The sequence below is a fragment of the Arthrobacter sp. TJ-254 genome (genome assembly GCF_058269175.1).
Window position 1 is genome coordinate 1 of sequence record NZ_JBZCNF010000003.1, and the last position, 55,374, is coordinate 55,374.

Sequence of the window (55,374 nt, forward strand, 5' to 3'; positions counted from 1 at the left end):
GGTTACGGCGGTCATAGCGTGGGGGAAACGCCCGGTCCCATTCCGAACCCGGAAGCTAAGACCCACAGCGCCGATGGTACTGCACCCGAGAGAGTGTGGGAGAGTAGGACACCGCCGGACAACACGTAACGAAGAGGCCCCACCACGGTGGGGCCTCTTCCACATTAACCACCCACCACCACCCCACCCGCGCACCACCCCCGGCCGGCCCGGAAACTCCATCGCTGCAACCGGTACAGTCGGATCATGAGTGATCTTTTTTCCCATGCGGCGCCGGAACCCTCTGCCACTTCGAGGGGCGAGGACATTACCCTCAGCGTCGATGTTCCGGCCGACGAGGTGCATGCCTTCGCTGGTTTCACTGAGCACATCCACCTGTGGTGGCCGGCGGGCGAGCTCAGCGTATGGGGTGAGGGCAGCTTCTTCGACCTCGAGGACAACGCCCTCGTTGAAACTTCGGAGGAGGACCAGGAAGCGGTCTGGGCCGAGGTCCATGATCGGGAGCCCGGCAGCAGCCTTGAACTCCTCTGGCGCCACCATCCCGGAACGGCACCCTCCACGAATGTCAGAATTACTTTCATTTCGGCAAACCGGGACGGCCAGGGCGCGCTGACCACCGTACAGCTCACGCACAGCGGCTGGGTCCAGGGCAGCGAAACACTCACGCTGCGTGACCGCTACGCGCAGTTCTGGCCCCTCGCGCTGGCGCGGTACTCCCGGTTCATGGGCGCTGTCTGATGCGGCAGGCCGGCTCCGCCTTCGGTGCATTAGATGCCCTGCAGGAGTCCCTCGCGGCACTCTTGCCCGGCAAGGTGATCACCGAAGGTCCGGAACGGCTGCTCTACGCGCGCGATCAGGGCCCCGTTGCGGAACTTGTCGAGCCGATAGCGGTGGTGCACGCCAACTGCGTTGACGACGTACAGCGGCTGCTGGCATGGGCCACGGCCAACGATGTGCCGGTGGTGCCCCGCGGCGCCGGCACCGGCGTCTCGGGCGGCGCCCACGCCACAGCGGGCTGCGTTGTGCTGAGCCTTGAGCGGATGAACAGAATCCTTGCGCTGAACCCGGAGGATGAAACCGCGGTGGTCGAACCCGGGGTCATCAATGCGGACCTCAACGCCGCAGCCGCCGCGCATGGCCTGATGTATGCCCCGGATCCGGCCAGCTACCGGACTTCGGCGATCGGTGGCAACGTCGCGACCAACGCTGGCGGCCTCCGGTGCGCCAAGTATGGGGTGACGAGGGATTCAGTGCTGGCCCTCGACGTCGTGCTCGCTGACGGAACCCTCCTCTCCACGGGCCAGCAGACTTTCAAGGGGGTGGCCGGATACGACCTGACCTCGCTGTTCGTCGGATCGGAGGGAACCCTCGGTGTGGTGGTCGGGGTGACAGTGCGCCTGCGCTATCTGCCGGAGAGCGTCCATACAATCGCCGCCTTCTTTCCCGACGTGAAGGGAGCTGCCGCAGGGGTAGTCGCCGTGGGCAGGGCCCGGGTTCAGCCCGCAATCATGGAACTGCTCGATGGAATGACGCTCCAGGCGCTGGACACTGCCCAGGGGTCTTCACTTCGCTCCCGCGGCAACGCACTTCTCCTGCTGCAGACCGACGGCTTCGGTGCAGCGGAGGAGGCTGCAGTGGTCCGGCGGGTCCTTGCCGGGCTCGGAGGCATCGCGGGCGAGGAAAACGCCGCCGAGGCCGCCCAGCTCATCGAACTGCGCCGCCACAGCCGCGGTGATGAAGTCGATCACGAACACCGGGTCGGGGAAGACGTCGCAGTACCGAGATCACGGCTCGTCCACTACATCGCTGCCCTCGAGGAGATGGCCATCCGCCACGCAGTCCGGCTGAAGGTCGTTGCCCACGCAGGAGACGGCAACCTGCATCCCACCTTCTGGGTAGGAGCCGAGGAAGGCGAGGAGGGACGCCAGCGGCTCAACGCCGCCCTCGACGATTCCGTCCGAAAGGCATTGGAGCTCGGCGGGACGATCACGGGGGAGCACGGCGTCGGCCAGTACAAGCTGCGCTGGCTCGCATGGGAACAGTCGGAAGAACTGCTTGAGCTGCAGCGCCGAATCAAGCAGGTCTTCGATCCAGCGGGCATCCTCAACCCCGGGAAGGCCATCCGCTGAGGAACAGGGGACGGAAGCCGCGGCCCCGGCTTGGGAGCTGACATACAGTGACGCGGGGGAAGGGAACGGGCTGACCCCCGAATAAACCGGCGTGGTGCGGTGATATTCTCGGGCAAGAGGCCGTTTCCGGCCTCAAGGAAATTTATCCTCTACCGACGAAAAGCCCGGGGGCAATTGTGTCAGAGAACCGTCCAGGACCGTCCGACAGCGGCTCCGACCGGAACAATCCGTGGGCAACTCCCCAGGGCGGATCGGTGCCTGAACGGCCGGCGTCGAGCCCGCCCGCCTATGGCCAGCCGCAGCCCCCCTACGGGCAGGGGCAGGCCCCTTACGGACAATCCCCCTACGGTCAGCCCGGCGGAGGTTACGCCGGCTATGGACAGCAGCCTCAGCAGAATCCGGGGCGCACGCTCGGGATCATCGGACTCATCCTTGCCGTGATCCCCTTCCTCAACCCGGTGGGTCTGATTGTCAGCATCGTGGCAATGGTGAAGTCATCGAAGGCCCGCATGAGCAACGGGTTTGCACTGGCCGGCATCATCATCGGCGCTCTTGCCACAATCGGCTTGGTGATCCTGATCGTCGCAATCATCGCCGTCATCCCGCTTGCCACGGAGGTTGCCGAATTCTGCGAGCAGGCGGGCCCCGGTCCGCAGGAATTCCGGGGCAACCCGGTCGAGTGCCCCGCGGTGCCGTAGGCCCGGGCGAATCATCCAACGAAAGCTGACGGCCCGGCCCGGCCGGGCCGTCAGCTGTTCGGGAAGCTGTTGTCGCCGTCGAGCCCGATCGTCTTTGAATCGGCCGTGAGCATGATCTCCGCTTCGTCCCGGCGATGCCGCAGCTCGGAGTCGAGGTAGGACTGCACTGCTTCAGCGAGGGGGACGTTGCGGTCCTGCTTCTCGGACATGTACCAGCGGTGCTCGAGGACCTCGTGGACCACCTCAGCGGGTTCAAGCTTGCCGCCGAGTTCGCGCGGAACCGCCCGCACGATCGGCTCAAAGACTTCGCTGACCCAAAGGTGGGCGCTGAGCTCCTCATCGATATCAAGGTTGTTGTTGTCCGCACGGTAGGCGTCCATGTCATTCAGGAGACGGCGGGCCTGGTTCTCCTGGGCATCGATCCCGGTGAGCCGCAGCAGGCGCCGGCTGTGGTGTCCGGCGTCGACGACCTTTGGCTGCAGCTGGATCTTGGAACTGTCGGCCACGGTCTTGATGACGTACTCGTCGACGTCGAATCCCAGCTGGTTCAGCCGGCGGATACGCGCGTTGACCCGCCACCGTTCGCCGAGTTCGAAGGACTCCTGCTCCGTCAGCTCCGACCACAGGCGGCGGTAGCTGTCCATGATGAGCTCGCTCGTGGCCAGCGGGTCGACCTTTTCCTCGATCAGCCCACCCTCGGCGAGGTCCATCAACTCACCGGCGATGTTCACGCGGGCTATCTCGAGGTCGTATTCGCGCTGCCCGCTCGAAAGCTCCGGGTAGAGTTCCCCGGTCTCGGCGTCTACAAGGTACGCCGCGAATGCTCCGGCGTCCCGGCGGAACAGTGTGTTCGAAAGGGAGACGTCGCCCCAGTAGAAGCCGATGAGGTGAAGGCGGACCAACAACAGCGCCTGCGCATCGATCAGCCGGGTGAGAGTATCTTTGCGCAGCGTCTGGGAGAACAGGGCCCGGTAGGGCATCGAGAACTTCAGATGCCGGGTGACAAGGACCGGGTCGAGTTCAGTGCCATCGGGGGCTGTGCGCCCGGAGATGACAGCAACCGGTTCGACGCAGGGCACGTCGAGCCGTTGAAGCTTGCGGAGCATGTGGTACTCGTGGCGGGCAACGTGCTCGCTGGTTTCCTTGATGGCGATGACGGATCCGCCAAGATGGGCGAACCTCACGATGTGGCGGGAAATGCCGCGGGGGAGCGCCGCGAGGCTGTGAGCAGGCCACTCCTCGAGCGCGACGTGCCAGGGCAGGTCGAGGAGTTCGGGATCCGCGGCGGCCGCGGTGATGTTCAGCGAGCCCAGCGTCGATGCCGGAGGCGTTGACTTGATGCGCGGCAGCTTGCCCGTCTGCGCATAGTCCGTCGGTTCGTCGTGCCAGTTGGCGTTGTATGTCTCGGTCATGGTGCTGCCTTCTGTCGGACCGCCGGTGCGCCGGTCACTGTGTGTGCCTCAAGCAGGCAATCCGTCTGCTTAAACCGGAATGCGGTGGTTCCCCGTCCGCGAAGACGCAGCCTGGGAACCACCGCACCGGAAACGATGCTTCGTACTAGACCGTCTCGGCCAGGCGTGCGCCGGACGTGGTGTCGAACAGGTGCACGTGGCCCTGCTCGGGGCGGACGTAAACGGTGTCACCCTTCATCGGAGGGCGGCGGCCGTCAACGCGGGCAACCATGTCGTGGTTCTGGCCGTTGAGCGTGGTGTGGCCGTAGATGTAGGCGTCGGCGCCGAGTTCCTCGACGACGTCGACCTCAATCTGGAGTCCCTCACCGGGGGCCGCGAGAACGAGGTCCTCGGGGCGGACACCGAGGGTGACGGTGTTGCCCGCTGCTGTGTCAAGGATGTCGCGGCGGACCGGGTAAACGGTGCCGCCGAACAGGACACCGCCGTCGGCAACAGGCAGTTCGAGCAGGTTCATTGCGGGGGAGCCGATGAAGCCGGCAACGAAGACGTTCTTCGGGCGTTCGTACAGGTTGCGCGGTGTGTCGACCTGCTGGAGCACGCCGTCCTTGAGGACCGCAACGCGGTCGCCCATGGTCATTGCCTCAACCTGGTCGTGGGTAACGTAAACCGTTGTGACGCCCAGGCGGCGGGTCAGCGATGCGATCTGGGTGCGGGTCTGGACGCGGAGCTTGGCGTCAAGGTTCGACAGCGGCTCATCCATGAGGAAGACCTGCGGGTTACGCACGATGGCGCGGCCCATTGCGACGCGCTGGCGCTGGCCGCCGGAGAGTGCCTTCGGCTTGCGGTCGAGGTAGTCCTCGAGGTCGAGCAGCTTGGCTGCCTCACGGACGCGCTCGGCGCGCTCTTCCTTGGAGACGCCTGCAATCTTCAGGGCGAAGCCCATGTTGTCGGCGACCGACATGTGCGGGTAAAGGGCGTAGTTCTGGAAGACCATCGCGATGTCGCGGTCTTTCGGGGGAACGTCTGTGACGTCGCGGTCGCCGATGAGGATGCGGCCGGAGTTGACGTCTTCGAGTCCTGCAAGCATCCGCAGGGAGGTGGACTTGCCGCAGCCGGAGGGGCCTACGAGGACGAGGAACTCGCCGTCCGCAATTTCGATGTTGAGGCGGTCCACAGCGGGCTTTTCGGTGCCCGGGTACACGCGTGTAGCTTGGTCAAACGTAACCGTTGCCATGTTTATTTTCCTTTTCACGGGCAGGTACGTGCCCGACGATCCGTAGTGAATGGAGTGTATTCAGTTAGCTGTTGTGTGGGGTGTTGTCGGCCAACGGCCTGTTACACCCTTTTGGAGTATGGCATGAATGCTAGGAAGAAGCACGTTGGGTCCGCAGGGCGAGCACTGCCTCGAGTACGTCGGCAAGGGCCTCGGGGGACTCGACCCGGTACCGTGCCGCGGTGTCTCCCTCGCCGATCTTGAGCCCGACGTCCTGCGGTTCGAGGGCCCGGAAGGCATTTTCGTCAGTGACGTCGTCGCCCGCGAAGAGCACGCCCGTGGCCCCGCTGAGTTCCCGCAGCAGGCGCAGGCCCTGCCCCTTGTCTGTGTGCACCACTGAGGTTTCAAGGACGCGCTTGCCGTCGGAGAGCACGACGCCGTCGAGCCGGGACAGGGCGTCGCGCGCCGCCTCAACGGCGGCCGCTGCGACGTCGTCATGCGCCGTGCGGGTGTGGAGGACGACGCCGGCGGGCTTGTGTTCAACAAGGGTGCCCGGGTGTGCGGCGGCGACCTTTTCGACCGCGGCCGTCGCCGATCCGAGCAGGGCCTGCTGCTCGGGGGTGAGCGTCAGCGGCGATCCGTTGGGGCCGGTCCAGGTTTCAGCTCCGTGGCTGCCGATGAGCAGGGTCTCGGGCTCGGGTAATGCCACAGCGCGCAGGCTGTCGAGGGCTCGGCCGGAGATCAGCGCCGTCGTTGTGTCGGGCAGTGCCGCCAGTTCCTGCAGTGCGGCCGCCGAGCGGGGCAGGGCGCGCGCATCTTCGGGCCGTTCCACGAGGGGTGACATCGTGCCGTCGAAGTCGAGCGCCACGAGAAGACGCGGGGTCGCGGCGAGCTGTTCGAGCGCGAAGGTGAGGTTTCCGGAGGGATTTTCAGTCATCACTTGTCTCCTCGTTCCCGCCGCGCAGGGCGTTGAGGAAGGTCTGCGACCAGCGTTCGACGTCGTTCTGGAGCACCGAACGGCGCATTGTGCGCATTCTGCGCGCTGCCTCGGAAGCGGGCATGTTCAGCGCGGACACGATCGCGGCCTTGAGGCCGTCGATGTCGTGCGGGTTCACCAGGACGGCCTGCCGGAGGGTGTCGGCAGCGCCGGCGAACTCGCTCAGGACCAGCGCGCCGCGGTTTCCGGTCCGCGCGGCCACGTACTCCTTGGCGACAAGGTTCATGCCGTCGCGCAGGGCGGTGACGAGCATGACGTCGGCGGCCAGGTAGAGGGCCACCATCTCTTCGATGGGGTAGCTGTGGTGGAGGTAGCGGATGGCGGTGTTGCTCATTGTGTCGTAGGTGCCGTTGATGCGCCCGACCGCTCCCTCGATCTCTTCGCGGAGCAGGCGGTACTGTTCGACCCGCTCGCGGCTGGGGCTGGCCACCTGGATCAGCGAGGCGTCTTCGACGGTGATGAGTCCGTCCTCAAGCAGTTCGCCGTACGCCTTGAGCCGGTGGCCGATCCCCTTGGTGTAATCGAGCCGGTCAACCCCGAGCAGGACGTGCTTGGGGTTGCCGAGTTCGCGCCGTATCTCCTTGGACCGCTCGATGATGTCTTCGCGTTCGGCAAGCTGGGTGACTGCGTCGACGTCGATCGAGATGGGGAACGCCTCGGCCCGTGACGTATACGCCGGTGCGTTGCCATCCTCGGGGACATACACCTGCTGCTGGCGGATGGTGTGGCCGAGGAAGCGGCGTACGCAGCGCAGGAAGTTGCTCGCGTCGCTGGGGCGCTGGAAACCGATCAGGTCCGCACCCAGCAGTCCCTCGATCACCTGTTTGCGCCAGGGGAGCTGCGCGTAGATCTCAAGGGGAGGGAAGGGGATGTGGTTGAAGAAGCCGATGACCAGGTCGGGGCGGGTCTTCCGGAGGAGTTTCGGCACCAGCTGCAGCTGGTAGTCCTGCACCCACACCGTCGCACCCTCGGCGGCGGTGGCCGCGGTCGCCGCGGCGAACCGCTCGTTGACGCGGCGATAGGCGTCCCACCAGGTGCGGTGGAACTCCGGAGGGGCGATGACGTCGTGGTAGAGCGGCCAAAGGGTCGCGTTCGAAAAACCCTCGTAGTAAAGCTCCACCTCGTCCGCGCTCAGCGGGACGGGTACGAGGTGCATGTTTGCTTCGTTGAAAGCGTCGAGGGTTTCATCGGGTGCGCCGTGCCAGCCGACCCAGGCCCCCTCGGCCTTCGACATCACCGGGGCAAGGGCGGTGACGAGGCCGCCGGGGGAGCGCCGCCAGGAACTGTTGCCGTCGTCGTCGGTGACGCGGTCGACCGGCAGCCGGTTCGATACCACAATGAATTCGCAGTCACCGTACGGGATCGTTGGGGTTGTTTCCGCTTCAGTCACACTTGCTCCTGCGCATTAGTAGGCCTACTGATGAACTCTATCGGGTCGGCACTGGTCTCCGGGGGGCGCGAGGGTATTGGGCGGTACTCGGTAAACTGGAACGCACCGTGTGCGGGTGCTTCCGCCCGCGGACTCGATTGAAGGATTCATGGCACCGAGCAATAACCGAAGGCCGTCCAAGGCAGAACGCGCGGCCGAGGCGCGGGAGCGCGAGCGGCTCCAGCGCGAGGCCCAGGCACGCAAGGACCGCCGGGCCTCGCTGCTGCTCCGCTGGGGTGTCGTGGCCGCCGCCGTTGTGATCGTCGCGGTGATCGTGGTGATCGTGCTGAACAACATCCGGGGGCAGGTTCCCGATGCCGGTCCGGCACCGCGGCACGGCAACGAGTTTGGCGGACTCACGCTGACCTCAAGCGGCCAGTTGGCGGAGACGGCCGGCGGTGAGGTGAGCATTGAAGCGCTGCCGGAGGCCGCGGGAGAGCCGCCCGCCGGGGTGGCCCCCGCCGCAGACGGTGAGCCGGTGCCCGTTGTGGCCTACGTCGACGTCAACTGCGTTCACTGCGCCGACTTCGAGGCCAGGCACGCGGAACAGATGCGGCAGTGGCTCGATGCCGGGGACATCACGCTGGAATACCGCAACGTGGCATACCTCGACCGGTCCTCGCAGACCGACTACTCGTCGCGGGGCGCCAAGGCGCTCGCCTGCGTGGCGGACACGGCTCCGGAGGCATACTTCGACTTCGCGACCGCGCTCTTCGCCAACTACGAAAACGGCGAGCTTGACGACGGCGGGCTCGCGGGCCTGGCCGCCGAGGCCGGAGCAGGCGAGATCTCCTCCTGCCTCGCTGAGGACACATTCCGTCCGTGGGTTGCCTACACGACGAAGGCGGCGCAGGCCGACGACATCGGCGGCACCCCGACCGTGTACGTGGACGGGCAGGAAGTTCCGAATGCTGTTGAGGACTTCGCGGCCGTCGTCGAGCGCGCGATCGGCTGAGTTTTCAGGAAGGGCGGCGCTGGGCTAACCTTATTGAGCGTTCGTTATACCCCCGCGGGTTCGTGACGGCGCGCGCTGGCAGTGCCAGCACGCCTCCTTAGCTCAGTTGGCCAGAGCACCTGTCTTGTAAACAGGGGGTCGCCGGTTCGAATCCGGCAGGGGGCTCCACTCAAGATTTGAGACGCTGCCGCTCCGTTTCCCCGCCACCACCAATGCCAGTGAGGCCGCGGTTATCGCCGGACCACACGGACACCACGATGACCCGACGGGCGGGCCGAAGGACCGGCGGCGGGGCCCGTGGCTGCGGTGAGAGCAGGGTCGGAACACCAGCACCGTTACGATGTCCCCGATGGCGAGAGCGGTGTCTGTCGGTCACCGCATGAGGACAGATCGCCATCCCCCGTGTAAGGATGGCGGCAGCCAATATGGGGGGTAAGGAAATGAATAAGCAAACGTCCAAGATCACAGTTGCCGCAGTGCTCGCCGGGACACTTTTGCTCACGGCATGCGCGTCGAATATCGCCAGCGCAGACATCGGGGAGAGGCCGAGCTTCGCCTCAATTGATGAGGCCCGCGCCGCCGTCGACGACGTGCTCTCCTGCGAGGACGACCTCACCGCGGACCCGCTGGAGAACCGAATCGTGAACTCCACCGTCGAGTACGCGATGTGCACCGAGCACGTCCAAATCGAGCTGTACGCCAGTGACGAGGACCGCGAGACCTCCGTCGAGGGTTACTCGACTTCCGCCGGCGACGGCTACGACCGGATGCCCATCACCATGGTCGCGGGCAGCAACTGGCTTGTGCACGATCTCTCTGAAGCACGGGGTCTTCCTTCCAGGGCAGAGGACTTGGAGAAGCTCGCTCACGAGCTGGGCGGAACATTCACCTCGGTCGCGGGCGTCAAAGCCAAATAGTTTTCGCAAAGCACGCCGCTCGCGCTTTTGACTCTCCAGACAGAAGCGACATCCATTCCTTCAAGTAGCGTGCCACCGGAAGGTTTTGGTTGACCCGCTTGGTCAGCATGGGGGCTAAATAGAGGTGGGTCATCTCTAGTTCAAGCAGTCGGCGTGGGGCGGCCTGCGCTCCATGTGATGCACTACCTAAGGTGGCCCTGCATTGCATGGGGCGCCTGGGCGGCGACCCTCCAGATTTTGGAAGAAGCGCATTTTTCGAAGAGGAGCTATGAGCGGCGCGATCGGGACTTGGGGCTGCCGCCGAAACTCTCGGCGAGATCATAGGTGAAATCGATGAGCAGCCCGATGACGTATGCACAATCCCGTCGGTCTTCGATCTCGCCCTTCACCCTTTTGAGGGCTTCCAACAACTCCTCGTCGGACTTGCCGTTCTTCAGATAGCGGTTGACGTCGTCGGCGAAGCCGGCAGCGCCGGCGCCCGGCCGGACGTAGCGGTACGGTTCCCAGTTGAGGTGCCGCCACTGTGCCTCGAGTTCCCCGGACATCCACGGAACACCGGCATCAGTCACCCGGGGCTTGACGATGTCCTCCAGAAACTCCTTGGTGCTGTTCAGCTCGATCATGGCCCGCTCCGGGTCCGCGACGGTGAAGGCCTCAAAGCGGTTGAGTGCCGCGCCGGCTTCATCGACCGCCAACTGGAGGCGTTCCTCGAAGGTCGGGCCCTCATATGGAACTCGTCCGGATTCACTCATGTCCAGCACCAGAGCCGAGACGTCGGCATAGGCGAGATCGAGGTCGTGGTGGAGCGCCGTGACCTTCTGATCACCGCCCGCAAGTGCCCAGGCCTTCTCGTGCAGCTCTTTGGCGGCGTCGACGGCGAGCTTCCTCGCGCCCAGGGCAACGGACTTCTTTGCCCTGCGGTTGGCAAACGACCTGGCGCCGACAAGAACCGTTGAAACGCCGGCGGCCAGAAGCGGCCATACCAGTCCGGAAGACTCAGGTCCCGAGGTCTTGCGCGCACCTGCTCTACGGCTCCACCTGCTATTGGCCACGATGCCTCCCTAGGTTTCGATGGCACATTCTTTCACGCGAATACCATCAGAAGGGAGGCTTTGGTGGCACATGACAGCGGCATCCGCAGTGGTCAAGATTAGGCAGTGGTCAAGATTAGGGGGGCGGCGACGTTGGGAGCGGGGTTCCGCTAGTTGGCTTCGGCCTTCAAGGCGGCTGACGCCTTGCGCTGGCGGTAGGAACGCATGGCCATCTTCGCTCCACACGTTGTGGAACTGCAGAAGGCCCCTGACGAGTTGCGGGTCCGGTCATAAAAGGCCGTCTTGCATTCAGGGTTTCCGCACGCCCTGAGCCGGTCCCAGCGCCCCTCGAGGATGACAGCTGTGACAGCGGCCAGAACGCTTCCCAGTACGCCGGCGACTCCCGTCTGCAGCGGGAACAGCTTCACGCCATGCGACGAAGGGGTGACGACGAGCGGGTGGGCGGCTCCTATTTTTGCCACGCGGTTTTCCGCGTCAACCAGCTCCTGCTCTGATACCCCGTGGGAGGCATGGTTCAGCATGATGACCACCAGTGCGTCGCGGAGTTCCTGTGCTGCTGCGACATCGGCGGCAGTCACGGCAAGATCCGCCGGGGTGTCCGCATGCTGGTCCAGCCACTGGGACAGCTCGGCCGGTCCCGACCACTGTTCCTCGGCGATGGCCGTGGCCCTGGTGTTGACGAATGACATCACGGCTTCTGCTTCAACGGACGGGACGAGGGGGGAGGTGCGCGGAGCTGTAGTCACGTCTCCAGCATACGCTGTTGAGTTATAACCGTAAAGCTTTGACACATAACCGCATGTCACGACGGGGGTTGACAGTTATGATCTAACTGCTTATGCTCCCTACATGATTTTTTCAGAGACTGCCTCCCCGCAGGCAAAGACATGGATCATCACCGGCGCTTCCAGCGGAATCGGCCGGGCACTTACCGTCGCCGCCCTCCGCAGGGGTGACAACGTTGCGGCACTTTCCCGCAATACGGAGCCTCTTTCCGGGCTCCTCACCGAATACCCAACGCAGCTGCTGGCGCTGAGCACCGATGTGGCCAGCGAGCAGGCCGTCGCAGACGCGGTGCAGCGCACCGTCGCCCGGTTCGGCTCGATTGACGTCGTCGCGAACAACGCGGGGTACGGGCTCTTTGGAGCCGTTGAGGAAGCCTCCGATGCCCAGGCGCGGGCAATCTTCGATACAAACGTCTTCGGGGTGCTGAACGTGCTGCGCGCTACCCTGCCGGTCCTGCGCGCCCAGGGATCCGGACACATCCTGCAGGGGTCCTCCCTGTACGGGCAGTTCGCCCACCCCGGCGTCGGGCTGCTCGCCGCAACCAAGTTCGCCGTGGAAGGACTCTCCGAGGCCCTCATTCAGGAAGTCGCACCGCTGGGCATCAAGGTGACCATTGTGGAGCCCAGTGCCACCGAAACGCCGTTCCTTGCCAACCTCGCCTTCACCGAAGTCGCCGGGACCTACGACGGAACTGTGGGCGAAGTGAAGCGGGCCATCGAGCAGGCACCGGCAGGAGCCGGAGTTGATCCTGCCCAGGCTGCGGCAGCGATGCTGGCCGTTGTGGATTCCACTACGGCCCCGGCCCGCATCATCCTCGGCGCTCAGGGCGAGGGTGCGATCCGCACGGCGCTCGAAGCGCGGCTGAGCGAGATGTCCGACTGGTCATCAGTAGCCCACTCGGCCGACAAAGCGGCCTGAACCTCTACCCACACGGTGCCGGTCAGCAACGCCGATAGCGCGGATGGCCGCGGAGTTGTTGACCGGCACCCTAGTTCGAACGCGCAACTGATCTTTCCAACTGATGAACCGCGCGGTGGCGGCGGCGATGATGGATCCACGACGAATCGGACCCGCCAACGGGACGAGGGCCGTGCCGTTCGGAAGAACGGGGAGCTGCTTGGACACGGCGGCGGATCCGTCCTCGTGGATCCGGTTCGTCAAGGTGCCGGACCGGGGTCGAGGTCAGTGGGTCGTCAAGGCGTTCGGGATCCGCTTGTGACCGGCCCTCAGGCAAAGGTCGGGCGTCGATCTGGCCGGACATCACCGCTTCACTCCGGAACCCGGTATGGGGATTCAACTCGGGCGTGACCGGTGAGGACCACTCGGACGAACCCCAGCCGGGACCATCAACGGCACCTGCCGCGACCAGTGGAGCGAGGAGCAGTTGGAGTTGCCGGTTCGAAAAAAGGTCCGGAAGGTTGATCGCCATACAGGCCCCCTGCAGGGATCCGCAGATGTAATGGGTGCCCTCGATTCCACCCATCACCGTGATCACCATTGCGCGGATTCGGGAAAGGTCGACGGCGTTCGCCCGGCCCGCCATCACCTTGGCCGCCAGGCGGTATTCGCTGTGTTCCTGTGCTTCCCGGTTGGCCTCGGCGGCCGCCAGCAACTGCTCCCGCGTCCACGGATAATCGAAAATCCGCGGTGAGGAAAATACGACCGTGTCCATGGCGCTCCTCCGAGCCCGACCCAACCTCTTGTACCTACCGTATGTTCGGCCACTGACACTTTTAGGATGGGTCGGCGCGGTGCAGGGCGCCCTAACGGTAGATGACCCGGGCGCCGGCAGCGGCGCTCCAGGTGATGGTGCCGCGCTGGTAGTCCTGGACCGAGGCGCCTGCTTGGTTCTTGTAGACGTTGGTGATCGGGTAGCCGAGCCGTCCCTTCTCATAGCCGGTCTGTCCCCATGCGGTGCGGATCGGTCCGGTGGAGATTCGCGCTCCACTGGCAGGGGAATGGACGATGGCACCGCGCTGGAACAACTGCTGGGAGCCTCCGTTGATCAGGCCGAAAATCTGATCCGTACGGGGATAGCCCAAAACCCCGTTATGGGCGCCTCGCCCCTCCCAGGTTGTCCGAACGACTCCGGTGATGGTGCGGGCGCCCGTGGTCGGGGACCAGATGACGCGCCCCCGCGCATAGTCCTGGTAGGAGCCGCCTTCGCTTTGCCCGTAGACCTGGTTCGCCACCGGGTTGCCCAGTTTCACCTGGCCTCCGGCGGAGGAATACTTTCCCATGACGGGGCCCAGTGGATTGTTCCGGTACGGGCTGAAGACGTCGTCGACGGAGCCCATGATGATGCGGTCGCCCGAAGCGGCGGTCTGGAGGAACCGGGCCACCTGGGCTTCAGGCAGGGAGATGCACCCCGCGGTGGGGGCGGGGTTGGAGTGAACGAAGATTGCGAAGCCAGCACCAGCCTTGATCGATGAATCCGGCGGGCGGTTGTAATTGATGACCGCACCAAGGCGGTAGTCGCCGCTGGGGCGTGTTGCGAACCACCACATGTTCTCGTCGGGCCAGACATCCCGTGTCGACTCAAAGTACTTGTTGTAATTGGAGGCGTACTCTCCGCCCCCGCCCCAGCGCGAGTTTCGGTTCAGCGTGCGGAAGGGCAGATTGGTGCCCGGATTGTAAAGACCAAAGCCCTCCGTCACGGAAAAGGACCCCGTGGGTGAGTACTCGTCCTTGGTATGTCCGCTGGCAACCCCCGGTGGCTTAAAGCCGTTGATGCCGACGTACCCGCGGGTCTGCCACTCCTGGTAGTACGTGCTCCCTGAACGAACGCAGCTCGTGACCAGCGCTGTGCTTGTGGCCCGTACCGTCGTCGTTGCGAAAGTGACGCGCTTGGCGCCGAAGCCCGAGTACTTGACCTGGCCGGCCGTAAGGCGAGCGCATGGATTTGTGACCTGTGCGGAGGCATGCGCCGGCGTCGCTGCCGAGAGCGAACCTCCCATCAGCACCATCGTGAGGATGGCGGTGAGTCCGAGCAGTCTGTTCTTGGAGAGCAATGATGGTCCTTTGGAAAATTGGGTCTGCAAGGTGGGCGACCGGTTGCCGGTTGCGCGGCAGAAGATGAGGTCAGGGCGACAGGTGCCAGCTGTAGCCACGTATTGCGGGGATCGCCAGCGAGGCATTTGGCTACCCCTGTGTGAAACGGTGCTTTCGGGTGTCGCCGAACGCCTACGACGGAGCTTCGATTCCATTGGATCTGATGACGCTTGCGCACCGCATCAGCAGGCGGTAACTACCAGGAATGCCGTGCTCGGGGCGGCGTTCATCGCCGACGCGAGTGCGTGGGGAGGCCGCAGCCGGGCGGCGACTGGCTCGTGCTTGTGAGCCGGGGCGGTGACGTCAGGCGCGCGTCCGCCGTTGAGGCCGAAGTGGCTGCATGCCGGTGAACCGGGATGTGGGTTCGGAAATGCGGATAGCGAAGTGCCTCAACGGCCATGTTTCCCCCAAAACTAATCGTTGGATGAAGCGTACTTGCTCGCGGTCGTATTTTGTACCAGCCTCTCTTTGGCCGCCCTCGGCACCTGCCCTATTGCCCTAGGATGGAGCGCCCTAAACCCCCATCGCGCGCCGATGGAAGCGAAGATCACCCAGCATGAATGCATTCGGCCTCCCATGAACAGCGTCGGTTGCTTTGAGTGCCGAAATATCCACGGAACAAAAAACTGCGTAAAAACTGCGGATTTGTTTTCATCCGCTCCCGGAGGCCGCCCACTAGGCTCGGGTCAACTTGGAAGGTGTCCGGTGAAAAATTGAGAAAAACAGTTGGCGCGATAGTCATCGTGGCGGTTCTTTTATGGGGGGCTGTAGCTGTTGTAATTATCCGCGCACATGATCAAGAAACTGACCGCATGATTGCGTTGGCCGACCGTATCGAAGTGCCCATCAGCTGGACGCTGGTATCCGAAAATATTGAAAAGGAAAAGTTCATCTGTCTCGACGCCAATCCCTGTCCCGGGTTGAGCAGGACTTGGCAGGCTGATCAAGAGCTCCTGCCAGAAGACCTGCTGCGCCTGGCCGAAGCGGCCGGACTGGACGCTCAGGTTGAGGGAGATTGCAGGCGTCAGGAAAAGAGAATCGGTGAGGGGCAAGTGTGCTCGGGTTCGGCTATTGCTGAGGGGTACGAAATATCGATGGGAGTTACTAGCCCAGATCGGGGTGCGAACAGCTTGTTCCATTTGCATGTGGAATCGTCACGCGGGTGAAACGGAAGTCCCGCGCGGAACCGAGCGGGAGCCGCTGATCGGCGGCTTTCGGGTAAGCGAGTAATGGGGGAAATATGTTTGGAAATAGACTTGTGCTGCCTTCGGCCGCGCTGCTCAGTACTGCGATAGCGGCATCGCACCTGATGGGATTACCAGCGTCAGCCGCCACTCCGGCAATCGACGCTCCCTGCGCTGAAGTCGAATCTGTCTTCGCGAGAGGCTCAGGCCAGGAGACTAGCGCGGCAGAAGCAAGTGCTTTCGACAGCGAAGTAGCGACGCGTATCGGCACAGCACTTTCATATCACTTCTACGAACTTGGTAAAGAGAGCATAGACGGGCACCAATATCCGGCGGTCAGTGTCGATCCCGCATCCTGGTCCGGATTTTGGAACATGGTGGGCGCCAACAACAGCAGCGGCGGAAGCTTCGACTATGGAGCAAGCGTCAACAGCGGCATCGCCGAAATGAATGCATACCTGAAGGCTAGAACCGAAGCCTGCCCTGGGGCGGTCTTCGTTCTAGGCGGGTACTCCCAAGGCGCGCAGACCGTCGGTGAAACCTATGTTGAATCCCTGCCGGCTGATCTTCGCTCAAAGGTTCTCTTCCAAGCTCTCCTCGGGGACCCGAAACTCCACCTTCCCGAGGGAGAGGGGGCATCCCCACCTGCGTGCCGGGGCGAAGAATACTCCGCCTGGCGGAGAACAGTGCCGAATTGCGACACCGATGGGGGTGCGCTCCGTGCCCGAAAGCCCTATCTCCCGGCAAGTTGGACTTCGAATACGGGGCTGTGGTGCGCCGACCGCGACTTCGTATGCGGCTCATCAAAGAACGCTTTCGAAAACTCCGGGCATGAAGATTACGAGTCTGCGGGAGGGGACATCAGCGCAGCCGCAATCGAAATCGCTGAACGGCTTCAGCAGGCATTCCCGGACCGTGCAGATAAAATCGACACCTCCATAAAGGACACCGGTAGCGGAACCACTGGCTTGGATGTGGTGTTCCTCATTGATTCAACCGGCTCAATGGGTTGGCAGATCGAAGACACCAAGAGCTTTGCTGCGAAAATGGCTACCACCATCAAAGCGCAGCGGGGGCGCGTCGCACTTGTCGAATACAAGGACCAGGGAGACACGTTTACTGCGAAAATCCTCTCAGGATTCAACGAAGACACCACCGATTTCAACGAAAAGCTTGCGACAATACGGGCCTATGGTGGCGGTGATCTGCCGGAAGCTGCCCTCCACGCGTTGATGACGGCGTTCAACGGACTCGAATGGCGCAATGGTGCAACCAAGGCGGCGATCCTGCTCACCGATGCCGGATACCACGACCCGGACAAGGTCGATGGAAGCACCTTGGCAGCCGTAGCCAAGAGGGCGCTTGAGATTGACCCGGTCAATGTCTATCCGGTCGTCCCGTCCTGGTATGGCAGCTTTTACTCCTCCCTGGCACAGGCGACGACGGGTGAGGTGATTGTCAACACCGGTGACACTGAAGCGGCGCTAACGAAAGCTCTCACGAAGATCAACACGCGACCGGTCGCACTGATAAAGCACCCCCACTACTACGCCCAGCCGGGTCAGAACATCACGTTCGATGTCTCAACGTCCTATTCCCCGAACTCGTCAATAGTGTCCTACGAATGGGACTACAACGGCGACGGGGTGTTTGAGGAATCATCGACGACGCCGGTTGCCGTGCGGAACTACCCTGATGTATTCGACGGGGTTATGCAGGTGCGCATGCGGGATGCCAACGGAACCGTTTCGAATATCTCCGCATTCGTCCATGTTGGGTCCGGTCCCGCCTCCAACCAGCTTCCCGCTCCCGGAAACATTCAAGCCAAGGTGGTAGCGAACGCCAGTGGTGGCAGCACTGTTGAAGTGACCTGGGATTCGGATGCTGCCAGTGCGGCCAACCGCTTTGGCGTCGCGGTCAACGGAATCCCGGTTGGCATGACCGATGGAGCTGGAAGGGCGTTCACAATCACGGATGTCGAACGTGACGCCGATGTGGAAATCAGTGTCACAGCGTTCACCGAGGCGGGTGATATGGGCCTAAGTGGCTCGGTCATTGTTAAGGCCGCGTCAAAGTACGATTTCGGCGGGTTCCAGCCGCCCGTTGACCCAGCTCCCGCCCTGAATGCCATGCAGGCGGGTCGGGCGGTACCGCTGAAGTTCAGCCTGGGCGGTGACTTCGGACTCGGTGTAATACCTGAGGGCGCACCAACGTCCCGCACGGTGCGGTGTGACACCCAAGCGCCGGTCGACGAAGTCGAGTCAACGACAACTGCTGGCGCTAGTGGTCTCGGCTTCGATGCCTCGACTGGTCAATACACCTACGTTTGGAAGACAGATCCGCGGTGGGCAGGCACATGCCGTGTATTCCAACTCGGCCTCGACGACGGAAGTGTGCACGACGCCATGTTCCGGTTCCGTAAGTAAGGAACCGCAAGGGCGGTGGCCTTCCCTGCACATTGCACGGAAGGCCACCGGTCGCTTAACTGACCTGTCCCAACCCTGTTTTTCGGGGCAGTGACCGCAGTAGCCTTGGCTCATGAGCCACCCGCCGCTGGAAGGTCTTTCCTACAGCCAGATCGCCGCATTGGTTGAGGAGCGTCTGAACCGCGATACAACGAGCAGCTCCGAAGCCAGCGGAGTGCTCCCGTTTGCGCGAGCCGAATGGGAGGAGCATCAGCCTAAGGCGAAAACCATAGGTGAAGAGTGTGCCGAGTGCGGGGAAACCTGGCCCTGCAACGCAATACGACTGATTCTGGCGTCGGAGTAACTTTCGTAGATCAGACGGCCCGGAAACGCAAGCCCCTTCACGATTCCCGCGCTTCGTATACCTGACATCCCGAGCCGCGCTAATGTCGGCAACATGGCGGCCCAGAGACGGGTCCGCCGGTCCTTCTTGGGCATATCCCGCCCACTTCGGAGGTATGTGATGTCATCCTCAAACCCCGTTCGGCGATCCCTTCTGGCGGTAACGATTGCGCTGATCACCTGTTCCTGCAGCACACAGGGCCCTCCCAGCGCTACCGAGGCCACCCCCGAACCTTCAGCTTCTGAATCCGCTCCTGCGGCTCCAGTTACGACGGAGGAAGGCGACCTTCTTCCCGACATGACCATGCTGCCGCTGGAGACCTTCCGCCTTGCCTACGAGGGCGACAAGCGGGTCCTTCGGTTCGACACCGACGTCGTCAACGAGGGGCCGGGCCCGCTCGACGTTGTTGGCACGCGGGACAGCACGATGACCGCTGACCTCGCGGTGACGCAGAGTATCCTCCAGCAGGGCGGTTCCCAGCGGGAAGTCGAAACAGACGCCATCATCCGCTACGAAACCGTCGACCGCCATGAGCACTTCCACTTCCAAGACTTCGAGCGGTACAGGATGAGGCCCGAGTCAGGCTCGGAGTGGACGGGATCACACAAGGAGGGCTGGTGCATCGTCGATGACGGCAACCTTGGCGGCAAGCCCTCCAGGTACGATCCGGAGGAGTTCGACTGCGGCGCCGATGAGGAACACGAAGCACTCGAGGTCCGTCAGGGCCTGACCGAAGGCTGGGCCGATGTGTACGACTGGTACCTCGAAGGCCAGTACATCGAGCTGGAGGGGTTGAAGCTGCCAGGCAACTTCTGCGTGGAGGCCGAAGTGGATCCGGAACATCTGCTCACCGAAGTCACGCGGGACAACAACGTTGCCTCGACCCTGGTCCGCATCACCGAATCGGAGGTCTCGATCGTGCGTGAGGGTTGCTGAGAGGCTTTTTCACCCCGGGGCCTGAGACCGCCTGAGCAGCCCGTGCCGGCACTCCGCCGGACGAGGCGGAGCCTCGACACCACGGGGCACGGATGCTAGACACGAATATGCCTGTTATTGGATTCCACGCTTCGCACGAGCAGATTTCACCGGCTCAGCTCCTGCTGGACGTCCAGCAGGCGGAAGCGGCGGGATTCGATGCGGCGATGTGTTCAGATCACTTTGAACCCTGGTCCGGAGCGCAGGCTCATGCCGGGTTCGCCTGGAGCTGGCTGGGAGCTGCGCTTGCAACCACCGGACTCAGCATCGGTGTGGTGACGGCGCCGGGCCAGCGCTACCACCCCGCCATCACCGCGCAGGCGTCGGCAACACTTGCAGCGATGTTTCCCGGCCGCTTCTGGCTTGCCCTTGGCAGTGGGCAGAACATGAATGAGCACGTCACCGGCGACGTCTGGCCTGACAAGGACTTTCGGCAGCGCCGCCTCGAGGAATGCGTCAACGTCATCAAGCGGCTGCATGCGGGCGAGGAGGTTACGCACCATGGCCTCGTGGCCGTGGACCACGCGAGGGTGTGGGATACGCCCGATCCCCTGCCCGCGCTGCTCGCCCCGGCGATGTCGGTCGAGACAGCACGGAGGGGCGCCGCGTGGGCGGACGGGCTGATTACCACCAACCAGGATCATGGAACGCTTGAGGAATTGCTCGCGGCCTACCGTGGGGCAGGGGGCAGCGGCAAGGCGGTGCTTCAGGTCCATCTCAGCTGGGCCGACTCGAAAGCCGAAGCCGAGTCCATTGCGCACCGCCAATGGCGCACCAACGCCGTCGGACCTCCCACCACGTGGGATTTGGCGACGGCTCAGGACTTCGACGCGCTCGCCGACCGGCAGGGCGTTTCGTTGGAACAGGTCCGCGGGACAGTCAATATCTCAAGTGACCCCGAGCAGCACGTCCAGTGGCTGAAGGAGTATCTGGACCTGGGTTTCGACGAGCTCTACCTTCACCATGTGGGCCAGGAACAGGCCCGGTTCATCGAGGTCTTCGGGGCAAAGGTCCTGCCGCTGCTGCGCGGCGCGTAGGGGCAGATCGAACCATCCCTATGCGCCGCGGCAGCCCGCAGGGGTTGCGTTAACCCGCAGGCGGCGTTCGCGCGCCGACGCGGAACCGGGTTGATCCGGTCCTGCGCACCGCCGGGTCGTTCCTGAGGTCAATCATCAACGCCGTGCAGAGTCCGATCATGATCAGGACGAACGGGGCTGCGGCGATGATTGTCAGGGTCTGGAGCGCTTCGAGGCTTCCAACCGACAGCAGCACAGCGGCTACGGCACCGGTGAGGGTTCCCCAGAGAATGGTGAGCCACTTCCGCGGTATCACCGCGCCGTGGGAGGAGAGTGAACCGAGGACGATCGACGATGCATCTGCGCCGGAGACGAAGAAAACGGCTACGAGAAGAACGACGACGACCGAGGTGACGGCGGCCAGCGGATAGTCCGCCAACAGGGCGAACATCGCTGACTCCTGGCTTTCCGCGTTTGCGGCCGCAATATCGGTTCCCGAGTTCTGGGCGGTTATCGCGGTTCCTCCCCATACGCTGAACCAGATCAGGCTGATGGCGCTGGGGACGCCAACGACGCCGATGACGAACTGCCGGATGGTTCGACCGCGTGAGATCTTGGCGAGGAACGAGCCGACGAAGGGCGTCCACGAGACCCACCAGGCCCAGTAGAAAATGGTCCAGCCCGCGAGCCATTCGTGTCCGCCAAAGGCCCCGGTGCGGGATGCCATCTGGGGGAGGGCGGCAAGGTAGCTGCCGGCCGACGCTGGAATCAGTTCGAGGATGAAGACGGTCGGGCCAACAACGAAGAGGAAGAACAACAACGCGAGGGCGAGGATCATGTTTCCGTTGGAGAGCCACTTGATCCCGCGGCTGACGCCGCTCACCGCGGAAACGACAAAACAGACGGTGAGCACGGCGATGATGGCGATCTGGATGCCGAGGCTGTTACCCAGCCCGAAGACCTTGGTCAGGCCACCGTTCATCTGCAGGACGCCAAGGCCCAGCGAGGTTGCCGATCCGAAAAGGGTGGCGAAGATTGCAAAAACATCGACTGCCCGGAGGGCCTTGGGGGCAGGCCGTCCACGGAAAAGGGAAGTGAACGCGGTGCTGAAACCTGCTCCGCGGCCCTTGCGGTAGGCGGAGTAGGCGAGGGCGAGGCCCACGACGGCGTAGATCGCCCAGGGGTGGATCGCCCAATGGAACAGGGTGTAGTTCATTGCCTGGCGTGCGGCTTCGGGAGTACCCGGCTCGACTCCCTCGATGGGGGGAGCGAGGTAATGCGAAATAGGTTCAGTCACGCCGTAGAACATGAGTCCAATGCCCATGCCGGCGCTGAACATCATTGCCACCCACGAGAGCGTCGAATATTCGGGCTTCGAGTCGTCAGGACCGAGCCGGATCTTCCCGTACTTGCTGAAGGCGAGAAAAAGCGCGAACGCGACGAACCCGGTGGCCGTGAGGACGAAAGCCCAGCCGAACTTGGTGACCACCCCGTCGAGGATGCCGGTGGTGATGGCGGTGAAGGGCGTCGGAAACAGCACTGCGGCAAGCAGGAGAACGACCGCGACCGAGAGCGCGACGATGAAAACCGGCTTGTCCACGGTGTTGCTGGGGCCAGGCGCGGTGGGCGGTGAGGCGGAGCGCGGAAGCTCTCCGCCGGGCGGGGTTTCGGTACGAACAGGGGAATCAGACATATTCAACCATCCCACTGATTTCGTACCGGACCGTCCGGTTCCACGGCCCGGAACCTGGAACCACGGGCTTCACGGCGCCGAATATCGAGCGGGCAGGCTGTCCCCGCGGCCCCTTAAGGAACCGCCGAGGAGCATCCAGGAGACGGAAATCACCGCCGGCGGGCTCTGGTCAGCCGCCTTGCCACCGAGAATCCGAGTGCTCCCGCGGCAACCCACGGGGCTCCGACGATGATCGGATCGAGCCACTGATGGTTGAGGTCGGCACGTTTCGTCCCGGTCCGGGAGGCGATGCCGTGGCGGGCGGCTTCGCTGAGAACTCCGGTTTCCGTCACCGGGTTGTCGGGGCGCAGGGTCAGGAACGAGGTGAGGTGGCTTTCCCACGCGTCGACCCTGTCGGCGGCAAGCAGGATCAGCCAGTGCGCGGCCCGCCCTTCACTGTATTTCTTGTAGGAGTACTTCCGCATCACCCCCGACAGGCCCTTGGGCGGCGCAGAGGTTCCAAAGACGGGGGTGAGGAACTTGTGCTCGATTGACCTCTCGCGGGGCCACTTCTCCGGCTGCCGTTCCGGGAAGTCCCAACGCGCACCGTTCAGGGAAGGGTCGAACTTCTCCTTGGGCACCGAGGGCCGGTCCCTGGGATCGAGGTCAGCGCCCCATCCCGGGATCAGCTTCCGCAGTTCCTCACTCGACTTCGCGCGGCTCGGCTTGTCGGCTGTGTACGGCATTGGTCCGCTCCGTTTCAGTTGGTGCCTGGAATGATCAGCGGCTTGATGCAGTTATCGAGCTTCGCCGAGAAGATGTGGTATCCCTCGGCGATGTGCTCAAGGGGTATGCGGTGGGTGATGATGTCGCTGGGTTTGAGGTAACCGTTCTGGATGTGCTCGAAAAGCCGCGGCCACTGCCGTTTGACCGGGGCCTGGTTCATCCGCAGGGTGAGCCCCTTGTTCAGCGCATCTCCGAACTTCACGGCGCTGAACATCGGGCCGTAGGCGCCCATCACCGAGATGGTCCCGCCCTTGCGGACTGCGTCGATCGCCCAGTTCAATGCAATCGGTGATCCGCCCTGGAGCTTGAACTTGGCCGCGGTGACATGCTGCAGGAAGTTGCCGTCGGCTTCGGCCCCGACGGCGTCAATGACGACGTCGGCGCCCAGATGATCGGTGGCCTTCTTCATCTCCACCACGATGTCGTCGTACTCGGCGAAGTTGTAGGTTTCCGCATGGGCGAAGGTACGTGCCTTTTCAAGGCGGTACTCAAGGTGGTCGATCACGATCACCCGACCGGCACCCATCAGCCAGGAGGACTTGGCGGCGAACAGGCCCACCGGTCCGGCGCCGAAGACGATGACGGTGTCGCCCTCGACGATGTCCCCGAGTTGGGCGCCGAAATAGCCGGTGGCCAGGGCATCGGTGAGCAGCACCGCATCCTCTTCGTCCATCCACTCTGGAATGATGCTCGGCCCGATGTCGGCGAACGGGACGCGGACGAACTGCGCCTGGCCGCCGTCGTACCCGCCGCAGGTGTGCGAGTACCCGTAGATTCCCCCGACGGCCGTGGCGTTGGCATTGACGTTGTGGCAGTTGGAGTAGAGCCCGCGCGAGCAGAAGTAGCAGGTGCCGCAGTACACGTTGAAAGGGACCATCACGCGGTCGCCGCGTTTCAGGTTCTGCACCGAGGAGCCGACCTCCTCCACCACGCCGACGAACTCGTGGCCGAAGGTCATCCCGACCCGGGTGTCGGGCATCATGCCGTGGTAGAGGTGGAGGTCCGACCCGCAAATGGCAGCCGTTGTCACCCGTACGATCGCGTCGTTAGGGTGTTCTATTGGCGGGATGTCCTTTTCCTCGATGCGGATCTTGTACGGTCCGCGGTACACCATTGCCTTCACGGGAGCCCCCTCAACAAGCGCTGTGGATGCTCGCAACTCTCACACGTCACAAAAGTGGCGGTCAAGGAATGATTTTCCCGTGCAGTTGATGCGGCGGTGCACTAGGGTCAGCCCAGCGCCGGCCACCGTGCCCGGGTTATTCCGCCTCCAACTGCTTTTCGCCGGCTTCGATTTTGAAGTCGAGGCTGTTGTTCTTCACCGGCATGGGGCAGGTGCCGTAGGGCGTGAACGCGCTTGGGTAGTTGATCGCACGGTTGAAGTCGAGGATCACCGTTCCATCGGGGCGGGGACGGGCCGTGGCGACCTTGCGCCAGTCATCGGTTGTCTCACCGTTGGTTTCGTCATGGAACGTCACGGTCAGGGCACCAAGTTTTTCCTCCTCGGCCTGGAGCCGGTATTCGTGGTCGGTTCCGGGGAGCCGGAAGACCAGTTCACCCACGGCACGGTGGACGCCGTCGACCAGCGGATTCGCGGTGCCGATGACCATCTCCACGGGTTCCGGGTACCGCTCGAAGCGTGCCTCAACCACGAGGTCGGGACGGTACTCGAACGTGGGAACCCCCCGGAACTCACTGCGCACCGGTGACTTCGAATCCCTCGTGCGGATTGCGTACTTGTCCGCCCGCTTTGCAAGCTCCACGACCAGCTGCTTGCCGTCGTCGCCGCCATACTGCACCCACATGAGCGATTCTTCGTCTTCGAGTTCCGCCGTGACGGTTCCGTCAACGGGCTCGCCGCTGTCGACGAAGGTCAGCCCGTCGGCTGCCGTCGCGGTGAGCACCGCGGCGGGGCCGTCGAACGACCACAGGCCGGGAACCAGCTCAACGCGGGAGGGCTCGCTTTCCAGCCACTGGAAGGAGGTGAGCGTCAACCAGCCATACTCGGTGGCGAGAGCGGCCTCCCGGCTTTTCCGGAAGCGGAGCCAGCGCTCCAATTCGGCATTTTCACTAACGCTCATGGTTCCTCCAAAGTGGGCGGGGACAGCCTTGTCATAACGGAACGCGCGGGACGGGAATTCCCGGCCCAGGTCATGAGCCTTTCCAGTCCCCGGGGACCGTTCCGAGGCAATCTATACACGAAGGAGCCTGCGGCCGACAGGCCGCAGGCTCCATTTCGCGCGGTGTTCAAGGCGTCACTGCGGCCTCGGATCAGCGCCGGGGCTCGTCTCCCCGTTCGGCGGCGCTGAGCGTGTCGCTGGCCGCTGTGCCGTCGGACTCGCCCGAGGTGTCAGCGAGACCGTTCGTCTGGTCGAACGGGCGCACGACGTCGTCGTCGGCGACGCTTGTTGGCGCAACCAAGGGGTCGACCGGCTGCGGGGGGAGCACCGTCGTCTCCGACGCGGGGGTGACTGGGGGCAATGCGTCGGTTGCCGGCTCGGCGTCGTCGGATTTCTTGCCGCTTGTGGCTGCTGCTACGCCGGCTGCCGCTGCTGCAGCCAGACCGACGCCGGCAGCGACAACTTTGCCCGACACTCCGGCCTTGCCGCTGTCGCCACGTGATTCGGCGGCGTCCATGGCGCCGGGGGTCCCAACGGGTGAGCCCTCGTTGACCGAACCCCGCCAGGCACCGGAGGCGTAACCCTCGGACTCGATGAACTCCTTGAACCGGTTAAGGTCGCCTTCAGCCTGCTTCTCGACGATATTGAGCTTGTCGCCCACCTTCTCAACGATTCCCTCGGGCTCGTAGTCGAGCGAGAGCACGACCGACGTCTGGCCCCCTCCGAGGTCCTCGAACGTGACCGAACCGGCGTTCGTCGCACCCTCGGTTGCGGCCCAGGCGACCTTGCGGTCAGGAACCTGCTCCAGAATCTTTGCTTCCCACCTGCGGCGGACACCGGCGATTTCAGCCACCCACTCGAGACGGTCATCGCTCAATTGCGTCACGCTCTTGATGCCACCCATGAACTGGGGGAAGTCCTCGAACTGCGTCCACTGGTTGTAGGCGGTGCTTACCGGCACGTTTACCAGAATGCGTTTTTCGACCTTCGTGCTCACAACGTCTCCTTCGATTAGAAAGGCGATGACGAAAAGGATTCCGATTCGTCAGTAGGCTTACTATACATCCCCGCCCCGAGCCGTTTCCAGAGTGTGTGGAGTGACGTATGGCGGAGTGCCTCACGCTTTGGCCGGGTTTACCGGCCGGCTGCGAGGCGGTGCCTGAGCCCGGACCGGACGGCCGGCCACTCCGGGGCGGTGATCGAAAAGACAACGGTGTCCCTCAGGGTGCCGTCAGGCATGCGCGAGTGAGCCCTAAGGACTCCGTCCTGCCGTGCACCGAGACGGGCGATCGCCCCTCGTGACTGGTGATTGTGCCAGTGCGTTGTGAATGCGACCGCCGCACAGTGCTCGGCCTCGAAGGCATGGGTGAGCAGCAGCAGTTTGCTTTCGGCATTGATTCCCGTCCGCTGCGCCGAGGCGCGGGTCCACGTGTACCCGATCTCGGCACGGGGTGTTGGGCGGTCGATGTCGCAGAAGGTAGTCATGCCGAGCATGGAACCGGTGCGGGCGTCGCGGGCCGCGAACGGCACCATTTCACCGCGTTGCTGCCGCTCGAGGCGGCGGCCGATCTCAGCTCCCATTGCCTCCGGGGCCGGGATGTTCGTGTACCACAGCTTCCAGAGTTCGCCGTCCCGGACGGCTTCGATCAGGCCGTCCCGGTGTTCGTGCGCCAACGGTTCCAGAATGACGAGGGAACCGGTCAACGTTATCGGGGAAAAGGTCATGGAACCGATTCAACCCCACAAACCGAGCCAACCAGGCGCGGCCGGGCCGAGGGAGGTGATTTTACGCCGGTCGGTCCCTGCGGGGAAGAAGTCCACCCTCCGGGGCAACTCCTTGTTTCCAATTTTCGCAGATGGCTACGGTTGACGGGTTACCAGGCACGCTGTGAACCAACCTAAGGAAGTGGTAAGCGTGAATCCGAAAAACCGCAGGAACCTTCCCGCCCTCCTAGCCGTCAGCGCACTGCTCCTCCTTGGCTGCGACAACACCGCGCAGGAGGAAGTGCCTGCCCCACAGGAGCAGGTAACCGAGGAGCCCACTGAGCTGATGACGCCATCTGAAGGAACGGTTCCGACAGGCACCCTCCCCACCGACGACTAGCAGCCGGAGGCTCATCTTTCACCCAACTGCGAACGGAGCACCTCGATGAAAAACAAGCTTGTTTTCGCATCCGGCATGGCGGCCGGATTTGTTTTTGGCGCCCGGGCAGGCCGGGGCAGCTACGAAAAGATCAAGTCGAAGGCCATGGAGGTTTGGAACAGCCCTTCCGTCCAATCGACAGTTTCGAGCACAACGGAGACCCTAAAGACCAAGACCCCGTCCCGGGACTCGCTTCCCGGGGTGCTCCGGCGGGCGGGAGGACGGCGGCCTTCGACGCAGAACAGCCCCCGCTATGACGGAACACCGCCGGCCGTGGTGCCCGCACCCGGAGAAACCGAGTCGGGAGGCCTTGCCTGAGCCCCGGATGCCCGGTAGTGCAGGACGACGGCCGCCGGGCAGTCCTCCAGGGTCGCGGCTCTTCGAAATCAGGGCGTTGCCTCAAGGACCGGGGCTGAGATCAGCGCGCGGTCGTACATCACGAGGGCGTTGTTCTCCAGCAGGAGGTCGTCGGCTATCTCGTTGCCCGTGCGCTTGTCCCGCTGAATCCGGTGGATCCGGTTATGGCGGTACACCTCGCCGTCCTTCTCGTAGAAGTAGGCGTCACGTTCCCGGACGTGATATTTCACCGAAAGCGGCTCGGCCGCACGCAGTTCCCCCCGCAGCTGGTCTTCCGCCACGTTAACCAGGACCTGGAATGTGTTCGAGGTCCGGTTGATGAAGCGGTAGTCAAGGTAGTTGTAGACAATCGAGGTCCCGGTGCCGAACGGTATCTGCCGGTTGAAGTCGGGGAACAGGTCCAGTTCACCGTGGTGATGGTGCTCGGTGATTTCCAGTGGGCTGTGAAGGACCATCCAGTGCAGGAGGTTGGTGAACTGGCACATCCCGCCGGCGATGCCGATATCGGCGCCTCCGTTGTTGATGGTCAGTCCCATCCGGTAGCCCTTCTTGGCGGTGCAGTGGCCCACCAACTCCCAGAACGAGAAAGTCTCGCCGGGCCGAATCAGGATCCCGTTAATGTGGGGCGCGGCGAGGCCGAGGCTGATGGCCTTGTTGTCCTGCAGTTCCAGGTCGACGTTCCCGAGGCGCCTGCGGATCATCGAGTTGTGTTTGTACACCGCAACGGGCAGGGGATCCGTGCTGCGCTCGCGGGAAAAGCGCACACCGGCCAAGGCATTGGCCAGCTTGCGGCGAAGAATAAGCCGCTTCACGGCCAGCCAGTAGGTCTGCGGTGACAGTTCGGAAAACAATTTTCTAGCGATGACGGATCCCCCATGCATGAACGAATAACAGGTTCCGATTATCCGGTACGGCCTTCGACGCACGCGGTGGCCTGAACATCGTGTCGGGGTGGTTGGCTGCTTCCCGCGGGCGCCGCACGGGAAAAGGCCTGCCCTCCGGAACGGTCTGGGAAAATGCGCTGATCAGGGCGGATTAGTCGATCGGCCCGCCGCACTGTAGCGTTGCTTAGACGCCGCGGGGTGGAGCAGTTCGGTAGCTCGCTGGGCTCATAACCCAGAGGTCACAGGTTCAAATCCTGTCCCCGCAACGAAGCGCAGGCTCGGAGATCACGGATCTCCGAGCCTGCTGCGTTAAGGCCCGCCGCCGGTTTTCGTTCACATCGCCTTCTGGCGGGGAGTCGAAGTCTTTTCTCCCCGTTGATGCCCCGCCCATTGAGGGTGCTGGTCCTGCCCTGGGGCGCCGGGAAAGGGGTCCTTTCAGCGGGCGCGGCGGGGCCGCACCGGCGCGGGCTGCGGCCTCCTGCTCAGCGGATGATGCGCCGCTGTCCGCGCCGCTCGGCAGCCCGGCGGAGGAGGTCGGTGGCGGCAAGCACCGCAACGATGATCGACACCGCGACGAGCGCGAGCATGAGGTAGAGGCCGGTGAGCATGGCCATGGGTGAGCTTGCGTCGTGGAGCAGTCCGAGCCCGCCGGCAGCGGCGACAATCCAGAACACGACTACCACCAAGAGGGCCACGGCCGAGGGTATAGATGCCCTGTTCTCTTTGAGCCACTGCATGAATTTTTTCCTCACCTTGCGCCGTTCCTCCCATTGTGAGGCCGCTGGTCGTGCAGGACAGCACTCTGTCTGTATCGGGTTCATCACATTGACGGGCGCCTGCCTGGCCACGGATCGGCGGCGCCGTTCGGGCACCACACATGTCCGGTCCGGCCGGAGCGAATCAAGCGGTCAGTGGCGGACTTCGCGGCGTGACGGACGGGTTGCCGTCGACTTCACATCGTGCGCTGTGGCAAGAAGCTCCGATCTTCCCATGCCATGGTCGGGCCCCCAGTACCAGCTGACCCGCTTCTCGAGTTCCACGGCGAGCGCGCCTGCATCGAGGCTTCCTGCGACCGGGAGGATGTCGCGGACCGCCTGGGTCACCGCATCACCCAAGTACGCGTATCGGCGCGCATCCATCCGTTTCTCCTCTTGCGTCGTCAGGCCTGCCCATGGGCAAAAATAAGCATACTGTTCAATCCGGTGATGTCCGGTCACGCACCGCAGCCTCGGACAACGGCCGACGGGGGCGGGATCGGCAGCAAGCGGCCGGTCAGCCAAGAAGCCGGTGCTCGTAGGCGAAAGCCACAAGCTGGATGCGGGTCCGTACGCCGAGTTTGCTGAGGATGCTCCGCACGTGGGTCTTGATCGTTGCTTCCGACAGGAACACGCTTCCGGCGATTTCGGCGTTGCTCAGGCCTTTGGCGATGAGCAGGAAGACGTCCTTCTCCCGAGCGGAAAGCCCGGAGATCGACTGCAAGTCCGGCTGCTGCGGCTCGGCGTTGCGGGCCATGTGTTGGAAAAGGTCGTGCGCCGAGCCGGGGGCAATGACCGAGTACCCCAGGTAGACGGTGCGGATGGCTGAGAGAAGGAACTCCGGCTCAGCGCTCTTGAGCAGGTATCCACTGGCGCCTGCGCGGATGGCGTCAACGACGGCGGCGTCACGGTTGAACGTGGTCAGGGCGATGATCCGTGGCCTGTCACGGCCGGCCTCACGTGCCCGTTCAATAATCCGCTGGGTTGCTGCGACCCCGCCGAGCACGGGCATCCGCAGGTCCATCAGGATCACATCCGGCTGCCGGGTCTCGGCAAGCTCAATGGCGTCCTGCCCATTGCCGGCACCTCCACTGAACACCATGTCGGACTGCGACTCGATGAGCATCTGGAGGCCGGCGCGGAACAGGGCCTGGTCGTCAACCAGTGCCACGGAGATGCGGCTGCCCCGTGGACCGCCCTCAGGCATTGGCGTTCTCGACGATGCCCTGGACCACGGCCGAATCGGCGGTGAAGGGCTGGAGGCCGTAGGGAACAAACGCTGTAACACGGAAGGTTTCGCCATCGGGCCCGGCGGTCAGCCATCCACCGGCGAGATGGGCGCGTTCGCGCATGCCGGGGATTCCACGGCCCGTCCGTTCCGGATCGGGTGCGACCGTTCCGGCGTGCGAGGCAACCTGCACCGAGAGGCCGGGGCCGCTCCAGTCGAGGTGGAGGGTGACCCGGGTTCCGGGGCCTCCGTGCTTCAAGGCATTTGTGAGGCTCTCCTGGATGATCCGGAATACCGCCAACTCCTGACCGGGGCCAAGTTCCACCGGCGTCCCCGAGGCCGAGCGCTCGACAACCAGGCTGCCGCTGTTCAGCCGCTCCACCAAGGAGTCGACGTCGCCCAGGGCGGGCTGGGGCTGGGCCGAGTTCTCGCCGCTCACGCCCTCGATGACCCGCTGCGCATCACGAAGCGCGCCGCGAGCCGACGCTGCAATGTTCTCCAGGGCGGCGAGCACAGGCTTCGACTGGTCCTTGCTCAGGTAGCGTGAGCCGTCGGCCTGGGCCACGATGACGGCGAGCGAATGGGCGAGCACGTCGTGGAGGTCCCTTGAGATGCGGGTGCGTTCCTGCTCGATGATCAGATCCACCTCGGTGGCGCGCAGGTCCTCAACCGCGGCCGCCCGCTCCCGGAACAGGGTGCCGCGTTCGTTGTACCCTCGGACCACATAGCCGGCGAGCCAGAACGGAGCCATCATCACCAGCAGGAATGAAGCGCAGAGCACCCAATACCCTGCCATATAGCCCCGGGACATGCTGCCGTCGATATAGAACCAGCCGACACCGGAGGAATGCTGGCGCGACAACATCAGGAAGGCCATCACCGCGGCGCATACGGGAGCAAGGGCAAGCGCCGACCACTGCACCTTCGGCCGGGCATTCAAGGCGATGAACAGCAGCGAATACGCCGCCCCGAGGTAGATCGGCCAGTCGGAGTTTATCGGCGCAACGAGGTGAAGCACCTGCCCTGCCAGGAGCGCTCCCGTCACGGCCATCGAAATCACCGGAAACCGGGCCGAGACTCCCAGCGCCACGGTGAGCGCGATGAGTGAAGGAGCCGAGGGCCAGTTCAGGAAACTGCCACCCATCCGCCCCGCCTCACCGACGCACCACAAGACGAAAAACACTCCGGCCGATGCCGGTGCACCCCAACGCTGTCCAAACCTGCTGATATTCCCCATTGCCCGAAACTATCCCGCCCCCACCGTCGTTAGCGCCCGATCGTACGTCTTTCATCCCTGCTGCACCCCAGAACCATCCCGCGGGATGAGCGTTGCTGCCCGTTCGGCAGTACCGGAGGCCAGTGCCGGCTCAGGCTCCGCCCCGAAGCCATCCAAGCAGTTCAAGTTCTTCGGCCCGGCTGAGCCCCGAACGGCGCGGCCGGTCGAGCCCCCGGCGGCGCTCGTCGTCGAGCGTATCGGTTAGCGTCTCGGTGAGGCTGCGCAGGGCACCTCCCGCGCCGCGGAACGCCGTGTTGCTCCGCCGGGCCATTGCATCATCGTTCCCGGGCAGCCACAGCGGAAGCGACCGCGGACCGGCCCAGTGGCGCACCCCCTGCTCGATCAGCCACCCCTCTGCGGCCTCAACGAGTGTCCCGGTGAACCCTGCGGCCGCTGCGGCTTCGGTGAGCATCGCCGCAAAGGTGTGCTCGTTGCCCACCGCGTTGAAGGTTCCGGAGAGGGTGCTGCTGCCGGCTTCGACAATCCAGGTGGCGAGATCCCGGACGTCGATCACCTGCACATGGCGGCTATCAACGCCGGGGATGAGCACCGGTTCCCGGCCGGCCAGGGCGAGCCGGGCCACCCAGTACCCGAAGCGGTCGCTCCCGTCGCCCGGTCCCGCAATGAGGCCAGGGCGCACGATCAGCAGCCGGTCTCCGAGCGCCCGGGCCGCAGCGCGCTCGCTTGCGGCTTTGGCGGAGGGATAGTCGGTCTCGTCCTCCGGTTCGACGACGGCGGCGCTCTCATCGGCGCCCGGTTCGGCGTTGGAAGCGTAGACGGAAACTGACGACACGAGCGTCCAGTGCTCCGCCTCGTGAGCGAGCGCGGAAAGCGCGTTCCTGACGAAGGCGGGGCTTGACGACAGTTCGACCACCTCATCCCAGGCTTGGCCGGCCACCTCGTTGTACGCGCCGGCCCCGGCGCGGTCCGAGGTAATGAGGCGCGCACCGTCGGGGGCTTGTCCGGATTGGCCGCGCGCCAGGCAGGTGACATCGGCGCCCCGTTCGAGCAGGGGCGCGGCGACGGCCCGGCCAAGCCATGCCGTACCTCCGAGGACGAGAACCCGCCTCACTGCGGCACGCCGCTGGAATCCTGAGCGGCCGCGGGGGCCGCTGGTGCGCCGACTCGAGCGGCCATGTTGCCTTCCTTTTCCCTTGGCGGCGGGCGGGTGCCCCCTGACAGCGGGCAGCCGCGTTGACGAAGGTCGCGACGCCGCCGTACCGCGTTACAGAGGAACCCTACCCAACGGCCGGTCGGCGCAGGGGCAGCCGGTGAAGGGTCGCGTCGATCCTTCCGTCAGCAACCACGGCGCTCAGGTAGGAGCAATGCGGCTGGCGCCGGCGGTCGGTGGGGGAGCCGGGGTTCAGCAACCGCATCCCTGCCGGGGTGGTGGAATCCCAGGGAATATGGCTGTGCCCGAAGATGAGGACGTCGGTTCCGGGGAACTGCTGGTCCATGCGCTGTTCCCTGCCGGTCTTCGCGCCGGTCTCATGGACAACCCTGAACAGCAGGCCTTCGATTCGGGCTTCGGCAACCAGCGGCAGCCTCTTCCGCAGTTCGGGGCCGTCGTTGTTGCCGTAACACCCGATCAGGCGGGAGGACCGTTCCAGCAGGTGGTCGAGGAGCGCCGTTTCGGTCCAGTCACCGGCGTGGATGACGATGTCGGCGTTCGAGACCGCGGCTTCGACCTCAGGCGGAAGCGCCTTGGCGCGTTTCGGAAGATGCGTGTCCGCCAGGATCACCAACGAGGTAGCCATGCTCATGATTCTGCCACCGGATCAACCCCCGTCTCGTGACAAAGGACCGTTCTCGTGCAATGCTTCCCTAAGCGTGCTTAGTATTGCGCCGTAAGGAATCCGCGCCGTACCGTCGGCGTCCCGCATGAGCAACGGAGGAACCAATGAACATCGACAAATCGCAAATCATTGACCTGCTTAAGTCCCAGGGGAAGTCGGACCAGGCCAGCCAGGCGGAGTCAGAGCTGCCCGACTCGGTGGACTCCGAAAAAGACGCAGGGCTCCTCGAAAAATTCGGAATCAATCCGCAGGATCTGCTCGGCAAACTTTCCGGCGGATTCGGCGGACTGGGCGGCTGACAAAACTCTCCGTCCCGGCGTGCGACGCCAAACAAGGCAAAACCCTGAAGAAAAGGTGAGTGTGAAATGGATACGGGCCAACTGATCTGGATCATCGTTGGGATCATCGTCCTGCTTGCTGTTATTGGTTTTGTGATTGCCCTCGGGCGCAAGCGGAAGCGCGCCCGGTCTGAGCGTCAGCTGGAGAAAGACCGCCAGAAGGCGGCCGAGATCCGCGAGCAGGCGCGCGTTTCCGATCTTGAGGCGCGGGAGCGCGAAGCGAAGGCCGCTATGGTCGACGCCGAGGCCCAGCAGGCCGAGGTCGAAGCCGAACGGCTGCGCCGCCAGGCCCAGGAGCGCCAGGCCGAAGCGCAGGACCTCAGGGACCGTACGTCGACAACCACCCAAAAGGCCGATGAGCTCGACCCAGATGTGGACACCCAGCGCCGGGATGGCAGCAGGTAGCACCTCGGCAAGAGGGGCCCGGGCGGCAGCTGCCGCCCGGGCCCCTTTGTGCGTTGATCCGTCAGATTCCCTCCGGCGCGGGAGCTAGCTGGCTGCCGGGACGGCAGGGCCAGTCGGCCACCGCAGGAGCGCCGCGATTGGATGCGAGTCGAGCGCTCCCGGAGGGTAGAAGGTGATCTCCGCGTCGGTCAGCGCCGCCGCCCGCAGGATTGCTGCAAGCGCCGGAACGGGCCCTATCACTTCAGCACCGGCTGTTTCCCCTTCCGTTGTGGCCACCCACGGTGCGGCGTCGAGCGCCAGGAGGGTGCGTCCCTCCCACGCGCCGGTTTCGAGCAGCAGGGTGTCGACCTGCGCCTGCTGCAGCGCAGTAATGACCGGCCCGACCCCCGCGGCGGAGGTCCGGCCGGACTGCCCCGCCTGCTCGGCGAGCCGGTCAAGCAGCTGGTGCTGACGGTCCGCCATGACCCGCGTGACAAGCTGATCGACCTGGATGGCGAACGCTTCGGTGTCGGAGCCGCCGGTGCGGGTGTGGCTGTCAATCACCGAAAGGATCGACCGGGTTTCCTCGGAGACCTGTTCGGCAACGAGCTGCCGGGCGCGGATGTCTCCTGACACAATGACCAGCTTGGCCCGGCTGGCCGAGACAACCCTGTCGATTTCGGCGGCCACCCCGCCGGCATTGGACTTCCATACCTTCTCGGCATGCTGGTGGAAGCTCTTGTGCGCCCACCCGCCTCCGTGGACCTTGCGCATATGTTCGGTGTCGCCCTCAATCGAGGCGACCGGTTCGCCGCGCGTTGGTGCTGCCGAGAGCTGATCCGCGTGCCGCAGGTACACCTCGCCGCCGTCGCGCCCCACTTCCGCAATGACATAAGCGAAGTCCTCAGGGCAGTGGCGCACCATCGGGGTGAAATCGGGGATCGGACCAACGGCAATCACCTGGGGCATCACCATGGGCCCGGCAAGGAACTCGTTGACGACCGCTTCGCCGTCGTGCACGAGAAGAAAGCGGGACACCGGGTCCGGCAGTCCCTTCGACGTCTTCGCGAGGGCGGCAACCGCCGCCTTCACGTCCTGCTTCGGGGTTCCCGCCCGCTCCATTGTCTCGGTGACAACGCGGGGCAGCTCGTCGTCGCTCGCCACCGATTCGACCGTTGCGGTACTTCCGTCCACATAAAGGGTGGTCCACGGGCCGGTGAGCTTGTAGAGGTGTGAGTGGTCTTTGAGTGCGTGCGTCATTGGCAGCACCTTCTCTCTTCGATGTTGCTCCTGCGCCGCGCCGGCGCAGCGTGATGGATAGGTGCGGTCCGCTCCATCCGGAAGGGAGTGGACGGACGGTGAAAGGAGATTGTGGGTCCGGCCCGCACGGTGGCCGCGGCTCTGGAGCCTCGCGCGTGCCCGGTCACTGCTCTACCGTGTGTCGGCGTCTTTCCCGTTGGCGGCCGGGTCGGCTCCCTCTGCGGGATCCTGCGTGTGGTGGCGGATGTCTGTCGGATCGGCGTCGGTGTCCCCCTCCGCCGGGGCCTCGTTGTGGCTTCGTTCCTGCTGGTCGGGGCTTTCTGACATGGCGGGTACTGTCCTTTCGAGTGGCGGCAGGAGGTACTGGAAGTCTACGGAGGACCCGCGCCCAACATAACCCCCGGGAAGCACCCACGGCTCGGTCGCCGAGGCAGGCATCCGGTGCGGGGCGGGGAATTTCCCTTTCCAACATGTGCTCTGCGGCGGATACTGCTAAGTAGGCTTACGGTAAGGTGCCGGAGCCCTCAGCGACCGGTCCGCCCACCGGTGGAACCCACAAGTGAGGAGAACGATATGCCAACCAAGGCTCGAGACATCATGACGGGCAGCGTCGAATGCATCGGCGAAAATGACACACTGCAGCAGGCGGCCGTGAAGATGCGCGACCTGGACGTCGGATCCCTGCCCATCTGTGGGGAGGACAAGCGACTCAAGGGGATGCTGACGGACCGTGACATCGTTGTCCGGTCCATCGCCGACGGCAGGGATCCGAGCACCGTCACAGCCGGTGAGCTGGCGCAGGGCAAACCCGTCACCATCGGAGCCGACGACACAGTGGAAGAAGCGATCAAGACAATGCAGGACCACCAGGTCCGCCGCCTGCCCGTGATCGACGGCCACGATCTCGTTGGAGTCATCAGTCAGGCGGACATTGCCCGAAACTACCCGGAGGACCGGGTCGGCGACCTCGTCGAATTCATCTCCTACTAGGGTCTGCCTTCCTGCCGCGGACAGATGCAACAGCGACGGCCGCCCCTGAGGGGGCGGCCGTCGTCGCGCGTCGTGTCGTACGTCAGCGGATGGTGGGTTTCGGATCCAGTCCCGCGCCGCGCTGCCGGACCCGCTACTGCAGGTCGCGGTCGTTGATGTGGCTCAGCGGCGAGCCTCCGCTGTTAGCCGGGTCATCGCTCGAGTCGTAATCGTCGTCTTCGCCCACGCCGAAATCGACGTCCGCCGCGGCTTCTCCGAGGGTCGGCTCATCCGGGGGAATCTGCTCGTCACCGCGCTCCCAGCGCGCCTCAAGCGATTCATCCCTCAGGATCTGATCGCTGAGCAGTTCCTCCTGCTCGTCGTCATCGTCAATCTCGCTCTGCAGCAGCGGATCCTCCTGCCAGCGGTCAGGGTCGGTTTCGGCGGCACCGGGATAGTCGTCCGGCCTCCCGGGGATAAACGGCACATCTGCCGTTGATTCGTCGAGGATGTCCGGATCGTCATCGGTAATGACGTGCATGTCCTCTTCGGGGAGGGTTTCAGGAGGGTTCTCTTCGCTCATGGTTCCACCTTTCGATGCGGGGCGTCACTGGATGAATAATAAGCCTACTGATTTTTTCCTGACGGGGACAACACAGACTCCGGAACGTGGTCGCGCCAGCTGTGCCGGGGCTCGAAGCCGAGCAGTTTCCGCGCCTTGTCGATCGACAGCAGGGTTTCCGTGCCGCTGACTTCCGCAACCAGCGGCACCTCGGGGAACACCTCGGCCGCGAGGTCAACGCTGGGCCGGCTCATCACGGTGTCGGCCGCTGCAATCAGGAACCGGTCGAACCCGGGAGCTGCGTTCTCGAGGGCTTTCTGCACCGCCTGGGCGCCATCGCGCCCGTCGATGTAACCCCAAAGGTTCCACTTGCGCAGCAGGGCGTCGGCGTCGAAGGAGGGGAACTCGGCGTAGTCCTCGGGATCCATCACGTTCGAAAAGCGCAACGCCGTGATGCGCAGCTCCGGGTCCCAGCGCGCCATCTCGATCGCCATCTGCTCCTCGAGGTGCTTGACGAGCGAATACGTGCTCTCGGGCCGCGCCGGATACTCCTCGTCCACGGGGAGGTAGGGAGGGGCCTCGTCGAAGGGAAGACCCTGCACCGTCTCGCTCGAGGCGTAGACGACGCGCTTGATCCCTGCCCGCCGGCACGCCTGGAAGACGTTGTAGGTGGCGAGCATGTTGTTGTGGAACGTCGCGGCGTCGGCGGTGAGGCCCGGGGCGGGAATCGCCCCGAGATGCACCACCGCGTCGAAGCCGTCGGTGCGGTCGTCGACGCCCAGCAGCGCGTCGAGCACCTGCCCATAGTCGCGCAGGTCGACGCGCAGGAAACCGGGGCTGCGCTCGCCGTACTGGTCGAGTTCAAGCACGAAGTTCCCGTCCGCCCGGAGTGAGCGCACCACGCTGCGGCCCAGTTTGCCCGTGGCGCCGGTGACGGCGATCCTGTCCGCCATCAGGCCGGCCGCATTTCGGGGGAGCGGGTCATTGAAGGATCAGTTTCGGCGAGGGCCCCTACGGCGTCGTCGATTGCGGCAAGGACCGACTCCTCAAGGACCACGCCCGCCGCGCCGACGTTCGCCTTCACCTGCTCCGGCCGCGAGGCGCCGATGATCGCCGACGCGACGTTGCGGTTCTGCAGCACCCAGGCGATGGCCAGCTGAGCCATGGTCAGCCCGACGCCGTCAGCGATGGGCTTCAGCCGCTGGACGCCGGTGAGGACGTCGTCCTCCATCCAGCGCTTGATCGTCGTGGCGCCGCCCTTCTCGTCGGCGGCGCGGGTTCCCTGTTCCGGGGGGCGGCCGGGCAGGTACTTGCCCGTCAGGACGCCCTGGGCGACGGGGGACCAGACGATCTGGGAGATACCCAGATCCTCCGAGGTGGGCACCACCTCCTTCTCGATGACCCGCCAGAGCATCGAGTACTGCGGCTGATTCGAAATCAGCTGAATGCCGAGTTCGCGGGCGAGCGCATGGCCGGCCCGGAGCTGTTCGGCGTTCCATTCGCTGACACCGATGTACAGTGCCTTGCCCTGACGGACGACGTCGGCGAAGGCCTGCATCGTCTCCTCAAGGGGAGTCTCGGAATCGTAGCGGTGTGCCTGGTAGAGGTCGACGTAATCGATTTGGAGGCGGCGCAGCGATCCGTCAATCGAATCCCGGATGTGCTTGCGCGAGAGGCCAACCTCGTTGTGGCCCTTGCTGCCGGTGGGCCAGTACACCTTGGTGAAGATCTCGAGCGTTTCGCGGCGCTGCCCCTTGAGCGCATCCCCAAGGACCGTTTCCGCTGCGGTGTTGGCGTATGCGTCGGCGGTGTCGAAAGTGCTGATGCCGGCCTCGAGGGCGGCCGTAACGCACTGCACGGCGATGTCGTTCTCCACCTGCGAGCCGTGGGTCAGCCAGTTCCCGTACGTGATCTCCGAAACCTTGAGTCCGCTGTTTCCCAGATATCTATAGTCCATGAGGCTGATGCTATCCATCATCGGCCCGGCGGGTACAGGACCGCCGGCGCCGATGCGGCCGTACCGGCGGCAGCCGCTAGACTTGGACGGGTGGAACGCGGCGCCCCGGCGCCTGAATCGGCCACCCTCCCCGCCACCCAGAAGAGAAGGAACCTTGGTTAACTTCACCGCGCGTTTCGCCACCGAGGCGGAGCAGAACAAGTGGGACGACCTCGTCACCGCCAACCCGGACGGCGGGAATGTGCTGCAGTCGGCCTCATTCGCCGAGGTGAAGTCGCACCACGGCTGGAAGCCCAGGTTCCTTGTGCTTGAGTCGGACGACTTTACGAGCCACAACCTCGTCCTTGAGAAGTCCTTCCCCGTGATGGGCAGGCTCTGGTACCTGATCAAGGGGCCGGGAGTGGCCGATGTCGCCCACATCCCCGCGGCCCTCGAGGCCGTCAAGACCTTCGCCGCGGCTTCGCGGCTCAATGTCTTCGCCGTGAAGATCGAACCCGACATAGTCGACAGCCCTGAGGTGCGCAAGGTGCTCACCGGTGCCGGCCTGGTCAAGACCTTTGACCTGCAGCCCAACGACCACACGGCCATCCTCGACACCACTCCCGAATCAAACGCACTGCTGCGCACGCTTTCTTCGCGGGGACGCAATGCAGTGCGCCGTGCCATCCGGGAAGGCGTGGAGGTGCGCCGGGTGGAGCCGACCGAGGAAAACTTCAGCATCATGTACCGGCTGATGGCCCACATCGAGGACCGTTCAGCGGCCCGCCTGAGGTCCTTCGAGTACTACAGCCGGTTCTGGGGGAACTTCGCGGCCGCGGGCCAGGGCAGGCTCTACTTCGTCTACGAGGACGGGGAACCCTCGGTCGGGGCCTTCATCATCAACTACGGCAGCAAGGGAACCTACAAGGACGGCGGGTCCAGGCCCGGCCGGTCCCAGTACGGGGACTCCCACCTGCTCCAGTGGACGGCGATCAACGACCTCAAGGACGAATTCGGCATCCACGAATACGACTTCTGCGGCACTCCGCCCGCGGACAAGCTGAAGGACACCTCCCACCCCCACCACGGGCTCGGACTGTTCAAGACGAGTTTCACCAAGACAGTCACCGATTTCATCGGCTGCTGGGACCTCGTCCTCAGCGGCTGGAAGTACCGGCTGTGGAACACCGCCGGAGAACGCGTCGCACGCCAGATCTACTGGCGCCGGCACCAGCAGCCTTTCTACTGACCTTGACCTGCCACAGGCGAAGGGGTGAATCATGAACAACAACGCCGATGCAGGAAACGACAAGGCGCCGGGCACCAATCCTTCCCCGGCGGCGGGCCCGCTGCCGGTCATCCGCCGACCCTTCGACCCGACACCCGAGGAGAAGGCGAAGGCCGCGGCGCGTACCTCCCGCCGCACCACGCCCGAACCTCCGGCCGCCCTGCCTGCGGGCCCGCGGCGGCCGCGCAGGCAGCCGCGCTCCGTCTCTCCGACCGACGCACTGCCCACCACGCCGCGGGCCGTCCGCCCGGACCGCTCGAACGCCGCAGCGCGCGGCATGCTGCGCCGGCTGGTGCAGGGCGAGGTTCCGCCCACCCAGGCAATGAGCATCGTTGAGCGGCTCGCCGGAAGCCCCTACGCGAACCCCACGATTCCCGCCGGCGGGCCGGACGCCAACGCCCGCAAGACACTCGACTTCGCGCTCAGCCTCGCCGAGACGATGTTCCGGTACGGCGCCGGTGCCCTCGAGGTCGAAACGAGCATCATCGCGGTCACCGCCGCGCTCGGTCTGCAGCACATCGAAGTGGACATCACCAACCAGTCGGTGGTGATTAACTACTCGGCAAAGGACCAGACGCCAACGACTGTGCTGCGTGTTGTGCGTTCATGGACCAACAACTACGCGGGCCTCGCGGCGATCCACCAGCTTGTCTCCGACATCGCGGCCGGCGGCGTCTCGCGGATCGAGGCGGCCCAACGCCTCGAGGAGATCACCCGGCGGCCCAAGCCCTTCCCGCGCTGGATGGTCACCGCGGCTTTCGGAATCTTCGGCGGGGCGATTGTCGCTTTCATCGGCGGGGGAGTGCTGGGTGCCCTCGTGGGGCTCTTCAGCTGCATCCTCGTCGACCTTGTATCCCGCCAGCTGGGGCGGTGGAGGGTCCCGGAATTCTTCTCGGTGGCTACCGCCTCCGCCATGGCAACCTTCATTGCCATGCTCTTCTGGTGGCTCAACGTGCCAATCGCACCGTCCCTTGTAGTTGTTGGAGGGATCCTGCTGCTCCTGCCCGCCGGGCGGCTTGTCTCGGCGACCCAGGACGCAATCAACGGCTTCCCGGTCACCGCGGCGGGGCGGTTCCTTTCGGCGCTGCTGATCTTCGGCGGGGTTGTCTCGGGGATCGCTGTCGCACTGGTGTTCGGGTCCGCCATCGGCATCCCGGACCTTGACCTGATTGAGGCCCCCGCCCCGCTCTACCCCTGGCCGGTGGTGGCGGTGCTGATCTTCATCGCCGTGGCAATGTTCGGCGTCACCGAGCAGACCGACCTCAAACTTGTGGTCCCCACCGCACTTGTGGGCACTGCCGGTTACGTCCTGTGGATTTCGGCGATCAACGCCGGCGTCGGATACCGGCTGGCGCCGGCGCTCGCCGCCGTCCTCATCGGCGCCCTCTCCCGCGCCGTCGCGCTCCGCCTGGGTGCGCCCCAGCTTGTGGTGGCGGTTCCGGCGGTCATGTTCCTCTACCCGGGACTGTCGATCTTCCGTTCCATGTACATGCTGACGACCAACGTCGGAGTCCCAAGCGCCGGCGCGCTGGGGCTGTTCAACGCGCTCACCGTCATCCTCGCCATCGCGGGCGGCGTGGTCCTCGGCGACAACATCGCACGCCCCTTCACCAAGGGGCTGAGCAGTAACGAACGCCGGCGCAACCGGCGACGCTAGTAATCCCGGAAACCGAAGCGCGCCCCATGATCCGGGGCCGGCTACAAGGCGAGCCAGTCGACCGGCTCGGCGCCCTGCTGGCGCAGGAGGTCGTTAACGCGGCTGAAGGGCTTGGAGCCGAAGAAGCCCCGCGACGCCGACAGCGGGCTTGGGTGGGCCGATTCAACGGTCGGCGTGTGCCCAAGCAGCGGTTTCAGCCTCAGCGCATCGCGCCCCCACAGGACCGCCACAAGCGGTCCTCCCCGGGCCACGAGCGCGCTGAGGGCGGCGTCGGTGATTTCCTCCCAGCCCCAGCCGCGGTGCGACGCCGACTCTCCGGCGCGTACCGTGAGGACCCGGTTGAGCAGCAGCACCCCCTGCCGCGTCCATCCCGAGAGGTCACCGGTGGCCGGTGCGGCAGCCCCGAGGTCGGCGGAAAGTTCCCGGTAGATATTCCCGAGACTGCGCGGCAATGGGCGGGTCGCCGGATCGACGGCGAAGCACAGTCCGACCGAGTGTCCGGGGGTGGGGTAGGGGTCCTGGCCGACAATCACCACCTTGACCTCCTCCAGCGGAACTCGAAAGGCCCGCAGGATGTGCTCCGGTGCAGGGAGGACCTCATGTCCCCGCTGGGATTCGAGAACGAGCTTGTCGGCGATCCGGTGGAGGGTGGGCTCCCAGGGGGCGAGGGCTGCCGCCCAGTCGGCCGGAAGGACCGACGTGAGGGGAGCCGGGGCCTGGAACGGGATCGATGGCGCGCCGTCCCCCCGTGCCGCGGGCGGAGCGCCGGGTGAGGGAAGCTCGAACAGGGCAGGGGTTGCATCGTCCATTGCTCCATTCTTCCGCGCCTGCGCCGGCAGCGCCGCAAATGACATGCGTGGCATTCACCATTACCATGGGTGCGGAAGTAGGCAGAGCAACATTGCGCATGCCGGGCAAGAGGGGGCGGTGGGAATGGGTCAGCAGACCGGGGCCGATCAGCCGCATCCCGCGCCACCGGGCGAAGGCGCCGAAGCAATCGCCGCCGGTACCGGTTCAGGCGCCGAGGCGCCGGGGCCCGGCGCCAACCGGCCCGTGCTCGGTGAGCGTGAGCAGCAGATGCTCGCGCTCGAGCGTGAATGGTGGAAGTACTCGGGGGCAAAGGAACAGGCAATCCGCGACCTGTTCAACATGTCGGCCACCCACTACTACCAGGTCCTCAATGCCGTCATCGACTCGGAGGCCGCCCTGGCCCACGATCCGATGCTCGTCAAGCGGCTGCGCAGACTTCGAACTTCCCGCCAGCGCGCGCGCTCCGCGCGTCGGCTCGGCGCGGACATCTGACCTACCCCAAGGACCCCCATCACCATGACCAACTATCCCCGTGACGAATTCGACCGGGTTCCCGAATCCGCAGCCCGGCAGGGCGTCCACCGGGAGCACTTTCTGCCAACCCGCTCCAGCGGGCTCTGGCTGAAAATCGTCGTCGGGATCCTCGTGCTGCTCCTCGGGCTCGCAGCGTACTTCGTTGTTCCCCGGCTAGGGGCAGGCGACACCGAACCCGCCTCCGGGTCGGTTCCCACCTCCGGCACGGAAGCGCCTGAGCCCCCGGCAGCCTCCGGCACGGCGTTGGCGACAGGGGTGGCCTCCGAGGCCAGCGGCGCCACGGCGACACCGACCCCCGGCCGGACGAGCTCCGCTGCGTCGCCGTCGGACTCTCCGACAAAGCGGGCCGGGACGAAGGCCCCGGCCGCCCCGGACCGCACCCAGGCCGTCAACGTACTCAACGGAACCGGGGTACCGGGACTTGCAGCGTCGGCCGCCGGTCGCCTTGCCGCCGGCGGCTGGAGCGCCGCCGTTCCCGGAAACTGGACCGGGTCGCCCGTCCAGGGCTCGGTCGTGTTCTACAACGGCGAAGCCCAGCGGGCCAGCGCCGCGGAAGCAGCCTCGGTGCTGGGCATTGCGTCGGTCGTTGACGCCGCAGGGGTTCCCGGCAGCATCACCGTGGTCCTGGGTCCCGGCTTCCAGTAGCAGCGGGCCAGCCGGCGGCGTTCCGGCTACTCCTTGAGCGGTACGCCCTTTGCATCGCGTCGGAACGCCTCGGCGCCGACCAGGATCATTACGCCTTCAATGAACCCCCAGATGGCACCGACGCCGAAGGTCACGAAGGTGACAATGATCTGTGCTACGCCGATTCCCACGTAGCCGAGGTAGAAGCGGTGGATGCCGAGGGAACCCAGCAGGACCCCGAGCAGGCCTGCCACAAGGCGGGACTTCTGCTCCGGGTAGCCCTGGAGGTAGGTTCCAAACGGATTTCCATAGGGACTTCCCTGGTACTGCCCCGGTTGCTGGTAGGCGTTGGGGTGCCCGCCCGGCGGCGGGTACTGGCTCGGATAGCCGCCCGGGGGACCGTACTGCCCGGGGTAGGCCTCGCCCTGTGCCGGCATTGGGGACTCGCCGCCCTGCGGGTAGGGCCCGGGGCCGAAGCCCGGATCCTGGCCCGGGGCGGGGGGAACATCAAGAGGCTCCCGATCGGAACCTGGCTTGTGTTGCTCGGGGTCTGGGGTCGTTGACACATTTCTCCTTGGTGGTTGGAACTCTCTTCAACCTATGCCTTGGCCGGCAGGGCCGTCATCAGGTAAATCCCCGGAGTTTTCCCGGGCTGCGCTCAGGGTGAAGCAGGGGTTTACCGCAATACGCGGCTTGCACTCATCTGGCGGGAGTGCTAATTATTGACTTAGCACTCGAACCCGCTGACTGCTAAAACGGCGGGTGTTGGGTGAAGCAGGCAAACCTCTGTGGTGAGGGCCGGTACCGGAGCGTAAAGAGATCGTTTTCCGGGCCGGCCCGGCCGTCGCGGGCACCACAGGCAGGCGAGCACTCGTTTGCTGAAACGCATATCTGTCCCCGAAAGGACCTACGCCGTTATGGCCAAGATCATTTCTTTTGATGAAGAGGCCCGCCGCGGCCTCGAGCGCGGATTGAACATCCTCGCTGACGCCGTTAAGGTGACGCTCGGCCCACGCGGCCGCAATGTCGTCCTCGAGAAAAAATGGGGCGCCCCCACGATCACCAACGACGGCGTCTCAATCGCCAAGGAGATCGAGCTTGACGACCCTTACGAGAAGATCGGCGCAGAGCTGGTCAAGGAAGTCGCCAAGAAGACCGACGACGTAGCAGGCGACGGCACCACCACCGCAACCGTGCTCGCCCAGGCGCTCGTCAAGGAAGGCCTGCGGAACGTTGCCGCCGGCGCCGACCCCCTCAGCCTCAAGCGCGGCATCGAGAAGGCAGTTGCTGCGGTTACCGCCGAACTGCTCGCCTCGGCCAAGGAAATTGAGACCAAGGAAGAGATCGCCGCGACAGCGTCAATCTCCGCCGGCGACCAGCAGATCGGCGACCTGATCGCCGAAGCTCTCGACAAGGTTGGCAAGGAAGGCGTCATCACTGTCGAGGAGTCGAACACCTTCGGGCTCGAGCTTGAGCTCACCGAGGGCATGCGCTTCGACAAGGGCTACATCTCCGGTTACTTCGTCACCGACGCAGAGCGCCAGGAGACGGTCCTCGAAGACCCGTACATCCTGATCGTCAACTCGAAGATCTCCAACGTCAAGGACCTCGTTGCCGTCCTCGAGAAGGTCATGCAGTCGAGCAAGCCGCTGCTGATCATCGCCGAAGATGTCGAGGGCGAAGCCCTTGCCACCCTCGTCGTCAACAAGATCCGTGGCACGTTCAAGTCCGTTGCCGTCAAGGCTCCGGGCTTCGGCGACCGCCGCAAGGCGCAGCTCGCCGACATCGCCATCCTCACCGGCGGCCAGGTCATCGCCGAAGAGGTCGGCCTCAAGCTCGAGAACGCCACTGTTGACCTGCTGGGCCAGGCGCGCAAGGTCGTCGTCACCAAGGACGAGACAACGATCGTCGAGGGTGCCGGCGACGCCGACGCCATTGCCGGCCGTGTCGCCCAGATCCGCGCCGAGATCGACAACTCGGATTCGGACTACGACCGCGAGAAGCTGCAGGAGCGCCTGGCCAAGCTGGCCGGCGGCGTAGCAGTCATCAAGGCCGGCGCGGCCACCGAGGTCGAGCTCAAGGAGCGCAAGCACCGCATCGAGGACGCCGTCCGCAACGCGAAGGCCGCTGTTGAAGAGGGAATCGTCGCCGGTGGCGGCGTAGCCCTGATCCAGGCCGGAGCCAAGGCTTTCGCAAGCCTTGAGCTCACCGGTGACGAAGCAACCGGCGCCAACATCGTCCGTGTCGCAATCGACGCCCCGCTCAAGCAGATCGCCTTCAACGCCGGCCTCGAGCCCGGCGTTGTCGTCGACAAGGTCCGCGGCCTTCCCGCAGGCCACGGCCTCAACGCTGCAACCGGCGTGTACGAGGACCTGCTGGCCGCCGGCGTCAACGACCCCGTAAAGGTCACGCGTTCGGCGCTGCAGAACGCCGCTTCGATCGCAGGGCTGTTCCTCACCACGGAGGCCGTTGTGGCCGACAAGCCCGAGAAGTCCGCACCCGCGGGCCCGGGTGGAGACGAGATGGGCGGAATGGGCGGCTTCTAGCCGGTCCGGTTCCCTCCGCTCCAATTTCGAGAAAGCGGCACTCCTTCGGGGGTGCCGCTTTTTCGTGTCCACAGTGTGTGCGTGGTCAGGAAAGGAACATGCGTGCGTTGCTCAGCTCGGCCTCGGCGTACTGGCGGGTGGCGGTGACGAGTGCTGCGTGGATGCCGGAGAGGGCTTCCTCGACCTGGACCTGCGTTGAACGCCACTGAAGCATGACCTGCTGGAAATTTACGGCCGCCTGCCCGCCCCACAGGGCTTCAAGCTCCTGCAGGCCGGCCTGCATAGCGGTGACCTCGGCATTGAGCCTGCCGATGGTTGCCTGGACCTGGTTGCTCTTCGCCGCCAGGCCGTCGGTGTCTACGTGGAAGTGGGTCACGGGTGCTCCCGATGCTGGTTTCCGGTTAGCTGACCCTTGAACGGTAGGGGGTGTGCCGGGTGCCCGCACGGGCCTTGTGCGGCATGTGGAAAAGTCTGCTCACACGGCGTCGGACGCCTCGGTTCCGGGCGCGTCGGCTGTCGTGTCGACGGCGTGGGGGAGCCGGATCGACAACGTCGCCCCGCCACCGGGGGTTTCCGCGAGCCGCACCGTTCCGTCGTGCTGGGCCACCAGCGCGGCGACGATGGCCAGGCCAAGGCCGGTGCCGCCCGTTTCACGGTGCCTGGAGGAATCTGCCCTGTAAAAACGTTCGAAGACCCGTGCGGCGTCGTCCTCCGAAATGCCGGGTCCGTGGTCGCGCACCTCGATCACTGAATCGCTTCGGCCGTGGATGACGGGTTCGACGCCGACCGCGATCTCGATCGGGCTTCCGTCGGGGGTGTAGCGCAGCGCGTTTGTCATGAGGTTCGCGAGGACCTGCCGGAGCCGGGCTTCATCGCCCACCGTGGGTGCCGGCCGGGGGCTGCCGCCGTCCAGACCGGTCACGGTGATCGTCCGGTTCGGGGCGATGGCCCGGGCATCGAGGGCTGCATCGTTTCCGAGCACCATCAGGTCGATCGGCTTGGCCTCGAGGGGCCGCTGTTCGTCGATCCGTGCAAGGGTCAACAGGTCTTCGACGAGGTGGCCCATCCGGATCGCTTCGCTCTCGATGCGCCCCATGGCTGCCGCGACATCGGCTTCCTGCTGCAGTGCGCCGTGACGGTAAAGCTCGGAAAACCCGCGGATCGTGACGAGGGGAGTGCGCAGCTCATGCGAGGCGTCAGCGACGAACCGGCGCATCTTCCGCTCGGATTCGGTCCGCGCCGCAAACGCGCGCTCGATGTGGGCGAGCATCGCATTGAGCGAGCGCGAGAGTCTTCCCACCTCGGTTGCGGGCCGCTCAACTGCAACACGCCGCGAGAGATCGCCGGCGGCGATGGCTGCTGCTGTGCGCTCAACGCGTGCCAGTGGGCGGAACTGGCGGGTGACGGCGACGAAGGCGATGGCGGAGGCCACCGCCGTGGAGAGCAGGCCGACGGTGAAGATGATCTCCGAGGCCTCCTGCAGGGAGTTGTTGACGGTCTCCAGCGGGGACGCGATGGCCAGGGACTGCGGGCCGTCGTCGTATTCCAGGATCTTTACGCGCCAGCCCTGGCTGTCCTGGGCGGTGCCCTCCACGTCGAATCCCTTACCGTCGAGCTCCCGCACCTGGGCGGCGCTCATGACGGGCAGCCGTGGAACATCCGTTTCGGTGGCGGAATGCGTTGCGTTGAGGATGCGGCCGTCGGGTCCGAGGAGGGCGCCGTAGAACCGGAAGAGGGCACTGTCAGCGGGTGCGGTCTCATGAAAGAACGCGTTGGAGATGTTCTGCGCGTTGGCGCTCAGGTCGTTGTCCATGCGCTCGATGAGGCCGTTGCGCAGCAGCGAGATCGTGACGATCGCAGTGATGCCGACGGTGACGACCATGAGCAGGGTCATGATGGCCACGAGCTGCGAGCGCAGCGAGGCCGAGTTCCAGCGCCTGAGCAAGGTTTCCCCTGCCTACCGCTTGTCCGTGCTGCGCAGCAGGTAGCCCACTCCGCGCTTCGTCTGGATCAGCGCCGCCGCAGCGGGGTTCTTGTCGATCTTGCGCCGCAGATAGGAGATGTAGGATTCGACGATCGACGCGTCCCCGTTGAAGTCGTACTCCCAGACATGGTCGAGGATCTGGGCCTTCGAGAGCACGCGGTTCGGGTTCATCATGAGGTAGCGGAGCAGCTTGAACTCCGTTGGCGAAAGCTCGATTGTCTCACCGGCCCTGCGGACCTCGTGTGCGTCGTCGTCGAGTTCGAGGTCGTCGACGCGGATGACGGCGTCGTCCTCGGGCATCGGCTGGGTGCGCCGCAGGACCGCACGGATCCTGGCCACGACCTCGTCGAGGCTGAACGGCTTGGTGACGTAGTCGTCGCCGCCGACGGTCAGGCCGGTGACTTTGTCCTCCGTGTCGTCCCGCGCGGTAAGGAAAACGACGGGGAAGTGCCGGCCGGCGGCACGCAGGCGCCGAGTGACGGTGAACCCGTCCATATCCGGCAGCATCACATCGAGGACGGCGAGGTCGGGGTTGTGGCTTTCCGCAGCCGCGAGCGCCTCGCGTCCGTTGCCCGCCGCCACAACGTCAAATCCGGCAAAGCGCAGGGACGTCGAAAGCAGTTCGCGGATATTCGGTTCATCGTCAACGACGAGCAGTCTGGCTTCCGGTCCTGTTTTCTTCACGCCCACCATTATCCGCGAAATAGCTGGAATTAGGCTGGGAGCCTGCTGGGTGCGCGCTCCACGCGGGCTGGAGGTCAGCCGCTCAACCCTGCCGCGTCGAGAATCCGGTAGGCGTAGCCCTGTTCGGCCAGGAAGCGCTGGCGCTTCGCGGCGAAGTCCTGGTCGAGGGTGTCGCGCGCGACAACAGTGTAGAACCGCGCCGCCCGGCCGTCGGCCTTGGGCCGCAGGAGCCTGCCGAGGCGCTGGGCCTCCTCCTGCCGGGAGCCGAAGGACCCGGACACCTGGATCGCCACCGAGGCCTCGGGAAGGTCGATCGAGAAATTGGCGACCTTCGAAACGACGAGGGTTGAGATTTCACCGGTGCGGAAGGCACCGAAGAGACGCTGGCGCTCCTTGACCGGGGTGTCTCCCTTGATGACCGGAGCATTGAGGCGCTCGCCTAGCTCGTCGAGCTGGTCGATGTACTGTCCGATCACCAGCAGCTGCTCGCCCGTATGGGCCGCGGCAAGCTTCTCGACGACCCCGGACTTCGTCTCCGACGTCGCGCACAGCCGGTACTTGTCGCCGTCGTCGGCCATCGCGTACGCGACGCGCTCGTCCCGGGGCAGGTCGACGCGGACTTCGACGCAGTCGGCGGGGGCGATGTAGCCCTGGGCTTCGATGTCCTTCCAGGGCGCGTCGTACCGCTTGGGTCCGATCAGCGAGAGGACTTCACCTTCCCGGCCGTCCTCCCGGATCAGGGTGGCGGTGAGTCCGAGCCGCCGCCGGGCCTGGAGGTCCGCCGTCATCTTGAAGATGGGCGCCGGAAGCAGGTGTACCTCGTCGTACACGATCAGCCCCCAGTCATTGGCGTCGAGCAGCTCGAGGTGCGGGTAAAGGCCTCCGCGGCGCGTGGTGAGCACCTGGTAGGTGGCGATAGTGACCGGGCGGATCTCCTTCACGGCGCCGGAGTACTCGCCGATCTCCTCCTCGGTGAGGGAGGTGCGCCGCAGCAGTTCGTCTTTCCACTGCCTGGCCGAGACGGTGTTCGTGACGAGGATCAGCGTTGTTGTCTTGCTCGTCGCCATCGCGGCCGCCCCGACGAGCGTCTTTCCGGCACCGCAGGGGAGCACGACAACCCCCGAGCCGCCCGACCAGAAATTCTCGACGGCCAGCTGCTGATAGGGGCGCAGCGCCCAACCTTCTTCGCGGAGGGCGATCGGGTGCGGCGTGCCGTCGACATACCCCGCGAAGTCCTCTGCGGGCCACCCGAGCTTGAGGAGCAGTTGCTTGAGCTGGCCCCGCTGGGAGGAGTGGACAACAACCGTTTCGCCGTCGATCCGCGGCCCGAGCAGCGGGGCGATCTTCTTGGCGTGGAGGACCTCTTCGAGCACCGGGTAGTCGGTTGTCCGCAGCACAAGGCCGTGCTGGGGGTCCTTTTCCAGCCGGAGCCGGCCGTACCTCGACATCGTGTCCTCGATGTCGATGAGCAGGGCGTGGGGCACCGGGAAGCGCGAATACTTGAGCAGCGTGTCGAGCACCCGTTCGGCATCGAGGCCGGCGGCGCGCGCATTCCACAGTCCGAGCGGTGTCAACCGGTAGCTGTGGACGTGCTCGGGCGCCCGCTCAAGCTCCGCGAACGCCGCGATGGCGTGGCGTGCCTCGGTCGCCAGCTCGTGGTCAACCTCGAGCAGGATTGTCTTGTCGCTCTGGACGATCAGCGGTCCATCAGTCATCCGGTGTCCCTTCAATAAGTTCGACGTCCATTACCCGGTGCACCGACACCACTTTTTCGACCTGCTTCAGGGGGTCGAATACGCGAACCCTTCCACCGGATACCGAAAGGGGAACAAGGACCTGGCGGACCGCATTCCCTGAGCTGTCCGCCGTGCCAAGGCGCACCGGAACCTTTCGGCGGATCGCGGTGCGCAGGGTCTCAAGGCCGAGCATCACTTCGCCCTCGGGGCCGCCGGTGCGCTGGGCGGACCCATTGGCCCGGGGACCGGCGCGGAGTGAGTCGACCTGAGCGGCAACCTCGTCATCGGTGACGGTCCAGGGGTTCACCAGCGCGCGGGCAGTCAACTGCGGCCCCTGCGGCTTCTCCGGGGACGCCCGCGGCGTGGCCGGGGTGGTGCGCGGCGGTGTCTGGTCCGGTGCGGCGGAGAAACCGAGCTCGTTCAGCAGGGCCGCCAGCTCGGCCGGTCCCGCCTGGGCGGCGACGACAGTCGGCGCGAGCTGCACGAGGCCGAAATCGGCGGCTTTCGGATTCGCGAGCAGGGCGGTGACGGCTGCGGCGTCTTCGGTGCGCAGGTAGCTCTGGGCCCGGCCCACCCTGAGCCTGCCGTGCCGTGAAGCGGTGTCCTCGATGAGGTAGGTCAGTGCCTGCGGGAGCGCCGAGGCGCTGTGGCGGTGAAGGAAGTCCAGGATCCCGGGCGCGGTCAGGCCCGTGTCGAGGGCGGCCCTGATCGATTCAGCCGAGAAACGGTAGGTGGTGGCGGGCCCCTGGCCCTCCGGCGTCGAAAGCTGCACCAGTTCCCGCGCCACCTCGGGGTCGAGGTAACCGGGAGCCACCGCCGTGAGGTCGGCCTGGAGGAGGAAGTGGCGCACGGGAGCCGGAAGCGTGGCACGGACCTCACCCGCGGCGTCGTCGAGGCGGTCCCCGGCAACCAGCCGGCCAATGCGGGTGAGGGCACCGCCCCCGAACAATCCAAGGGCGGCGGCTTCGGTGAACATCCCCGGCACAAGGCGCTCAAACCGCCGTGCCAGGCGCGGCTGCTCCCAGGCAAGGCGCTCCACGAGGACCTCAGCGCCGAGCACGACGCTCCTTTGGTGATCCTCGGTGGATTCCTGCGCATCCCGGCCGGCAGGGACGCCGCTGAGCGAAACGGCGGCGGCGAGCATCCGGCGTCGGGTCCGGGGGGCGTCGGGGCGTGAGCCTTCGGCTGCGAGGGCATTGATCGCTCCGCCGTCGGTCAGCTTCGATCCGACAAGGGAGGGCGCCCGGTCGAGATCGAGCCAGCCGCGCACCAGGGCAAGCCACTGCTCGTCCCGGGATGCCCGCTCCCATCCGGAGGAACGGGCCGGTTTCCACCGCGAATCGTCGACGTCGAGCGCGAGTGCTCCCGTGGCGGCGGCGAGTTCGAGCAGCCACGGCGTCACCGACTGTTCGACCTGCAGTGCGTCGCTGAGCCGGCGGAGCTCCCGGACGCCGACCCCGCCTGATCGCAGCGTCGCGACGGGGGCGGCAGCTGCCGAGCCGAGCAGGGCGCCGATCATGCGCAGCGTCTCAGCGACGGCGCTGTGAGCGGCGTTGTCCCGGATGCCCGCCCGCACGCTCGGGAGGGCAGGCCGTGGCGGATGCGTCTGCAGGACCTGGATGATCCGGTGGCCGCGTACCGCCTGACCCACCACGCGCGGGAGCTCGACGTGGGAGGCGTCAAGCTGGGCCAGCAGCCCGTGCCGCAGGAGCCACTGAAGTGCGGCGGCCGGATCGGCCTGCGGGCCGCGTGCGGCCGTTGGAGGCACCGCTCCCACCGGCGCCGGTCCGAGTTTGCCCAACAGTGTGGCTGCCCCGGCCGGTGCGCTGGAGATCAGTCGCGTCCAGGAATCGGGCTGCCGCAGCGCAGCGTCGAGTTCCTCGGCTGCGGCGCCCGGTGTCGGGGTGCCGCCAAGCTCAACGCCCAGCTCACGCACCCGCTGGGCGGCGCTGGGGAGTCCGGCGCCGTACGCGGGCAGGACGCGGGCAAGGACAGGAAGCGGCCTGCCGAGCCCCGCCGGGTACGGTCCTACGGCTTCGCCAAGGGAACCAACGGGAAGATATGCCCCAGGGCTTCCCGCCCCTTGTACCTCCTTCTCAGGTGCGGCGTAGAGCAGGGCCCTCGCAGCGAGGTCCGCAAGGATGGGGTTGAGTTCCTCCCGCCCAGCGCCGCCGACGAGGCCCTCGAGGGTTTCGGCGCTTACGCCTGCTTCGTCGTCGCCCGCTGCGAGGAGGACCGCTTCAAGGAGTTGCTGCTGGGGCGCGGTGAGGTTTTCAAGTGCCCGCTGCACGCTGGCGCGTGTTGATGCACGCGCGGCGAGGGCGCCGAAATCGGGGACCGGAGGAAGCAGGAGGTCGGGGCGCGCCGAAAGGAGGTACCGCAGCTCGGAGTCGCTGCGGGCGGCCAACTGATCGGCCAGGGCGCGGATGGCGGACATTGGCTTAAGGTTACCGCCGGGCATTACCGGCGCCGCCCGGTTGATCAGCAGGCGTGGATCGGCAGGCGTGGATCGGCAGGCGTGGATCAGCAGGATCGAACCAGCCCCACCGCATCTGGGTCAGAGCCGCCGGCGTCCGATGACTGAGTGGATGATCAGGGCGCACATGAGCAGGAACGCAAGGGGCAGGCACACATACGTTGCCACGAGGAACCCGGGCCATACGGTGCCCTGGAGCCATGCGATAGCCAGGATCGCACCCAGTGAAACCAGGCCCACGACGGCGGACACAACCGCCGTGATCATGAGCACCAGCCGGAGGGACGACGCAGTGCGGCGGGGCGCGTGCCCGCGCTGCAGGGAAGGGGAATCAGGGGCCATAACGCTTACAGCGTACAAGAACGGCGGCGCGCACGGGTGAGCGCTGAGGGGATATTCTATTTCCAAAGACTTCCCCGGCAGTGGCTGAGCACCACCGGCATATCACCGACGCAGCGCCGGGTTCCAACAACCGGAGGCGGTCACCGCCTCAGCAGACCTAAGAAGAGGTAACCTACGTGCCCATCGGCAAAGTGAAATGGTTCGACGCTGACAAGGGTTTCGGCTTCGTTGCAACGGACGACGGCAAAGAAGTCTTCCTCCATGCCTCGGCGCTCCCGGCCGGGGTCACCGAGGTCAAGGTCGGCACCAAGCTCGAATTCGGAGTGGCCGACGGGCGGCGGGGGCTCCAGGCGCTCTCGGCCCGGATCCTTGAAACGCAGCCTTCGGTCGTGAAGGCGACGCGCAAGAAGGCCGACGACATGGCAGTGATCACCGAGGACCTCATCAAGCTGCTCGACGACGTGTCGAACGGGCTGCGCAAGGGCAGGTACCCCGAGAAGGCTCACGCGAGCAAGGTCGCAGCGGTTCTCCGGGCCGTTGCCGACGACCTGGATGCGTAGCCAAGCGATGATGCCTGCACGCCCCGACGTTCCCTCGCCTGACGACTCGACCGACGCTGAAATAACCGCAGGCGACACCGCCGCAGCACCGGTCAAACGCCGGGCCGCACGCCGGCCGGCGAAGCCCGACGCGTTGCTCGCAGCGGCCGTCGAATTCGCCCGGGACAGCCTGCTGCAGGTCGCTCCGGCCGATCAGATCGGCAAACATGTGGCTTCGTATCCGGACGGTGAGCGCCTGCTCACGCACCGCTTCGAGGCTTTCGTGCCGGGGTATGGGGGCTGGGAGTGGTTCGCGACGCTCGCCCGGGTTCCCCGCGGCAAGGAACCGACGGTCTCCGAAGTGGGGCTGCTTCCCTCGGATCGGGCGCTGCTTGCGCCCGAGTGGCTGCCCTGGTCCGAGCGGGTGCTCCCTGAGGACTCCTCCGATGAACAGGCTTCCGCGTCAGGGGATGCTCCTGCCGACGAACAGCCCGCCGGCGAGCCGGCCGAAGCGCAGGCTGCCCCGGCTGCCTCTGCCGAGGATGAGCCTGCCGAGGAACAGCCCGCCGAAGAGCCGGCCGAAGCGCAGGCTGCCCCGGCTGCCTCTGCCGAGGATGAGCCTGCCGAGGAACAGCCCGCCGAAGAGCCGGCCGAAGCGCAGGCTGCCCCGGATGCCCCTGCAGGGGATGCTCCTGCCGAGGAGCAGGCTGCCGCCGAACAGCCCGCCGGAGAGCAGCCATCCGCGGATGAGCCTTCACCGGTGGATGCCGGAGTCGAAGCCGAGGCGCCGTTCGGCGATCCGGATGAGGCGATCAGGGCGCACGGCGCCGGGGACAACTAGGCCGGGGACAACTTAGCCGGTTGCTGCAGGCGACGGCGGAAGGAGCGCGCACGTGGGCATGTTCCGGTCGCTGCGGATAGCCAACTACCGGATCTGGTTTGTCGGTGCGCTCGTTTCAAACATCGGTACCTGGATGCAACGCACTGCCCAGGACTGGCTGGTCTACGACATCCTCACAGAACAGAACGCTTCGGCCCTCGGTGTGGTCCTGGCCCTGCAGCTCGG

General features: G+C 65.2%; 58 protein-coding genes, 2 tRNA genes and 1 rRNA gene (1 of these 61 only partly in view). 27 read left to right on the forward strand and 34 right to left on the reverse strand.

The annotated features are described in order from the left end of the window. Positions 1–3 precede the first annotated feature (3 nt). From rrf to AC4D14_RS08700, 4 genes are all read left to right on the forward strand, one after another. A 5S ribosomal RNA gene (rrf, locus tag AC4D14_RS08685) occupies positions 4–120 on the forward strand. A 126-nt stretch (positions 121–246) separates the two neighbouring features. Continuing rightward, positions 247–738, forward strand: coding sequence for an SRPBCC family protein (locus tag AC4D14_RS08690; protein WP_490901540.1), 492 nt, complete (start codon positions 247–249; stop codon positions 736–738). Continuing rightward, positions 738–2,129 carry an FAD-binding oxidoreductase gene (locus AC4D14_RS08695; protein WP_490901541.1) on the forward strand — a complete coding sequence of 464 codons (1,392 nt, stop codon included), beginning with the start codon at positions 738–740 and terminating at the stop codon, positions 2,127–2,129. Before AC4D14_RS08690 ends, AC4D14_RS08695 begins: the two co-directional genes overlap by 1 nt. 254 nt (positions 2,130–2,383) lie before the next feature. After that, on the forward strand, positions 2,384–2,827 hold the full coding sequence (locus AC4D14_RS08700; RefSeq protein ID WP_490901542.1) for a DUF4190 domain-containing protein: 444 nt from the start codon (positions 2,384–2,386) through the stop codon (positions 2,825–2,827). A gap of 50 nt (positions 2,828–2,877) precedes the next feature. Here AC4D14_RS08700 and AC4D14_RS08705 read toward each other — a convergent pair whose 3' ends face one another. The 4 genes from AC4D14_RS08705 to AC4D14_RS08720 all read right to left on the reverse strand — a co-directional run bounded on the left by AC4D14_RS08705 (position 2,878) and on the right by AC4D14_RS08720 (position 7,839). Then, a complete protein-coding gene (locus tag AC4D14_RS08705) occupies positions 2,878–4,239 on the reverse strand; it encodes a DUF4032 domain-containing protein (RefSeq protein ID WP_490901543.1) in 1,362 nt (453 codons plus the stop codon). A 145-nt stretch (positions 4,240–4,384) separates the two neighbouring features. After that, a complete protein-coding gene (locus tag AC4D14_RS08710) occupies positions 4,385–5,473 on the reverse strand; it encodes an ABC transporter ATP-binding protein (RefSeq protein ID WP_490901545.1) in 1,089 nt (362 codons plus the stop codon). A gap of 130 nt (positions 5,474–5,603) precedes the next feature. Next, entirely contained in the window at positions 5,604–6,389 is a 786-nt protein-coding gene (gene otsB / locus AC4D14_RS08715) for a trehalose-phosphatase (protein ID WP_490901546.1), read from the reverse strand. Then, complete coding sequence (locus AC4D14_RS08720) at positions 6,382–7,839, reverse strand: alpha,alpha-trehalose-phosphate synthase (UDP-forming) (protein ID WP_490901548.1); 1,458 nt, start codon at positions 7,837–7,839, stop codon at positions 6,382–6,384. Before AC4D14_RS08720 ends, otsB begins: the two co-directional genes overlap by 8 nt. A gap of 148 nt (positions 7,840–7,987) precedes the next feature. Here AC4D14_RS08720 and AC4D14_RS08725 point away from each other — a divergent pair, with 148 nt between their 5' ends. The 3 genes from AC4D14_RS08725 (at position 7,988) to AC4D14_RS08735 (ending at position 9,750) form a co-directional block, all read left to right on the forward strand. Beyond that, on the forward strand, positions 7,988–8,833 hold the full coding sequence (locus AC4D14_RS08725) for a DsbA family protein (RefSeq protein ID WP_490901549.1): 846 nt from the start codon (positions 7,988–7,990) through the stop codon (positions 8,831–8,833). A gap of 91 nt (positions 8,834–8,924) precedes the next feature. Further along, positions 8,925–9,001 (forward strand) — tRNA-Thr (locus AC4D14_RS08730). Between the two features lie 272 nt (positions 9,002–9,273). Then, a complete protein-coding gene (locus AC4D14_RS08735) occupies positions 9,274–9,750 on the forward strand; it encodes a hypothetical protein (protein WP_490901550.1) in 477 nt (158 codons plus the stop codon). 266 nt (positions 9,751–10,016) lie between these two features. Here the strand turns inward: AC4D14_RS08735 and AC4D14_RS08740 are convergent, their stop codons facing one another. Beyond that, the gene (locus AC4D14_RS08740; RefSeq protein WP_490901552.1) at positions 10,017–10,802 is read right to left on the reverse strand and encodes a hypothetical protein; all 786 of its coding nucleotides are present in this window, start codon (positions 10,800–10,802) and stop codon (positions 10,017–10,019) included. Positions 10,803–10,951: 149 nt separating this feature from the next. Next, on the reverse strand, positions 10,952–11,548 hold the full coding sequence (locus AC4D14_RS08745) for a CGNR zinc finger domain-containing protein (RefSeq protein ID WP_490901554.1): 597 nt from the start codon (positions 11,546–11,548) through the stop codon (positions 10,952–10,954). A 103-nt stretch (positions 11,549–11,651) separates the two neighbouring features. On the opposite strand from AC4D14_RS08745, the gene AC4D14_RS08750 reads away from it, so the two are divergent. After that, entirely contained in the window at positions 11,652–12,506 is an 855-nt protein-coding gene (locus AC4D14_RS08750) for an SDR family NAD(P)-dependent oxidoreductase (RefSeq protein ID WP_490901555.1), read from the forward strand. A gap of 70 nt (positions 12,507–12,576) precedes the next feature. On the opposite strand, the gene AC4D14_RS08755 is transcribed toward AC4D14_RS08750, so the two are convergent. Both AC4D14_RS08755 and AC4D14_RS08760 read right to left on the reverse strand, forming a co-directional pair. Next, positions 12,577–13,260, reverse strand: a complete 684-nt coding sequence (locus AC4D14_RS08755) for a hypothetical protein (protein WP_490901556.1) — start codon at positions 13,258–13,260, stop codon at positions 12,577–12,579. A gap of 91 nt (positions 13,261–13,351) precedes the next feature. Continuing rightward, positions 13,352–14,599, reverse strand: coding sequence for a L,D-transpeptidase family protein (locus tag AC4D14_RS08760; RefSeq protein WP_490901557.1), 1,248 nt, complete (start codon positions 14,597–14,599; stop codon positions 13,352–13,354). 738 nt (positions 14,600–15,337) lie between these two features. Here AC4D14_RS08760 and AC4D14_RS08765 point away from each other — a divergent pair. The 5 genes from AC4D14_RS08765 to AC4D14_RS08785 all read left to right on the forward strand — a co-directional run bounded on the left by AC4D14_RS08765 (position 15,338) and on the right by AC4D14_RS08785 (position 20,643). Then, positions 15,338–15,805: a hypothetical protein gene (locus tag AC4D14_RS08765; protein WP_490901558.1), complete on the forward strand. Its 468-nt coding sequence runs from the start codon at positions 15,338–15,340 to the stop codon at positions 15,803–15,805. 92 nt (positions 15,806–15,897) lie between these two features. Further along, entirely contained in the window at positions 15,898–18,249 is a 2,352-nt protein-coding gene (locus AC4D14_RS08770) for a PxKF domain-containing protein (RefSeq protein WP_490901559.1), read from the forward strand. A gap of 112 nt (positions 18,250–18,361) precedes the next feature. Beyond that, on the forward strand, positions 18,362–18,592 hold the full coding sequence (locus AC4D14_RS08775; RefSeq protein ID WP_490901560.1) for a hypothetical protein: 231 nt from the start codon (positions 18,362–18,364) through the stop codon (positions 18,590–18,592). A 336-nt stretch (positions 18,593–18,928) separates the two neighbouring features. After that, complete coding sequence (locus AC4D14_RS08780) at positions 18,929–19,567, forward strand: lysyl oxidase family protein (protein ID WP_490901561.1); 639 nt, start codon at positions 18,929–18,931, stop codon at positions 19,565–19,567. A gap of 107 nt (positions 19,568–19,674) precedes the next feature. Continuing rightward, complete coding sequence (locus tag AC4D14_RS08785) at positions 19,675–20,643, forward strand: TIGR03885 family FMN-dependent LLM class oxidoreductase (RefSeq protein ID WP_490901563.1); 969 nt, start codon at positions 19,675–19,677, stop codon at positions 20,641–20,643. Positions 20,644–20,692: 49 nt separating this feature from the next. Here the strand turns inward: AC4D14_RS08785 and AC4D14_RS08790 are convergent, their stop codons facing one another. The 6 genes from AC4D14_RS08790 to AC4D14_RS08815 all read right to left on the reverse strand — a co-directional run bounded on the left by AC4D14_RS08790 (position 20,693) and on the right by AC4D14_RS08815 (position 26,925). Then, entirely contained in the window at positions 20,693–22,315 is a 1,623-nt protein-coding gene (locus tag AC4D14_RS08790; RefSeq protein ID WP_490901564.1) for a BCCT family transporter, read from the reverse strand. Positions 22,316–22,464: 149 nt separating this feature from the next. Continuing rightward, entirely contained in the window at positions 22,465–23,040 is a 576-nt protein-coding gene (locus tag AC4D14_RS08795) for a hypothetical protein (protein WP_490901566.1), read from the reverse strand. Positions 23,041–23,054: 14 nt separating this feature from the next. Beyond that, a complete protein-coding gene (locus AC4D14_RS08800; protein WP_490901567.1) occupies positions 23,055–24,203 on the reverse strand; it encodes a zinc-dependent alcohol dehydrogenase in 1,149 nt (382 codons plus the stop codon). A 136-nt stretch (positions 24,204–24,339) separates the two neighbouring features. Next, on the reverse strand, positions 24,340–25,161 hold the full coding sequence (locus tag AC4D14_RS08805; protein ID WP_490901569.1) for a DUF1684 domain-containing protein: 822 nt from the start codon (positions 25,159–25,161) through the stop codon (positions 24,340–24,342). Between the two features lie 190 nt (positions 25,162–25,351). Continuing rightward, a complete protein-coding gene (locus AC4D14_RS08810) occupies positions 25,352–26,197 on the reverse strand; it encodes an SRPBCC family protein (protein WP_490901570.1) in 846 nt (281 codons plus the stop codon). A 137-nt stretch (positions 26,198–26,334) separates the two neighbouring features. Continuing rightward, positions 26,335–26,925, reverse strand: coding sequence for a GNAT family N-acetyltransferase (locus AC4D14_RS08815; protein WP_490901571.1), 591 nt, complete (start codon positions 26,923–26,925; stop codon positions 26,335–26,337). A 190-nt stretch (positions 26,926–27,115) separates the two neighbouring features. Between AC4D14_RS08815 and AC4D14_RS08820 the strand changes: the two genes are divergently transcribed. After that, positions 27,116–27,304, forward strand: coding sequence for a hypothetical protein (locus AC4D14_RS08820; RefSeq protein WP_490901573.1), 189 nt, complete (start codon positions 27,116–27,118; stop codon positions 27,302–27,304). A 45-nt stretch (positions 27,305–27,349) separates the two neighbouring features. Further along, positions 27,350–27,661 (forward strand): hypothetical protein, encoded by a 312-nt coding sequence (locus tag AC4D14_RS08825; RefSeq protein WP_490901574.1) that lies wholly within the window; start codon positions 27,350–27,352, stop codon positions 27,659–27,661. A 68-nt stretch (positions 27,662–27,729) separates the two neighbouring features. On the opposite strand, the gene AC4D14_RS08830 is transcribed toward AC4D14_RS08825, so the two are convergent. Further along, positions 27,730–28,551: a VanW family protein gene (locus tag AC4D14_RS08830; RefSeq protein WP_490901576.1), complete on the reverse strand. Its 822-nt coding sequence runs from the start codon at positions 28,549–28,551 to the stop codon at positions 27,730–27,732. A 225-nt stretch (positions 28,552–28,776) separates the two neighbouring features. Here AC4D14_RS08830 and AC4D14_RS08835 point away from each other — a divergent pair. After that, a tRNA-Met gene (locus AC4D14_RS08835) sits at positions 28,777–28,850 on the forward strand. A gap of 216 nt (positions 28,851–29,066) precedes the next feature. Here AC4D14_RS08835 and AC4D14_RS08840 read toward each other — a convergent pair. The 6 genes from AC4D14_RS08840 to AC4D14_RS08865 all read right to left on the reverse strand — a co-directional run bounded on the left by AC4D14_RS08840 (position 29,067) and on the right by AC4D14_RS08865 (position 33,600). Next, the gene (locus AC4D14_RS08840) at positions 29,067–29,321 is read right to left on the reverse strand and encodes a hypothetical protein (protein ID WP_490901578.1); all 255 of its coding nucleotides are present in this window, start codon (positions 29,319–29,321) and stop codon (positions 29,067–29,069) included. A 171-nt stretch (positions 29,322–29,492) separates the two neighbouring features. After that, entirely contained in the window at positions 29,493–29,723 is a 231-nt protein-coding gene (locus tag AC4D14_RS08845) for a hypothetical protein (protein WP_490901580.1), read from the reverse strand. 133 nt (positions 29,724–29,856) lie between these two features. Beyond that, a complete protein-coding gene (locus tag AC4D14_RS08850; protein ID WP_490901581.1) occupies positions 29,857–30,546 on the reverse strand; it encodes a response regulator in 690 nt (229 codons plus the stop codon). Then, entirely contained in the window at positions 30,539–31,711 is a 1,173-nt protein-coding gene (locus AC4D14_RS08855; RefSeq protein WP_490901583.1) for a sensor histidine kinase, read from the reverse strand. The genes AC4D14_RS08850 and AC4D14_RS08855 overlap by 8 nt, the downstream gene beginning before the upstream one ends. Before the next feature lie 223 nt (positions 31,712–31,934). Beyond that, complete coding sequence (locus AC4D14_RS08860) at positions 31,935–32,915, reverse strand: NAD-dependent epimerase/dehydratase family protein (protein WP_490901584.1); 981 nt, start codon at positions 32,913–32,915, stop codon at positions 31,935–31,937. A 166-nt stretch (positions 32,916–33,081) separates the two neighbouring features. Then, on the reverse strand, positions 33,082–33,600 hold the full coding sequence (locus AC4D14_RS08865) for a metallophosphoesterase family protein (RefSeq protein ID WP_490901586.1): 519 nt from the start codon (positions 33,598–33,600) through the stop codon (positions 33,082–33,084). Positions 33,601–33,743: 143 nt separating this feature from the next. Between AC4D14_RS08865 and AC4D14_RS08870 the strand changes: the two genes are divergently transcribed. Together AC4D14_RS08870 and AC4D14_RS08875 are read left to right on the forward strand one after the other, a co-directional pair. Further along, on the forward strand, positions 33,744–33,938 hold the full coding sequence (locus AC4D14_RS08870; protein ID WP_490901587.1) for a hypothetical protein: 195 nt from the start codon (positions 33,744–33,746) through the stop codon (positions 33,936–33,938). A 66-nt stretch (positions 33,939–34,004) separates the two neighbouring features. Beyond that, positions 34,005–34,382, forward strand: coding sequence for a hypothetical protein (locus AC4D14_RS08875; protein WP_490901588.1), 378 nt, complete (start codon positions 34,005–34,007; stop codon positions 34,380–34,382). Positions 34,383–34,466: 84 nt separating this feature from the next. On the opposite strand, the gene AC4D14_RS08880 is transcribed toward AC4D14_RS08875, so the two are convergent. Together AC4D14_RS08880 and AC4D14_RS08885 are read right to left on the reverse strand one after the other, a co-directional pair. Next, positions 34,467–35,621, reverse strand: coding sequence for a baeRF2 domain-containing protein (locus tag AC4D14_RS08880; RefSeq protein WP_490901589.1), 1,155 nt, complete (start codon positions 35,619–35,621; stop codon positions 34,467–34,469). A 171-nt stretch (positions 35,622–35,792) separates the two neighbouring features. Then, a complete protein-coding gene (locus AC4D14_RS08885) occupies positions 35,793–35,948 on the reverse strand; it encodes a hypothetical protein (protein WP_490901590.1) in 156 nt (51 codons plus the stop codon). A 246-nt stretch (positions 35,949–36,194) separates the two neighbouring features. On the opposite strand from AC4D14_RS08885, the gene AC4D14_RS08890 reads away from it, so the two are divergent. Continuing rightward, positions 36,195–36,611, forward strand: a complete 417-nt coding sequence (locus AC4D14_RS08890) for a CBS domain-containing protein (RefSeq protein ID WP_490901591.1) — start codon at positions 36,195–36,197, stop codon at positions 36,609–36,611. Between the two features lie 133 nt (positions 36,612–36,744). Here AC4D14_RS08890 and AC4D14_RS08895 read toward each other — a convergent pair whose 3' ends face one another. The 3 genes from AC4D14_RS08895 to AC4D14_RS08905 are packed head-to-tail and all read right to left on the reverse strand — an operon-like array spanning position 36,745 to position 39,109. Next, on the reverse strand, positions 36,745–37,173 hold the full coding sequence (locus AC4D14_RS08895; RefSeq protein WP_490901592.1) for a hypothetical protein: 429 nt from the start codon (positions 37,171–37,173) through the stop codon (positions 36,745–36,747). Between the two features lie 44 nt (positions 37,174–37,217). Then, entirely contained in the window at positions 37,218–38,105 is an 888-nt protein-coding gene (locus tag AC4D14_RS08900; protein WP_490901593.1) for an NAD-dependent epimerase/dehydratase family protein, read from the reverse strand. Further along, positions 38,105–39,109 (reverse strand): aldo/keto reductase family protein, encoded by a 1,005-nt coding sequence (locus tag AC4D14_RS08905; protein ID WP_490901595.1) that lies wholly within the window; start codon positions 39,107–39,109, stop codon positions 38,105–38,107. The genes AC4D14_RS08900 and AC4D14_RS08905 overlap by 1 nt, the downstream gene beginning before the upstream one ends. A 154-nt stretch (positions 39,110–39,263) precedes the next feature. On the opposite strand from AC4D14_RS08905, the gene AC4D14_RS08910 reads away from it, so the two are divergent. Both AC4D14_RS08910 and AC4D14_RS08915 read left to right on the forward strand, forming a co-directional pair. After that, the gene (locus AC4D14_RS08910; protein ID WP_490901596.1) at positions 39,264–40,337 is read left to right on the forward strand and encodes a lipid II:glycine glycyltransferase FemX; all 1,074 of its coding nucleotides are present in this window, start codon (positions 39,264–39,266) and stop codon (positions 40,335–40,337) included. 31 nt (positions 40,338–40,368) lie between these two features. Beyond that, the gene (locus AC4D14_RS08915; protein ID WP_490901598.1) at positions 40,369–42,033 is read left to right on the forward strand and encodes a threonine/serine exporter family protein; all 1,665 of its coding nucleotides are present in this window, start codon (positions 40,369–40,371) and stop codon (positions 42,031–42,033) included. Between the two features lie 41 nt (positions 42,034–42,074). Here the strand turns inward: AC4D14_RS08915 and AC4D14_RS08920 are convergent, their stop codons facing one another. Then, positions 42,075–42,842, reverse strand: coding sequence for a uracil-DNA glycosylase (locus tag AC4D14_RS08920; protein WP_490901601.1), 768 nt, complete (start codon positions 42,840–42,842; stop codon positions 42,075–42,077). A 124-nt stretch (positions 42,843–42,966) separates the two neighbouring features. Here AC4D14_RS08920 and AC4D14_RS08925 point away from each other — a divergent pair, with 124 nt between their 5' ends. Then, positions 42,967–43,335 (forward strand): DUF3263 domain-containing protein, encoded by a 369-nt coding sequence (locus tag AC4D14_RS08925; protein ID WP_490901603.1) that lies wholly within the window; start codon positions 42,967–42,969, stop codon positions 43,333–43,335. 24 nt (positions 43,336–43,359) lie between these two features. Then, a complete protein-coding gene (locus tag AC4D14_RS08930) occupies positions 43,360–44,022 on the forward strand; it encodes a LytR C-terminal domain-containing protein (RefSeq protein ID WP_490901605.1) in 663 nt (220 codons plus the stop codon). Between the two features lie 26 nt (positions 44,023–44,048). On the opposite strand, the gene AC4D14_RS08935 is transcribed toward AC4D14_RS08930, so the two are convergent. Further along, a complete protein-coding gene (locus AC4D14_RS08935) occupies positions 44,049–44,567 on the reverse strand; it encodes a TM2 domain-containing protein (RefSeq protein ID WP_490901606.1) in 519 nt (172 codons plus the stop codon). Between the two features lie 351 nt (positions 44,568–44,918). Here AC4D14_RS08935 and groL point away from each other — a divergent pair, with 351 nt between their 5' ends. Beyond that, on the forward strand, positions 44,919–46,547 hold the full coding sequence (gene groL, locus AC4D14_RS08940) for a chaperonin GroEL (RefSeq protein WP_490901607.1): 1,629 nt from the start codon (positions 44,919–44,921) through the stop codon (positions 46,545–46,547). A gap of 85 nt (positions 46,548–46,632) precedes the next feature. Here the strand turns inward: groL and AC4D14_RS08945 are convergent, their stop codons facing one another. The 6 genes from AC4D14_RS08945 to AC4D14_RS08970 form a co-directional block, all read right to left on the reverse strand. Beyond that, on the reverse strand, positions 46,633–46,923 hold the full coding sequence (locus tag AC4D14_RS08945; protein ID WP_490901609.1) for a WXG100 family type VII secretion target: 291 nt from the start codon (positions 46,921–46,923) through the stop codon (positions 46,633–46,635). A gap of 99 nt (positions 46,924–47,022) precedes the next feature. Then, on the reverse strand, positions 47,023–48,492 hold the full coding sequence (locus AC4D14_RS08950) for a sensor histidine kinase (protein ID WP_490901610.1): 1,470 nt from the start codon (positions 48,490–48,492) through the stop codon (positions 47,023–47,025). Positions 48,493–48,504: 12 nt separating this feature from the next. Next, positions 48,505–49,215: a response regulator transcription factor gene (locus AC4D14_RS08955; protein ID WP_490901612.1), complete on the reverse strand. Its 711-nt coding sequence runs from the start codon at positions 49,213–49,215 to the stop codon at positions 48,505–48,507. A gap of 74 nt (positions 49,216–49,289) precedes the next feature. After that, positions 49,290–50,930, reverse strand: a complete 1,641-nt coding sequence (locus AC4D14_RS08960; RefSeq protein WP_490901613.1) for a DNA repair helicase XPB — start codon at positions 50,928–50,930, stop codon at positions 49,290–49,292. Then, complete coding sequence (locus AC4D14_RS08965) at positions 50,923–53,388, reverse strand: helicase-associated domain-containing protein (RefSeq protein ID WP_490901615.1); 2,466 nt, start codon at positions 53,386–53,388, stop codon at positions 50,923–50,925. The genes AC4D14_RS08960 and AC4D14_RS08965 overlap by 8 nt, the downstream gene beginning before the upstream one ends. A 120-nt stretch (positions 53,389–53,508) precedes the next feature. Beyond that, positions 53,509–53,769 (reverse strand): hypothetical protein, encoded by a 261-nt coding sequence (locus tag AC4D14_RS08970; RefSeq protein WP_490901617.1) that lies wholly within the window; start codon positions 53,767–53,769, stop codon positions 53,509–53,511. Between the two features lie 176 nt (positions 53,770–53,945). Between AC4D14_RS08970 and AC4D14_RS08975 the strand changes: the two genes are divergently transcribed. The 3 genes in view from AC4D14_RS08975 to AC4D14_RS08985 are tightly spaced (at most 58 nt apart) and all read left to right on the forward strand, a layout consistent with a single transcriptional unit that may run on beyond the window. Next, entirely contained in the window at positions 53,946–54,329 is a 384-nt protein-coding gene (locus tag AC4D14_RS08975; protein ID WP_490901618.1) for a cold-shock protein, read from the forward strand. Positions 54,330–54,339: 10 nt separating this feature from the next. Then, entirely contained in the window at positions 54,340–55,149 is an 810-nt protein-coding gene (locus AC4D14_RS08980) for a DUF3027 domain-containing protein (protein ID WP_490901620.1), read from the forward strand. Positions 55,150–55,207: 58 nt separating this feature from the next. Beyond that, positions 55,208–55,374: the beginning of an MFS transporter gene (locus tag AC4D14_RS08985; protein WP_490902373.1), read on the forward strand. The gene runs 1,102 nt beyond the window's last position; only the first 167 of its 1,269 coding nucleotides appear in the window; it begins with the start codon at positions 55,208–55,210; the stop codon falls past the right edge of the window.

Excerpts from the sequence above, each read along its gene's own strand:
- AC4D14_RS08690 (WP_490901540.1), top strand. The coding sequence starts at position 247 with ATGAGTGATCTTTTTTCCCATGCGGCGCCGGAACCCTCTGCCACTTCG.
- AC4D14_RS08695 (WP_490901541.1), top strand. The coding sequence starts at position 738 with ATGCGGCAGGCCGGCTCCGCCTTCGGTGCATTAGATGCCCTGCAGGAG.
- AC4D14_RS08705 (WP_490901543.1), bottom strand. The coding sequence starts at position 4,239 with ATGACCGAGACATACAACGCCAACTGGCACGACGAACCGACGGACTAT.
- AC4D14_RS08710 (WP_490901545.1), bottom strand. The coding sequence starts at position 5,473 with ATGGCAACGGTTACGTTTGACCAAGCTACACGCGTGTACCCGGGCACC.
- otsB (WP_490901546.1), bottom strand. The coding sequence starts at position 6,389 with ATGACTGAAAATCCCTCCGGAAACCTCACCTTCGCGCTCGAACAGCTC.
- AC4D14_RS08725 (WP_490901549.1), top strand. The coding sequence starts at position 7,988 with ATGGCACCGAGCAATAACCGAAGGCCGTCCAAGGCAGAACGCGCGGCC.
- AC4D14_RS08735 (WP_490901550.1), top strand. The coding sequence starts at position 9,274 with ATGAATAAGCAAACGTCCAAGATCACAGTTGCCGCAGTGCTCGCCGGG.
- AC4D14_RS08750 (WP_490901555.1), top strand. The coding sequence starts at position 11,652 with ATGATTTTTTCAGAGACTGCCTCCCCGCAGGCAAAGACATGGATCATC.
- AC4D14_RS08755 (WP_490901556.1), bottom strand. The coding sequence starts at position 13,260 with ATGGACACGGTCGTATTTTCCTCACCGCGGATTTTCGATTATCCGTGG.
- AC4D14_RS08775 (WP_490901560.1), top strand. The coding sequence starts at position 18,362 with ATGAGCCACCCGCCGCTGGAAGGTCTTTCCTACAGCCAGATCGCCGCA.
- AC4D14_RS08780 (WP_490901561.1), top strand. The coding sequence starts at position 18,929 with ATGACCATGCTGCCGCTGGAGACCTTCCGCCTTGCCTACGAGGGCGAC.
- AC4D14_RS08785 (WP_490901563.1), top strand. The coding sequence starts at position 19,675 with ATGCCTGTTATTGGATTCCACGCTTCGCACGAGCAGATTTCACCGGCT.
- AC4D14_RS08790 (WP_490901564.1), bottom strand. The coding sequence starts at position 22,315 with ATGTCTGATTCCCCTGTTCGTACCGAAACCCCGCCCGGCGGAGAGCTT.
- AC4D14_RS08795 (WP_490901566.1), bottom strand. The coding sequence starts at position 23,040 with ATGCCGTACACAGCCGACAAGCCGAGCCGCGCGAAGTCGAGTGAGGAA.
- AC4D14_RS08805 (WP_490901569.1), bottom strand. The coding sequence starts at position 25,161 with ATGAGCGTTAGTGAAAATGCCGAATTGGAGCGCTGGCTCCGCTTCCGG.
- AC4D14_RS08815 (WP_490901571.1), bottom strand. The coding sequence starts at position 26,925 with ATGACCTTTTCCCCGATAACGTTGACCGGTTCCCTCGTCATTCTGGAA.
- AC4D14_RS08825 (WP_490901574.1), top strand. The coding sequence starts at position 27,350 with ATGAAAAACAAGCTTGTTTTCGCATCCGGCATGGCGGCCGGATTTGTT.
- AC4D14_RS08840 (WP_490901578.1), bottom strand. The coding sequence starts at position 29,321 with ATGCAGTGGCTCAAAGAGAACAGGGCATCTATACCCTCGGCCGTGGCC.
- AC4D14_RS08845 (WP_490901580.1), bottom strand. The coding sequence starts at position 29,723 with ATGGATGCGCGCCGATACGCGTACTTGGGTGATGCGGTGACCCAGGCG.
- AC4D14_RS08850 (WP_490901581.1), bottom strand. The coding sequence starts at position 30,546 with ATGCCTGAGGGCGGTCCACGGGGCAGCCGCATCTCCGTGGCACTGGTT.
- AC4D14_RS08855 (WP_490901583.1), bottom strand. The coding sequence starts at position 31,711 with ATGGGTGGCAGTTTCCTGAACTGGCCCTCGGCTCCTTCACTCATCGCG.
- AC4D14_RS08865 (WP_490901586.1), bottom strand. The coding sequence starts at position 33,600 with ATGGCTACCTCGTTGGTGATCCTGGCGGACACGCATCTTCCGAAACGC.
- AC4D14_RS08870 (WP_490901587.1), top strand. The coding sequence starts at position 33,744 with ATGAACATCGACAAATCGCAAATCATTGACCTGCTTAAGTCCCAGGGG.
- AC4D14_RS08875 (WP_490901588.1), top strand. The coding sequence starts at position 34,005 with ATGGATACGGGCCAACTGATCTGGATCATCGTTGGGATCATCGTCCTG.
- AC4D14_RS08880 (WP_490901589.1), bottom strand. The coding sequence starts at position 35,621 with ATGACGCACGCACTCAAAGACCACTCACACCTCTACAAGCTCACCGGC.
- AC4D14_RS08885 (WP_490901590.1), bottom strand. The coding sequence starts at position 35,948 with ATGTCAGAAAGCCCCGACCAGCAGGAACGAAGCCACAACGAGGCCCCG.
- AC4D14_RS08890 (WP_490901591.1), top strand. The coding sequence starts at position 36,195 with ATGCCAACCAAGGCTCGAGACATCATGACGGGCAGCGTCGAATGCATC.
- AC4D14_RS08895 (WP_490901592.1), bottom strand. The coding sequence starts at position 37,173 with ATGAGCGAAGAGAACCCTCCTGAAACCCTCCCCGAAGAGGACATGCAC.
- AC4D14_RS08900 (WP_490901593.1), bottom strand. The coding sequence starts at position 38,105 with ATGGCGGACAGGATCGCCGTCACCGGCGCCACGGGCAAACTGGGCCGC.
- AC4D14_RS08905 (WP_490901595.1), bottom strand. The coding sequence starts at position 39,109 with ATGGACTATAGATATCTGGGAAACAGCGGACTCAAGGTTTCGGAGATC.
- AC4D14_RS08915 (WP_490901598.1), top strand. The coding sequence starts at position 40,369 with ATGAACAACAACGCCGATGCAGGAAACGACAAGGCGCCGGGCACCAAT.
- AC4D14_RS08920 (WP_490901601.1), bottom strand. The coding sequence starts at position 42,842 with ATGGACGATGCAACCCCTGCCCTGTTCGAGCTTCCCTCACCCGGCGCT.
- AC4D14_RS08925 (WP_490901603.1), top strand. The coding sequence starts at position 42,967 with ATGGGTCAGCAGACCGGGGCCGATCAGCCGCATCCCGCGCCACCGGGC.
- AC4D14_RS08930 (WP_490901605.1), top strand. The coding sequence starts at position 43,360 with ATGACCAACTATCCCCGTGACGAATTCGACCGGGTTCCCGAATCCGCA.
- groL (WP_490901607.1), top strand. The coding sequence starts at position 44,919 with ATGGCCAAGATCATTTCTTTTGATGAAGAGGCCCGCCGCGGCCTCGAG.
- AC4D14_RS08960 (WP_490901613.1), bottom strand. The coding sequence starts at position 50,930 with ATGACTGATGGACCGCTGATCGTCCAGAGCGACAAGACAATCCTGCTC.
- AC4D14_RS08965 (WP_490901615.1), bottom strand. The coding sequence starts at position 53,388 with ATGTCCGCCATCCGCGCCCTGGCCGATCAGTTGGCCGCCCGCAGCGAC.
- AC4D14_RS08970 (WP_490901617.1), bottom strand. The coding sequence starts at position 53,769 with ATGGCCCCTGATTCCCCTTCCCTGCAGCGCGGGCACGCGCCCCGCCGC.
- AC4D14_RS08980 (WP_490901620.1), top strand. The coding sequence starts at position 54,340 with ATGCCTGCACGCCCCGACGTTCCCTCGCCTGACGACTCGACCGACGCT.